Below are 55826 nucleotides of genomic sequence, written 5' to 3' on the forward strand. Positions count from 1 at the left end.
CGGCCGGGGCGGCGTCGGACTGCGTCGGCGCGGGCCGGGCCACCGGCGCCGGCTGGGCCGCCGGCGCGGGCTGCACGGCCGGCGCCGGCGTCTGCAGCGCGGCGGCCGGGCCTGCCTGGCCGTTCAGGGCCAGCATGCGCAGGCACGCCATGATGAAGCCGGCGTACTCGTCGGGCGCCAGCGACAGCTCGCCGCGGCTGTGCACGGCCACGGAATAGAACAATTGCACCGCATCGGGATGCAGCACGCCGCCCAGCCGCGCGATGTCGCCGGCCAGCGGATCGTCGGCCGGCGTGGCGCCCGGCACTCGCTGCTCGATGGCCACGCGCGACAACAGCACCGCCAGGTCGGCCAGCGCGCCGGCATACGACAGCCCGCGGGTGGCCAGTTCGTCGGCGACCGCCAGCACGCCGGTGGCATCGCCGGCGGCAAGAGCGTCGAGCAGGCGCACCAGGTGGCGCTGGTCGATGGTGCCCAGCATGCCGCGCACGGCTTCTTCGGTCAGGTTGCCGGCGCTGTACGCGATGGCCTGGTCGGTCAGGGACAGCGCATCGCGCATGGAACCGCTGGCCGCCTGGGCAACCAGGCGCAGGGCCGGCAGTTCGAAGGCCACGGATTCCTCGCCCAGCACCGCCTGCAGGTGGCCGACGATGGCGTCGGGCGGCATTTGCTTCAGATTGAATTGCAGGCAGCGCGACAGCACCGTGACCGGGATTTTCTGGGGGTCGGTGGTCGCCAGGATGAACTTCACATGCGGCGGCGGCTCTTCGAGCGTCTTGAGCATGGCGTTGAACGCATGCCCGGTCAGCATGTGGACTTCGTCGATCATGCAGACCTTGAAGCGGCCCGCCCCCGGCGCGTATACGGCCTGTTCGAGCAGCTGGGTCATTTCCTCGACCCCGCGGTTCGAGGCGGCATCGAGCTCGAGGTAGTCGACGAAACGGCCGGCGTCGATCTCGGTGCAGGCGCGGCATTGGCCGCACGGGCGCGAGGTGATGCCGTTCTCGCAGTTCAGCGACTTGGCGAGAATGCGTGAAAGCGTCGTCTTGCCCACGCCGCGCGTGCCGGTGAACAGCCAGGCGTGGTGCAGGCGCTGGGAGTCGAGCGCGTGCGTCAGCGCGCGCACTACGTGGTCCTGCCCAACCAGGGTATCGAACGAGCGCGGCCGCCACTTGCGGGCCAGTACCAGATAAGTCATGGGCGGATTGTAGAGCCAGTTGCGCGCGGCCGGCGCGCCGGAAATGCAAAGGGGCGCCGCAACCAGGGCGCGGACTGCATGACCGGCATGACAATCCGTTCCGATTACGGCGCCCCTTTGGGGAAACCGGTGGGGCGAGCCTTACTCCGGCACTGATCCTAAACGACTATGGCTGCTTCGTTCCCGACCTGACCAGGTTCACCGCCGAACCATGCGAAGGGGCCCGCCACCTCGAATTCTAACAGAGCGGCCGGGAGGCCGCCTGTTGGAATTCGAGGTGGCGGGCCCCGGGGGCTGTATGGGGGCTCCCTCCCCCCGCCCTCCCCCCCGAGGGGGAGGGGGCTGGCGGCGGCGAGTGATGCGGGACGGGTTGTTTGCTTGCGTGGCGTCAGGCTGCTGGGCTGCAGCGGCGGTATTGCTGTCGCCGGTGAAGTAATGCGCCGGGCGGACTACGTGGGTGTCATGGTTATCGTGGGCATGTTGATGCGTACGGGCTTTGAGAGGGTCTGGGCGACGGGGGAGTTTTGCGCGGCCTGGCGGACGAGGTCCTGGTGTTCGGGCGAGAGCGGCGCCTGGAAGCGGATGGCGACATGGAAGGCGGTCTGGTGATCCAGGCGCTCGATGTCGACCTCGACGGTGTGTTCGGCAAGCGCGATGCCGTGGCGTTCGGCGGCCATCTCGATGGATATGCACAGGCATGCGGCGAGCGCGCTTTCCAGCAATTCGTGAGGACGCATGCCGGCGTCGCCGCCCCTGCCCGCCTTGCGGGTATCGGCAAGCAACTGATGGCGCCCGTTGGTGATCGAGACAGCATAGGGTTCGCGCTTGCGGGTGGCCGTGACCATATCGTCCTCCTTCTCGACAGAGGTCGACAGCCTACGCGTGAATGTCGCGGCCGGGCAGGCAAGCGCCCATACTGGTACAGGCGCTGACAGCCTGGGCCCGCGCCGCGTGCGGCTGCTATAGGTCGATCCAGAGCTGGGCGCGCGGGAAATACAGCGCCGCGCGGGCCGGCCGGGTGTCCAGGGCGGTGACCTGGGCGCAATAGCGGGCCAGTTGCTCGGCGTGACGCTGGCGCATGCGGGCGGCGAAGTGGGCGGCGGACTCGCCCGGATGCGGGCGGGCCGTCTTGTAATCGACCACCAGCCAGCCGTCTTCGGTGCTGAGGGCCAGGTCGATCACCGACACCCGGCCGGCCGCATCGATGAGCGGCCACTCGCGGCGCGCGCCGGATTGCGACAGCAGCCAGCGGCCGCGTTCGTGCTCCAGCGTGGCCAACAGCGTATCCAGCACCGCCTGGGCCGCCTCGGGCGCCTGCGCGGCGGGCAGGCCGGCGCGGGTCAACTGCCGTTGCATCGCCGGCAGATGGGCGCGCAGGGCCTCGGCCGGCCAGGCCTGCAGGCCATCCTGGCCGATGCGCGCCAGCCAGGCGTGCGCCAGCGTGCCGATGGCCGCGTCGTAGGCGGTTTCCAATTGCCACGCGGGATGTTCGGCGGCATCGCCGGCCGGCGCGAAGCCGGCGCCGGACGCGGGAAGCGCCGCGCCGAGGGTCGCGATGGCGGCGTCGGCCAGGCGGCGCAGCGGCTCGCCGCGCACCTGGACGGCGCCCTCGTCGTCGGCCGCGGCCTCGCCCTGCCAATCGGCCGGGGGGACCTTCTGGTCGGCCGGCAGCCAATCCCACAGGCGGCCCAGCAGGCTGGCCGCCGGCGGCGGCTTGGGCTGTCCGGTGGCGCGGTCGACCGCCACATTGCCCACCAGGTGCAGCCGGTGACGCGCGCGGGTGGCGGCCACGTACAACAGGCGGTCGGTCTCGAACGCGGCGCGGCGCTTCTCGCGCAGCCCGAGGTAGCGCGAGACCGGATCCGGCTCTTTGTCGGCGCGCGGCTTCACCGGCCCGAACAGCACGCGCTCGCCGCTCTGCTCGAAGCTGACCAGCGGCGCGCGGTCGGCGCGCGGCGCGCGATGCAGCCCGTACAGGATGACCGTGTCGAACTGCAGGCCCTTGGACTTGTGCATCGTCATGATCTCGACCACGCTGCCATCGCCCGCGCCGCCCTCGGGCGCGGCGAACAGGCGGGCCAGCGCGGCATCCAGCCGCGCCGGGTCGAGTCCGCCGTGCGGCGCCAGGCGCTCGATCAGCAGGAACAGGCTTTCCGCGTCTTCCGCGGCGCTCGGGCTGGCATACAGGGCCGCGCCGCCCAGGCGTCGCCACAGCGCCTCCAGCCAGGCTGCCAGCGGCATGGCGCCGCTGGCGTTGGCCGCGTCGAGCAGGATGGCGCCGGCGTGGCGCAGGCGCGCGAATTCGCCGGCCGGCAGCAGGCGCTCCGCGGGGCACGGGGCCGCGGCGGGCGAGCCCCATAGCGGCAGGGTCTGCCCGGCGGCCGGCTCCGGCTCGGCGCGCGGCGCGCGCAACGCCTCGGCCAGCAGCACCGGCACCGGCGTGGCCAGGTCGTGGCCGAACAGGGCATGCAGGGTATCGAGCGTGAGCCCGCACCAGGGCGCCCGCAAGACCGACAGCCAGGCCAGCCGGTCGGCGGGATGCGACAGCGCGCGCACCAGCTGCACCAGGTCGGACACCACCGGACGCTGCGCCAGCGGCACCAGGTCGACCGCGCGGCAGCGTATGCCCGCTTCGGTGAGCCGCCGCACCAGTTGGCCCAGGTGGCCGCGCGCGCGCACCAGGATGGCCACGGGATGCCGGCTGTCCGGATCGCGTTGGTCGAGCGCCTGGCGCACCAGTTGCACCGTCAAGGCTTCGGCGGCGGCATCGGCCGCCGCCGCGCCCTCCGCGCTGAATGCGGCATGGAAGCACACCGGCTCGCCCGGCAGGGCCGGATTGAAGGCGGCCGAATCGGTGTAGGCGATGGCGCCCGCCGCCGCGTCGTTGCGCGCGGGCAGCAGGCCCCGGAAGGTGGCGTTGACCCATTCGACCACGCCGGCCTGCGAACGGAAATTGTCGGTCAGCTGCAGGAAGTCGGGCGCGATTTCGCCCACGCCGCGCTCGGCCGCCTGCAGGAACAGCCCCACTTCGGCCTTGCGGAAGCGGTAGATGGACTGCATGGGATCGCCCACCAGGAACAGCGTGCGGCCATCGCCCGGCTGCCAACCGGCGGTGAGCGTGGCCAGCAGGTGGATCTGCGTCAGGCTGGTGTCCTGGAACTCGTCCACCAGCAAGTGGCGTATCGAGGCGTCCAGTTTCAGCAGCAGCTCGCCGGGGTCGTCGGCGCTGCCCAGCGCGTGCGTGGCGCGCTGCGCGATCTCGATGAAATCGACTTCGCCGGTTTCGGCGAAGCGCAACTGCAATTGGGCGACCGCCAGCTTCAGGGTCATGAGCTGCGCGCCCAGCACGCGCCATTGCGCATCGGTGAATTCGGCCGGCGGCACCTTGTCCACCGCGTCCAGCATCCAGATCCAGGCAGCCTTCGGATCGGCCGCGTCGAGCCACTGGGTGAAGACATCCTTGTGGTCGCACTTGGGCGGGAAGCCCAGCTTCTTGTTGACGCCGCGCGCGCTGCGCAGGCCGCCGGTGGCGGTCAACAGCAGGTGGCGCACCGCTTTCCAGTGGTCCAGCCAGGCCGCGTCGGGCTCGAGCGGCGCATCCCAGTCGCGCAGCGGCGCCAGGGCATGCGGCAGGCCTTCCGCGTCGAGCGCGGCTGCCGCCATGCGCGCCGGCCAGCGCAGCGCGTCGTCCCAGCCCGGCGGCATGGCCCGGGCCAGCGCCCGCAGGTCTTCGCCGATCGCCTCGGCCAGGGCATCCTGCAGGGCCAGGCGATCGCTGCCGCGCGACAGCAGCGGCAGCCACTGGTCGCGCTGGCCCAGCATCGCGGCAATGGCTTCGGCAGCCGCCTGCGTATCCACGTCGAGGTGCGCCAGCAGTATGCGCACGGCTTCGAAATCATCCGCCAGCGCCAGGGTGGCGCGCGCGGCGGCATCGTAGTGCGCCTGCGCGTCGTCGGCGATGCCGGGCATGCCGCCCAGTTCGGACAGCCATGGCATGCCGCGCACCAGCCCGGCGCAGAATGAATCGATGGTACGGATGGACAGGCGCGCCGGGTGCTGCAGGAGCTTCCACCCCAGCGCGTCGTTGCGCGCCAGGGCGGCGCGCGCCAGCTCCCAGCTGCGCCGGCCATGGTCAGTGTCGGGCATGAGGCCGTTGCCGTCGCGCAGCTTGCTCAGCACGCGCGCGTGCATTTCAGATGCCGCCTTGCGAGTGAATGTGATGGCCACGATTTCCTCGGGCCGGTTCACCGTGGCAAGCAGCGCCAGGATGCGGTCGGTGAGCAGTTCCGTCTTGCCCGAGCCGGCCGGCGCCTGCACCAGGAACGAGGCGGCCGGGTCCAGCGCGCGGGCGCGCGCCACGTGGTCGGAGGGTTGGCGGGCGGATCCGCTCATGCCGCGTCGTCCTCGTCTTCCAGGTGCAGCCGCAGGAACGGCATGGCATCGCAGTATTTCAGGTCATCGCGCCGGTAGGCCAGGTTGGCGGCATGGCCGCTGGCGTACTCGTCGGCCAGCGCTTCGACCGCCGCGCGCCAGCGCCGCAAGATGTCGCCCCAGGCCTGGCCTTCGAACGCCTTGCTGGCGCCCGCTTCGATCACGCCGTCGAGGCCCAGGTCGGCATCGGCCAGCCCGCTGGCGCCCACCTGGCGCGCGTGCACCTGGGCCAGCACCAGCGCGGCTACGCCGGCATCCGACGCCTCGCCGGCCAGCACGGCGGCATAGAACGGCAACTGCAGATTCACGGGCCGGGCGCGCGCCCAGTCGGACTCGGGATTGCCCGGCGCCATGCCGGTCTTGTAGTCGACGATGGCGGCGCGGCCGTCGGCCAGCCGATCCAGGCGGTCCAGCCGCACGGTCAGGGCCAGCGGGCCGCGCGACCAGCGGTGCGTTTCCTCGACCTGCGCCACCTCGAACGGCAGCCGGCGCGCCTCCAGATCCAGCCAGTCGGCCAGCACGCCGCGGGCCCGCGCGCATTCCAGTTCGCGCAGGGCCGGCGGATAGGCGTGCAATTCTTCGTCCGCCGCCTGTTCGACCGCCGTGCCGACCAGGTCCCCGAGACGCGCTTCGGCGATCGCCTCATGCAATTGTTCCTGGCCGGACAGCATGCGCCAGACGAGCTCCAGCGCGCGGTGCAGGAACTGCCCGCGCACATTCTGCGCCGCGACGTCCGCGTAGTCGGCCAGCGCCCGCCCCCCCAGCCGGTGGCGCACGAAGGCCCACAAGGGATTGCGCGCCTGCGTGTCCAGCACGTCGAGCCCGCCCGAGGCGCCCGCGGCCGCGCCGTCGCCGGAAGGCGGCGCCAGCGCCGGGCCGCGCTCGTCGTCCAGCACTTGCTGCGGCAGGAGCCCGGCCGGCGCAGCCGCCGGCATCTGCCACGCGGCCGGCGGCAGATCGGCGATCAACGGCGAGGGCCGCAGCTCGCGCTCGCCGTCGAGATGAGGATGGCTGACGACAATATCGGGCGCGCAGCGGCACAGCGCGGCGAACAGCGCCTCGGCCCATTGCCGCTCGCGTTCGGGCGTGGCGCGCGGCGCGCCGGCCTGGCGCAGCACGGTCAGGGGCAGCAGCGGATTGGGCTGCGGCGTGGCCGGCAGCACATCGTCGGTGAGCCCGAGCATCCACACGCCATCCCAATGGCCGCCCTCCGCTTCCAACAGGCCCAGCACATCCAGCCGGGCCGACGGATCGCGCTGCGGCTGGAACGAGGCCGCGGCGGCGGCGCTGGCCAGCAGCCGGACGGCGGCGCGGCCGTCGAGCGGGCCGGCCGCCGGCGCCAACGCGGCATACCGGCCCAGCAATTCCCCGAAGGCGCCCATGACCTGGTAGCCGACGCTGTCCAGCGGTCGCTCGCCAGGGAATCCCAGCGCCACCAGCGCCGCGCGGATCGCCGGCATCCACAGGTCGCAGGTGGCGTGCCGGCCGACAGCCAGCCAGGCGTCCAGCGCCGCCGGCCAGGCCGCCGACAACGCCGCGCAATCGGCCAGGTCCTTGCGCCAGCGCGCGGCATCGATGCGCACCCGGGCCTGGCGGCGCCAGCGCGCGTCGATGGCGGCATGGCGCCCGAGGTCGCGGCGATCGCCGGCACAGTGTCCGGCCAGCAGCGCGGCGCCCAGCACGGGCGCCTCGGCCTCGCCGGCCTGGGCCATTTCGGCCAGCGCGCGCAGCCAGGCCAGCGCCGCGCGCACGGCGGGCCACTCGTCCAGCGGCCGGCCGACCGCCACGTTGAAGGGATGCCCGCCCGGGGCCAGCGCCTGGCCGACCACGCGGCGCGCGAACGGCGACTCGGCCTGCAGTTGCGCCGAAACGATGGCAAAACGCCCGGTCGGCTGCTCGGCCAGCCGCTGCGCGGCCCAGGCTGCCGCGGCGCGCCATTCGGCGCCGGCGTCGGCGGCGCAATAACGCACCGGCAGCGCCGCGTCGGTGAGCACATCGCGCAGCCACGCGAGCTGCGCCCCCGCTGCCTCGAACGCATCCAGCAAGGCGGCGAAGCGCGGCGACACATCCGTGAACCCGGCCAGCACCAAGTGCCGGGGCGCGGACACGACGCCTTGCTGCAGGGCGCGCAGCACCCGTTCGTAGCCCTGGTTGGCATCTTCGGCATCGATCTCGCGCAGCCGCTCGCGGTAGCGCCGGCGCCAACGCGAGAAGCCCCGGTACTCGTCGGTATCGGCGCCCGCCGGCACCGCCAGGCGCCATTCGTCCATCAGCGTGTCGGCGTCGCTGGCCAGCGCCGCCGCCTGCCGGGTATCGAGCAATACGCGGCCGGCCTCTTCCGCGCCGATCGCATCGGCCCAGACCATCTGGGCGGCAAAGCTGTCGAGCCTGTAGGCCGGCAGGTCGGCCTGCGGCGCGAAGGCCAGTTCGCCGGCCGCTTCGGCCAGCCAGGCCGCCAGCGGCAGCACGCGCGGCAACTCGCTGACCTGGCGCTCGCGCCGCAGCTGGCCGGCCAGGTCCAGCGTCAGGCGGCGCGCCAGCCGGTTGTTGACGGTGAGCACCAGCGTCCCCGCGGCCGGCAACTGCCCGGCTTGTTCAAGAGTAACGAGGGTGCGCGAATCCGGTTCGTGGGGCATGCCGTGGTCAGCGCCGCCAGGGCCGGCGCATCGGTCGTTCATTCAGTTGGGGCCAACACAGGCCGTAGGATAACGCCGCCCGCCCGCGGCGCGCCTCAGAAGCCGCACATCGCGGCCAGCGTTTCCCAGTTCAGGCGCAGCTCGGGCATGGTATAGCCCGCGAAACCGAGCGCCAGCACGCCGGCCAGCACGACGCCGCCCAGCACGCGCCAGATGCGGCGGCGCGCCACGTCAGGCCCCCTGCCCCTGCAGCGCGGGCTGCTGCAGCGGCTGCTCGCGCACCGGCAGGCACAGCGCCGCCGCGACCACCGCCAGGATCACGCCGATCCACCACATCAGGTCGTAGTTGCCCGTGCTGGCATACACGTAGCCGCCCAGCCACACGCCGATGAAGCTGCCCACTTGGTGCCCCAGGAAGGCGATGCCCGACAGCGTGGCGGCATAGCGCAGGCCGTAGATCTGGCCGATCAGGCCCTGGGTGAGCGGCACCGTGCCGAGCCAGAACAGGCCCATCCAGGCGGCGAAGGCATACAGCACCCACGGCGACAGCGGCAGCGCCAGCAGCAACAGCATGCCGAAGGCGCGCAGGCCGTAGACGCCGGCCAGCAACAGCTTCTTGCTGTGCCGGCCGCCCAGCTTGCCGGCATAGAAAGAGCCCAGCACGTTGAACAGGCCGATCAGGGCGATGGCGGTCGCGCCGTGGCTGGCATTGAGGCCGCCGTCGACGACGTAGGCCGGCAAGTGCAGCGTGATGAAGGCGGTGTGGAAACCGCAGACGAAGTAGCTGCCGTACAGGAAATGGAAAGAAGGATGGCGCATGGCCTGCCGCACCGCCGCCGACAGCGATTGCCCGCCGGCGTGCGCGCCGGGCTTGCCGCGCAGGAAATACGCCAGCGGCGCGCCCGCGGCCACCAGCAGCGACAGCGCCCACAACGCGCCGGACCAGTCCAGGCCGGTGATCAGCAACTGGCCGGCCGGCACCACCAGGAACTGCCCCAGCGACCCGCCCGCGCTGGCGATGCCCATCGCGGTGCTGCGGTAGGCCGGCGGCACCGAGCGCGCCACCACCGGCAGGATCACCGGAAACGTGGTGCCCGCCTGGCCCAGTCCCACCAGCAGCCCGGCGCTGAGATACAGGCTCAGTTCATCGGTGGCGAAGCGCGTGCCGATCATGCCGGCCACATACAGCAGCGCCCCCAGCGCGACGGTGCGGCCCGAACCATAGCGGTCGGCCAGCATGCCCATGAGAATGCTGGCCGCCCCCCACACCAGGTTCTGCAGCGCGAACGCCATGGAAAAGACGTCGCGGCCCCAGCCGTGCGCCAGGCCCATGGGCTGCATGAACAGCCCGAACGTGGCGCGCACGCCCATCGCGAGCAGCACGACCAGCGTACCCAGCAACACGGTACGCAACGAAATGGATTGCGGATTGGACATCTGGCTTGCCTGCCTGGCGGTTGTATCGTTGTTGGCGCCCCGTTCTCCGTGGGGCGGTTCGCGCGCAGCGGAACACGCACATCAGTATACCCAGCGGCGCGCCGCCGGACCGGCGCGGCGGCCGGTTCAGATCTGGTCGAGTCCGTAGCGCCGCAGCCGGTCGGGATCGAGCGCGGTGATCTGGTTGTAGGCCAGGGCCAGTATGCGCTGGTCGGCCAGCATCTGCAGGGCCTGGTTGACGCGCTGGCGCGACAGCCCGGTGAGGAAGCCGAGCTCTTCCTGGGAGATGGCCAGGCTGGCGCCGGCCGGCGCGCGCGGGTGCGGCCGCAGCAGCCGCGCCAGCGCCTGGGCCACGCGCGCGTCCGGATCGAGCAGGCGGTGGTTCTGGATGGAGGCGATGAATTCGCCCATGCGGTCGTTCATCTGGCCGATGACGAAATGCGCGAATGGCAGGCTGACGGCCAGCAGGGCCAGGAACGTGGCCGCCGGCACCTGCATGACGAGTGACGGCCGCAAGGCGACCACGTCGTACTTGCGCAGCTCGCGCTTGATGACGCTGCCTTCGCCGAACCAGCAGCCCGGCGGCACGCCCGAGAACGTGCAGCTGCGTCCGGATTCGTTGTAGACCGACAGCTTGAGCAGGCCGCTGTGCACGCCCAGCCAGTAATCGGAGGGCGCGTTGCGACGCGCCACCCAGGCGCCGCCGGCGACGTGCTCGGCACGCGCGGTGGACAGCACCAGGTCCTGGTGTTCGGCGCTCAGGTCGGCGAACCACGCGCAGCCGTGGAACAGCTCGGCAAGCGCGGCGGAAGAAACACAGTGGGCGGCATCGGACATGGAAACACGCTTCGTTTGAGCGCCGCCAGCGGACGGCGCCTCTGTCGTGCTGGCGACAGACGCCATTTTCACGCCCCTCCTATCCTAGGGCAACGAGCCAGATCAAACCCGGGCCGGCGGTCCGCCCCGCCCCGCGACCGCCTCACGGCCCGCCCAGGAGACAAGCGCATGTCCAGCATGTTCAGCCGCGGCCTCGAACGCCGTTCCGCCAACCACGAGCCCCTCACCCCGGTCGATTTCATCGCCCGCGCCGCCGAAGTCTACGGCCACCGCCTCGCCATGGTGCACGGCGCGGTACGCCGCACCTGGAGCCAGACCTACGAGCGCGCCCAGCGGCTGGCCGGCGCGCTGGCCCAGGCCGGCGTGCGCCGCGGCGATACCGTCGCCGTCATGCTGCCGAACATCCCGGCCATGGTCGAGGCCCATTTCGGCGTGCCCATGCTGGGCGCCGTGCTCAACACGCTCAACACGCGCCTGGACCTGCCCAGCGTGCTGTTCATGCTGGGCCACGGCGAGGCCCGCGCGCTCATCGTCGACACCGAATACGCCGAGATCGCGCGCCGCGCCCGCGCCGAGTTCCCGCACCTGGTCGTCATCTCGGTGCACGACCTCCCCGAGGCCCCCGCCACGCTGCCGGGCGCCACCGACTACGAAGCCTTCCTCGCCGCCGCGCCGGCCCGCTTCGACTGGCAGCCGCCGGCGGACGAATGGGACGCCATCGCCCTGAACTACACGTCCGGCACCACCGGCGACCCGAAGGGCGTCGTCTACCACCACCGCGGCGCCTACCTGAACGCCATCAGCAACATCCTCGAGTGGGACCTGCCCAAGCACCCGGTCTACCTGTGGACCCTGCCGCTGTTCCACTGCAACGGCTGGTGTTTCGCCTGGACCCTGGCGGCGCGCGCGGGCGTGAATGTCTGCCTGCGCAAGTTCGACCCGCAAACCGTCTTCGACCTGATCCGCGCCGAGCGCGTCACCCATTACTGCGGCGCGCCCGTGGTGCAGAGCGCGCTGGCCAACGCGCCGGCCGAGATGCGGGCCGGCATCTCCCACACGGTGCGCACCATGGTGGCCGGCGCCGCGCCGGCGCCCTCGGTCATCGCCCGCATGCGCGAGATCGGCTTCGACCTCACCCACGTCTACGGCCTGACGGAAGTCTACGGGCCGGCCGCGGTCTGCGCGCCGCAAGACAGCTGGGGCGCGCTCGACGAAGACCGCCGGGCGCTGCTCATGGCCCGCCAGGGCGTGCGCTACCACCTGCAGGCCGGCATATCGGTGCGCGACCCGGACACCATGCAGCCCGTGCCGGCCGACGAACAGACGGTCGGCGAGATCATGTTCCGCGGCAACATCTGCATGAAGGGCTACCTGAAGAACGAACGCGCCACCGAGGCGGCGTTCCGCGGCGGCTGGTTCCATACCGGCGACCTCGGCGTGCTGACCGCCGACGGCTACGTACGCATCAAGGATCGCAGCAAGGACATCATCATCTCCGGCGGCGAGAACATCTCCAGCATCGAGGTCGAGGACGCGCTCTACCACCATCCCGCGGTCGCGGCGGCGGCGGTGGTGGCCATGCCCGACCCGAAATGGGGCGAGACGCCGTGCGCCTTCATCGAGCTCAAGCCCGGCGCCGGCGTCACTGCCGAGGAAATCATCGCGCACTGCCGCCTGCTGCTGCCCGGCTTCAAGGTGCCCAGGACGGTGCGCTTCGGCGAATTGCCCAAGACATCCACCGGCAAGATCCAGAAATTCGAACTGCGCGCGGCGGTCGGCGGCACGCGCGCCATCGATCTGGCCAACCCCGACAACCCCGCCTGAATCCCCCTCTTCCAGAGTACCCGCCATGCCTTACGTCGCCCCCGTGAAAGACATGCTGTTCGTGATGCACCGGCTGGCGGGCCTGGCCCAGGTGGCCGCCCTGCCCGGCTTCGAGGACGCCAGCCCCGACACGGCCCAGGCGGTGCTCGAACAGGCGGCCCAGTTCGCCGGCGCGGTGGTGGCGCCGCTGAACCAGCCCGCCGACCGCGACCCGGGCGCCTGGCACGACGGGCACGTCCGCACCGCCGCCGGCTTCCGCGAGGCGTTGCGCCAGTATGCCGATGCCGGCTGGCAGGGCATGAGCCATCCGGTGGCCTACGGCGGCCAGGGCCTGCCCGGCCTGGTCGCGGCACCCTGCGCCGAAATGCTCAATGCGGCCAACCTGTCGTTCGCGCTGTGTCCGCTGCTGACCAACGGCGCCATCGAGGCCCTGCTGGCGGCCGGTTCGCCCGAACTGCGCAGCCGCTACCTCGAGCCCCTGATCGCCGGCCGCTGGACCGGCACCATGAACCTCACCGAGCCGCAGGCCGGCTCCGACCTGGCCCTGCTGCGCGCGCGCGCCGAGCCGGCCGGCGACGGCAGCTATCGCATCCGCGCCACCAAGATCTTCATCACCTACGGCGAGCACGACCTGGCCGAGAACATCGTGCACCTGGTGCTGGCGCGGCTGCCCGGCGCGCCGGGCGGCATCCGCGGGCTGTCGCTGTTCCTGGTGCCCAAGTTCCTGCCTGACGCCGCGGGCGCGCCAGGCCCGCGCAACGACGTGCACTGCGTGTCCATCGAGCACAAGCTCGGCATCAAGGCCAGCCCGACCGCGACCATGCAGTTCGGCGACGCCGGCGGCGCCGTCGGCTACCTGGTGGGCCAGGAAAACCACGGCCTGGACGCCATGTTCGTCATGATGAACGCGGCCCGCTTCGCCGTCGGGCTGCAGGGCGTGGCCATCGCCGAACGCGCTTACCAACGCGCGCGGGCGTACGCCGCCGAGCGCGTGCAGAGCCGGCCGGTGGACGGCTCGTCGCGCCAGGCCGTGCCCATCGTCGAACATCCCGACGTCCGCCGCATGCTGGGCGTCATGCGCGCGCTCGGCGAGGCCGGCCGCGCGCTGGCGTATTGCACCGCCGCCCACGCGGACCACGCCCACGCCGCCCCCGACCCGGCCGAGCGCGCGCGCCACCAGGCGATACACGCCTTCCTGGTGCCGATCGTCAAGGGCTGGTGCACCGAAATGTCCATCGAGGTCGCCAGCCTGGGCATCCAGGTGCATGGCGGCATGGGCTACATCGAGGAAACCGGCGCGGCCCAGTACTACCGCGACGCGCGCATCCTGACCATCTACGAGGGCACCACCGCCATCCAGGCCAACGACCTGGTGGGCCGCAAGACCCTGCGCGACGGCGGCGCGGTGGCGCGCGGGCTCATGGCCGAAATCCGCCAGACCGAGGCCCTGCTCGAGACGCGCGCCGAACCGGCCGCCCAGCGCATGCTGGACCCGCTGCGCCAGGGCCGCGAAGCCCTGGGCGAGGCGGTCGATTTCGTGCTGGCCCATGCGGCCGGGCATCCCAATGCCATCCACGGCGCGGCGGTGCCGTACCTGATGCTGGCGGGCACGGTGCTGGCCGGCTGGCAAATGGCCCGGGCGCTGCTGGCCAGCCTGGACACGCCCGAGGATCCGGCCTTCCACCAGGCCAAGATCGCCACCGCCCAATGCTATGCCCTGCACCGGCTGACCCAGGCGCCGGGGCTGGCCGCCGTGGTGCTGGGCTCGATCGACTACGCCGTGCAGCCCTGAGCCGGATGCTAGAATTGCCCCCTTGCAGGGTTCTGGCGCCGCCCATAATGGGCTTTGTTTTCAGCAACTTGCGAATCCCGGGCTGCTCGCCGTAGTTAAATGGATATAACCGGCCCCTCCTAAGGGTCAATTGGTGGTTCGATTCCACCCGGCGAGGCCATCTTCCCGCCCCTGGGGCGCCCCTTCCGCACACGCGCTTGCCCAGCTGTTGAAAAAGCTGTTTAAATTCTGCGCGTAAGCCTATAATTCATCTCGCTTTTTCCGGCTCCGCTCCAGCCACCTCGGTCGTTCGGTCACGCATCTTTTTTTACCCCGCTTTAATTATGGTCTTTTCCTGGAAACGTGCCCTCGCGACCACCCTGGCGCCCCTGGCGCTGGTATTGGGCATGCTGCCGTTCGCCGCGCATGCGGCCAAGACGACCGACCCCTGCAAGACCAACGCCAAATCGGCGGCCTGCAAGGCCGCCAAGGCCAAGGCGGCCAAGACGAGCAAGAAATCGACCGCCGCCACCGCCAGCAAGAAAGCCGACGCCAAGAAATCGGCCGCCAGGACCACCAGCGCCAAGACCGCCTCCAGGCAAAGCGCCTCGAAGAAGGCGGCGGCGACCAAGACCGGCGGCAAGACCGCCACGGCATCGAAAAAGACTGCCCGGAAAACAGCGTCCGCCAAGGGCGCCGCCAAGAAGACGGTCGTGGCCTCCAAGAACAAGGCCCGCAAGAGCACTATCGTCTATCGCCAGAATGCGCGCGCCAAGGCCAGGACGGCCCAGGCCCGCGCCGAGGCGGCCCTGCCGCCACCGGCCGCCTCCGTGCGCGCGGAAATCAACGCCCTGCGCTCCAATACGGCCTACGCGCAAGATCTCGAAACCTCGACCGTGCTGTTCGCCAAGAACGACAACGTGGTGCGGCCGATCGCCTCGATCTCCAAGCTGATGACGGCGCTGGTGGTGGTGGACGCCAACCAGCCCATGGATGAAATGCTGGAGATCACCGAGGACGACGTCGACACGCTGAAGCACACCACGTCGCGCCTGCGCGTGGGCACCCGGCTCAGCCGCGGCGACATGCTGCACCTGGCGCTGATGTCGTCGGAAAACCGCGCCGCGCATGCCCTCGGGCGCAACTACCCGGGTGGGCTGCCGGCGTTCGTCGCGGCCATGAACCAGAAAGCGCGGGCGCTGGGCATGAGCAGCACCCGCTTCGTCGAACCCACGGGCTTGTCCAGCCAGAATGTTTCCTCGCCGCGCGACCTGGCGCGCCTGCTGCGCGCCGCCGCGCAGCGCCCGCTGATCCACCGCTATTCCACCGACGACGAATACGAAGTGGACGTGGCCGACCGCACACAGGTGTTCCGCAACACCAACCTGCTGGTGCGCAAGGCCGATTGGGACATCAAGGTGTCCAAGACCGGCTTCATCAACGAGGCGGGCGAATGCCTGGTGATGCTGGCGCGCATCAACGGCCGCGACGTGGCCATCGTGCTGCTCGACTCCCAGGGCAAGCTGTCGCGCATCGGCGACGCGGTGCGCCTGCGGCGCATCCTGCAAAGCGACGTGGCCATGCTGTAGCGCGGCGCCGCCTCAGGCGGCGACCCGGCGCGGCGTCGCGCCGTCGTGCCAGGCGTCCGGCAGCCCCGCCAGCACCGCCTGCGCGTCCAGCGAACGGATCGGCACGGCGACATCGGCCGGAATGCGCCCGTCGACCTGCAGCAGCTCGTAGCGCAGGCAGCACACGCGCAGGAACGACGCGAAATTGGCGGCCTCGCCGCGATAATCCACCAGTTCGTCGTACAGGCGCTCGATCAGCTGATTGACGCGCATGCCGTCGCGCGCGGCGATTTCCTCCAGCACGGACCAGAACAGGCGTTCGAGCCGCACGCTGGTGGCGACGCCATGCAGGCGCAGCGAGCGGCTTTCGGGCGTGTATGAGTCCGGGTTGGCGCGGATGAAGATTTCGCACATGGCAGTGGCTCCTGGTGGGATGTCCCACTGTACGATCGGCGCCCGGCGCGCGGCAAGCGCCGCCCGCGGCCGACGCGGCGGCCAGGCGCGGCGTCGCGCGCGCAGGCGGGCGCCTGCGCGCCGCGTTTGCCGGCTCAGTGCGTGATGCGCGTGCCCAGCACCGCCAGGAACTGCGCCAGCCAGGCGGGATGCGCCGGCCAGGCCGGGGCGGTGACCAGGTTGCCGTCGGTATGCGCCTGGTCGATGGCGATCTCGGCATACGTGCCGCCGGCCAGCCGGACTTCCGGCGCGCAGGCGGGATAGGCCGAGCAGGTGCGCCCTTCCAGGATGCCGGCGGCCGCCAGCAGCTGGGCGCCGTGGCACACCGCCGCGATCGGCTTGCCGGCGCGGTCGAACTGCCGCACCAGTTCCAGCACCTGTTCATTCAGGCGCAGGTACTCGGGCGCGCGTCCGCCCGGAATCACCAGGCCGTCGTAGGCATCGGCGTCGGCCTGCTCGAAGTCCTGGTTCAGGGTGAAATCGTGGCCGCGCTTTTCGCTGTAGGTCTGCGCGCCCTCGAAGTCGTGGATGGCGGTGGCCACGCGGTCGCCCGACTTCTTGCCCGGGCAGACGGCGTGCACGGTGTGTCCCACCGCCTGCAGCGCCTGGAACGGCACCATGGTTTCGTAATCTTCGGCGTAGTCGCCCAACAGCATCAGCAGTTTCTTGCCCACAGCGGTCTCCTTGGGGTTCGGGAGGTCGGCACGATCGGATGCGTGCGGGCCGGCAAGCGCCATGCCCGGGCGCGGCGGACGCCCGACATCTCCGGGTAGTGACCCACCGATTGTGCGGCAGGCCCGGGCGCGGCGGGTGGTAAAGGAATACCGCCGGTGCCTATTCCAGCGCCACCGAGACCGGGCGGGCATCGAGCAGGCTGACCAGCACCTGGGGGTCGATGCCGATCAGGTAGCCGCGCCGCCCGCCATTGATGTAGACCACGGGGTAGTCGAGCACCTGCGCCTCGACCCACACGGGCATCCGCTTGCGCGTGCCGAACGGCGACGTGCCGCCCACCTGGTACCCGGAGTGCCGCTGGGCCACCTCGGGATGGCAGGGCGCCACTTTCTTCAAGCCGGCCTGCCGCGCCAGGTTCTTGGTGGACACTTCGCGGTCGCCATGCATGACCACCACCAGCGGACGCGCGGCCTCGTCTTCCATGATGAGCGTCTTGACCACGGCGTGCGGGTCCAGGCCCAGCTGGCGGGCGGCCTCGCCGGCGCCACCGTGGTCGACATAGTCGTACGTATGTTCGGTATAGGAAATGTGGTGCCGCTTCAGCATCTGCGTGGCGGGCGTTTCGGAAACGTGGCGGGCTTTGCTCATGGCTGCGTGCGGGACCGGGCGGGACGTGCGGCAAAGGCGCTAGTTTAGGGCCTGTCCGCCGCGCAGGCAGCCCCGCCCCGGCGGGCGGGCCGGGCCGCAGGCGTCACGCGCGCGGGTGGTGTGCGGCGTGCAGCGCCTTCAGGCGCTCGCGCGCCACGTGGGTGTAGATCTGCGTGGTGGAAATATCGGCGTGGCCCAGCAGCATCTGCACCACCCGCAGGTCGGCGCCGTGGTTGAGCAGGTGCGTGGCGAAGGCATGGCGCAGCACATGAGGCGACAACGGCGCGCGGATGCCCGCGATGACGGCGTACTTCTTGATGAGCTGCCAGAACGCCTGGCGCGTCATGGGCTGGGCCCGCGCGGTCAGGAACAGCGCGTCGCTGACGCGCGCGCCGGCCAGCTCGGGCCGCGCGCCCTGCAGGTAGCGGTCGATCCAGTGGGCGGCCTCGGCGCCCAGCGGCACCAGGCGGTCCTTGCCGCCCTTGCCCATGACCACGCGCACCACGCCTTCGTTGAGGCTGACCTCCAACACCTTGATATTGACCAGCTCCGACACGCGCAGGCCGGTGGCGTAGAGGGTCTCCAGCATGGCGCGGTCGCGCAGCCCGCGCGCCGTGTTCAGGTCGGGCGTGGCCAGCAGGGCCTCGACCTGCGCTTCCGACAGGGTCTTGGGCATGCGCGGCGGCTGCTTGGCCGCGCTGAGCGTCAGGCAGGGGTCGCGCTGGGCGCGGTGCTCGCGCAGCGCCCAGGCGTAGAAGCGGCGCAGCGCCGCCAGGCGCCGGTTGGCGGTGGTGGCGCGGCTGTCGGCGTGGCGCGCGGCGAACCAGGCCTCGATATCGGCCGTGCCGGCCTCGCGCAGCTGCCCCGCCGAGGCCGCGCCGCCGTGCTCGCCGGGGTTTTCGAGCCAGTGCGCGAAAGCGGTCAGGTCGCGCCGGTAGGCGGCCAGGGTGTTGGCCGCCAGCCCGTCCTCGAGCCAGACGGCGTCGATGAAGGCATCGATATCGGCCTGCGAGGCCAGCGGATCGGCAGCGGAAGACATGCGGGAGGAACCCATGGGCGGATGCGCGCTCATTCTACGGGACGGGACGCCTGCGCAAGCAGCGCCCGGGCGGGCCCGGCGTCAGGCGGCCGACTTCAGCCAGCCCTCGAACGCCTTGAGCGCGTCGGAGCGCTCGTCACGTTGCGGATAGCCGAAGTAGTAGCCCTGCCCCACTGCCAGCGCCTCGGGCACCGGCTGCACCAGCGTGCCCGCCTGCAGCGCCGGCTGCGCCAGGAAATGCGGCACCAGGCCCACTCCCAGGCCGGCCTGCGCCGCCGCCAGCATCATGGTGAACAGCTCGTAGCGCGGGCCGCCGGCGGCCTGCGGACCGTAGGGCTGGCGGTTGGCCGCATACCACTGGCGCCACGCGTCGGGGCGCGAGCTCAGGTGCAGGTGGGTCAGGCCGGCCAGGCCCTCGCCGGCGCGGCGCGGCAGGTGCGGCGCGCACACCGGCACCAGCTCTTTTTCGGGAAACAGCAACACCCCCTGCGTGCCGGGCCAGATGCCGCTGGCGTGGTACAGCGCGCCGTCGAATGGCTGGTCCTTGAACTGGAACGGCAGGGTCCGCACCGACAGGCTGACGGTGATGTCCGGGTGGCGCTGCTGGAAGCCGGCCAGGCGCGGGATCAGCCAGGTCGTCGCCAGGGTGGGCACCACGGCGATGTGGATGCTGCGGCCCATGCCGGTGCGGCTGACCAGGCCGAAGGTGTCTTTCTCGATCTGGTCCAGATGATGGCGGATGCGGCCGGCGTATTCCGCCCCGTGGTCGGTCAGCACGATGCGGCGCCGCACGCGCGTGAACAACTGCACGCCCAGGCGCGCCTCCAGGCTGGCCACCTGCCGGTAGACGGCGCTGTGCGTCAGCGCCAGTTCCTCGGCCGCGCGCGAAAAGCTGCCCAGCCGGGCCGACGCCTCGAAGGCCTGCAGGGCGCTCAGATTGGGTATGCCGTTTCTCATGGGAAAACCTGTCATTCAGGGGCCGGGCTCCCGCCTGGTTGCCGGACACCGCTAGTATTGAGCCGACATGGCGCGCCTTCAAAGGTGCCTGACACCCGGACGGGTGTCAGGCATCTGGCCCGAGCCGACCCTCCCGTCAAGGTGCCAGGCACCCAGCCGGGCCCGCGGCCCTTTGGGGGGACGACGTGCCGGCAGGTCAATATATTGTGCAATTTTATCAATTGCCTTGTGCAACCCAGGAACATTATGCTCGACGGCTTGAACCCCGGTTGATTATGACGACACCTACCTCCTCTTCTCCCGCCTCCCGCCTGGGCGGCCATATCCTGGTCGACCAACTGGCCGCCCATGGCGTCAAGCATGTGTTCTGCGTGCCCGGCGAAAGCTACCTGGCCGTGCTGGACGGCCTGCACGACGCCCGCATCGACGTCACCGTCTGCCGCCAGGAAGGCGGCGCCGCCATGATGGCCGACGCGCACGGCAAGCTCACCGGCGAGCCGGGCATCTGCATGGTCACGCGCGGCCCGGGCGCCGCCAATGCCTTGGCGGGCGTGCACATCGCCAAGCAGGACTCCACCCCCCTGATCCTGTTCGTCGGCCAGATCGAGCGCGGCATGCGCGAACGCGAGGCCTTCCAGGAAATGGACTACCGCGCGGTGTTCGGCACGCAGGCCAAGTGGGTCACCGAGATCGACCAGGTCGAACGCATTCCCGAACTGGTGTCGCGCGCCTTCCACGTGGCCACCTCGGGCCGGCCCGGCCCGGTGGTGATCGCCCTGCCGGAGGACATGCTGACCGAGACTGCCAGCGTGGCCGACGCGCCGCGCTATGAAGTCATCGACGCCGCGCCCGCCGCCGCGCAGCTCGACCAGTTGCAGGCGCTGCTGGCCCAGGCGCGCGCGCCCATGGCGATCCTGGGCGGGTCGCGCTGGAGCGCCGAGGCCGTCGCACAGTTCGCCGATTTCGCGCAGCGCCTGGCGCTGCCCACCGCCGTGTCGTTCCGGCGCCAGATGCTGTTCCCGGCCGACCATCCCTGCTTCATCGGCGACGTGGGCCTGGGCCTGAACCCGGCGCTGGCCAAGCGCGTGACCGATGCCGACCTGATCCTGCTGGTGGGCGGCCGCATGTCGGAAAGCCCGAGCCAGGCCTATACGCTGCTGGACATTCCGGTGCCGCGCCAGAAACTGGTGCACGTACACCCCGACAGCGCCGAACTGGGCCGGGTCTACCGCCCCAGCCTGGCCATCAACACCTCGCCGGCCGCGTTCGCGCAGGCGCTGGCGGGCGTGCAAGGGCCGGCGCAGCCGGCCTGGGCCGAAGGCACCGCGGCCATGCGCCAGTCGTACCTGGCCTGGAGCGACCCGGCGCCGGTGCGCACTCCCGGCGCGCTGCAGATGGGCGAGATCATGGCGTACCTGGAAAAAACCCTGCCGCCCGACGCCATCATGACCAACGGCGCGGGCAACTACGCCACCTGGCTGCACCGCTTCCACCGCTTCACCCGCTACGGCACGCAATTGGCGCCCACCTCGGGCTCGATGGGCTACGGCCTGCCCGCCGCCGTGGGGGCCAAGCGCGTGCAGCCCGACAAGACCGTGGTGTGCTTCGCCGGCGATGGCTGCTTCATGATGCACGGCCAGGAATTCGCCACCGCCGTGCAGTATGGCCTGCCCATCATCGTGGTGCTGGTCGACAACGGCATGTACGGCACCATCCGCATGCACCAGGAAAAACACTACCCCGGCCGCGTCTCGGCCACGTCGCTGCAGAACCCGGATTTCGCCGCCTATGCGCAGGCCTTCGGCGGCCATGGCGAGCGCGTCGAGCGCACCGAACAGTTCGCGCCGGCGTTCGAGCGCGCCCTGGCCAGCGGCAAGCCCGCCATCCTGCACTGCCTGATCGACCCGCAGACCATCACCCCGTCGACCACACTCGAGAAAATCCGCGCCGCGGCGCTCCAGGCCGGGCAATAAGCCCGGCGCCGGCGCCGCATCGCACCCCGCATCCCAGACATACGCACGGAGATCCACATGTCCTCGAACCCCTCCTTCCACTGGCAAGACCCGCTGCTGCTCGACCAGCAGCTCACCGACGAAGAGCGCATGGTGCGCGACGCCGCCGCGGCCTACGCGCAGGACAAGCTGGCGCCGCGCGTGCTCAATGCTTTCCGCAACGAGCAGACCGACCCGAAGATCTTCGCCGAGATGGGCGAGCTGGGCCTGCTGGGCGCCACCATTCCCACCGAATACGGCGGCGCCGGGCTGAACTACGTCAGCTATGGCCTGATCGCCCGCGAGGTCGAGCGCATCGACTCCGGCTATCGCTCGATGATGAGCGTGCAGTCCTCGCTGGTGATGGTTCCCATCAATGAATTCGGCAGCGAAGCCCAGAAACAGAAATACCTGCCCAAGCTGGCCAGCGGCGAATGGATCGGCTGCTTCGGCCTGACCGAGCCCAACCACGGCTCCGACCCCAACGGCATGGAAACCCGCGCCGTGCAGACCGGCAGCGGCTACAAGCTGTCGGGCAACAAGATGTGGATCACCAACTCGCCGATCGCCGACGTGTTCGTGGTGTGGGCCAAGTGCGTGGGCGGCGACTACGACGGCAAGATCCGCGGCTTCATCCTGGAAAAGGGCATGAAGGGCCTGTCGGCCCCGGCCATCCACGGCAAGGTGGGCCTGCGCGCCTCGATCACCGGCGAGATCGTCATGGACGAGGTCGAAGTGTCGGCCGAGCAGATGCTGCCGGAAGTGTCCGGCCTGCGCGGCCCCTTCACCTGCCTGAACTCGGCGCGCTATGGCATCGCCTGGGGCGCCCTGGGCGCGGCCGAGGCCTGCTGGCACACGGCCCGCCAGTACACGCTGGACCGCAAGCAATTCGGCCGTCCGCTGGCCGCCAACCAGCTCATCCAGAAGAAGCTGGCCGACATGCAGACCGAGATCACCCTGGGCCTGCAGGGCTGCCTGCGCCTGGGCCGCATGAAGGACGAAGGCACGGCCGCGGTGGAAATCACGTCCATCATGAAGCGCAATTCGTGCGGCAAGGCGCTGGACATCGCCCGCCTGGCCCGCGACATGCTGGGCGGCAACGGCATTTCCGACGAGTTCGGCGTGGCGCGCCACCTGGTGAACCTGGAAGTGGTCAACACCTACGAGGGCACGCACGACGTGCACGCGTTGATCCTGGGCCGCGCGCAGACGGGCATCCAGGCGTTCTGCTAAGCCGCGGCGCGCTGCCCAGGTCGAGCCAGGTGTCAGGCTCCCGCCAGGGCGCCTGACGCCGTACGGCTGAGACAGTCTGGGCACACAAGGGTGTCAGGCACCTGCGGAGCCTGACACCTGTAAGCGACCGGGCAGCCCGTCAGTTGCCGCCGCCCAGGTCGAACAGGCTGGTGGCGTCCAGCTCGAGCACGGCTTCGTCGTGCTGGTTCAGGACGATCCAGTTCCAGGAGATGATGCCGAGGTCCGCCCGCGAGGTGGAGCGGCGTACCGCCTGCACCCGCGCCTCCAGGCGCAATGCGTCGCCCGGCCTGACCGGCACGCGCCAGCGCACTTCCCCCAGCCCCGGCGAGCCGAACGATTCGGAATCGTGCAGCGCGGCCTCGACCGCCATGCGCATGGCCAGCGCGCAGGTATGCCAGCCGCTGGCGATCAGGCCGCCCCAGCGCCCTTGCGCGGCGCGCTCGACATCGGTGTGGAACCATTGCGGGTCGTACTGGCGGGCGAAATGCAGGATCTCGGCCTCGGTCACGGTGACCGGCCCGGCCTTGATCAGCATGCCTTCTTTGAATTCGGCGAACTTCATTTCGGCTTCTCGAATGACAACCGGCGTGCCTGGCACGCCGGTGATCGTGGTGTCGGCTGGCGCCGGCGCGCGTGGCGGCGACGCCGGCTAGTAGGTTTCGAAGTGCAGCCGCCCCTCGCGGCGCAGCGCATCATGCAGGATAGACCAATCCTGCCCGGCTTGCACGACGACATCGCGCAGCGCTTCCAGCACCCCGGTTTCCATCCCCTTCAGGCCGCACACATAAATGCAGGTGTTGGCGTCGGCCAGCAGCGCCAGCACATCGGCGGCGCGCTCGCGGATCATGTCCTGCACATAGCGCCTGGGCTGCGACGCTTCGCGCGACAGCGCCAGGTTGATGTCGATGAAGTCGCGCGGCAGTTTCATCAGCGGCCCGAAATAAGGCAGCTCGCGCTGGGTGCGCGCGCCGAAGAACAGCATCAGCCGGCCGTTGGTGCCGCGCGCGATGCGGCGCCGGTAGCGCTCGGTCATGGCCCGCATCGGCGCCGAGCCGGTGCCGGTGCAGATCATCATCAGATTGGCGCCGGCGTGGTTGGGCATCAGGAAGGTATTGCCGAACGGGCCGATCACCTGGACGGTATCGTTCTTGGCCAGGTCGCACAGATAGTTGGAGCACACGCCGCGCGCCGGCCGGCCCTGGTGGTCCTCGGTGACGCGCTTCACCGTCAGCGACAGGTTGTTGTAGCCGGCCCGCTCGCCGTCGCGCGGACTGGCCAGCGAGTATTGGCGCGCATGGTGCGGCCGGCCCTGGGCATCGGTGCCGGGCGGCAGGATGCCGATGGACTGGCCCTCCAGCACGGGAAACGGCACGTTGCCGAAATCCAGCACGATGTGGTGGATATCGCTGCCGGTATCCTCGTCGGTGACCCGGTAGTTGCCCACCACGGTCGCGCTGGCCGGCGCCTTGTGGGTATACAGGTTCACATACGGATGCGCGGCCGACCACGGCGGCACGCTGGCGCCTGGCAGCGACGGCGCGGGCGCGGCCGGCGCCGCTGCCACGGCGGCCGGCGGGGATGCGCCGGCCGGGGCGTCGGCCGGCGCGCCCTCGGCCAGGTTCCCCGGCAACGGTTTCTCGCCCGGCAGCTCGTCCCAGCCGAATTGCTCCTGCACGCTGTAGGCCTCCGACCGCAGCACCAGCCGCCAGTTGTCGATCGACCCGGTGGGACACGGCGGCACGCAGGCCATGCAGCCGTTGCAGATGTCCGGATCGACCACGTAATTGGTGCCGTCGTGCGTGATGGCGTCGATCGGGCAGGTTTCCTCGCAGGTATTGCAGCGAATGCAGATTTCCGGGTCGATCAGGTGCTGCTTGAGCACTTCGGGCGGCAAGGGCGCGTTCATTGCCGGGCTCCTGTTCCTAGTTGAAGCGCACGTACTCGAAGTTCACCGGCTGGCGGTTCACGCCCATGACCGGCGGCGCGATCCAGTTGGCGAACTTGCCCGGCTCGACCACGCGGCCCATCAGCGAGGCGACGAAAGCGCGGTCTTCTTCGGTGGGCAGCCACTTGTCCCGGTTGGCCAGCCATTGGGACTCGCTCAGCACCTCGCCTTCGGGCGCCACGCGAATGCCGGCCAGGGTGCCGATCTGGCGGTTGAAGGCCTTGTGCGGCACCGACAGGCGGAACGGCAGGCCGCTTTTCTCGATGACCTTGTTCCAGCGCCCGACGCCCGCCATGGAATCGCGGATGAAATCATCGCGCAGCACTTCGTTCAGGGCGTTGAGCATCGGCACCTCGATCTCGCGCAGCTTGCCGCCCTCGACGGTCAGCACGCGATAGGTGTCGTTCTTGAGCTGGTGGTCGTCGTTGCGCTTGCCTTCCTCGTAGCGCCCCTTCAGGCCGGAGCTGTAGAAAATGGCGGCATTGGACGACTGGTCGGCGCCGAACAGGTCGATGGTCACGCTGTAGTGGAAGTTCAGGTAGCGCTGGATGGTCGGCAGGTCGATCACGCCGGCGGCGCGCACCGTGGCCGGATCGTCGGTCTTGAGCTGCTTCATGACCTCGCAGGTGCGCTGGATGATGCGCGACACGCCCGATTCGCCCACGAACATGTGGTGCGCTTCCTCGGTGAGCATGAACTTGGTGGTGCGCGCCAGCGGATCGAACCCGGACTCGGCCAGCGCGCACAGCTGGAACTTGCCGTCGCGGTCGGTGAAATAGGTGAACATGTAGAAGGCCAGCCAGTCCGGCGTCTTCTCGTTGAAGGCGCCCAGGATGCGCGGGTTGTCCGCATCGCCCGAGCTGCGCTCGAGCAGCGCGTCGGCCTCTTCGCGGCCGTCGCGGCCGAAATAGCGGTGCAGCAGGTACACCATGGCCCACAGGTGGCGGCCTTCCTCGACATTGATCTGGAACAGGTTGCGCAGGTCGTACTGCGACGGCGCGGTCATCCCCAGGTGGCGCTGCTGCTCGATCGAGGCCGGCTCGGTATCGCCCTGGGTGACGATGATGCGCCGCAGGTTGGCGCGATGCTCGCCCGGCACGTCCTGCCAGACGTCGCGGCCCAGGTTCTCGCCGAAATGGATCTTGCGCTGGCCGTCCTGCGGCGCCAGGAAGATGCCCCAGCGGTAGTCGGGCATCTTCACGTGGTCGAAATGGGCCCAGCCGTCGGGCTCCACGCTGACCGCCGTGCGCAGGTAGACGTCGAAGCCGTGCGAGCCGTCGGGGCCCATGTCCTGCCACCATTGCAGGTAATTGGGCTGCCAGTGCTCCAGCGCGCGCTGCAGCGCGCGGTCGCCGGACAGGTTGACGTTGTTGGGGATCTTCTCGGTGTAGTTGATGCCGGACATGTCTGCTCTCTCCTTGGTGGACGGCATGCGGGCCGTCGCCGGGTGAATTGGGGGGATACCGTTTTTCCTGGGGAGGTGTCAGGCACCTTCGGAGCCTGACACCTGCTCAATGCCGATTCGTCTGGGGGGGTGCCAGGCATCTTTGGAGCCTGGCGCCTGCTCAATGCCGGACTTTCTGCCAGGTGTCAGGCGCCTCGGGCGCCTGACACCTACACACGGTTCCAGTCGAAGGCGGCCTGCTCGCCCTTGCCGTAGAGTTTCAGCGCGCCCTTTTCGCCGGCGGCGTTGGGACGGTTGAAGATCCAGTTCTGCCAGGCGGTCAGGCGGCCGAAAATGCGCGTCTCCATGGTTTCGCGCCCGCCGAAGCGCAAGTTCGCTTCCAGGCCGGTCAGCGCGTCCGGCGACAGGGCGCGCCGCTCTTCGAGCGCCAGGCGCACTTCATCGTCCCAGTCGATGCTGTCGGGCGCGAAAGTGACCAGGCCCAGCTCGAGCGCGCGCGCGGCCGGCAGCAGTTGCCCGGCGGCCGCGCGGACCGCCTCCAGCGGCAGCGTCTCTTCGTAAAAGCGCCGCTGCAGGCGGCTCTGCCCGCTGACCAGCGGATAGGCGCCGAAATTGCGTTCGCCCACCACGATCTGCGCCGGGCTGTCGGCATCCTCGTCGTCGAGCATGTAGATGCGGTCGGCCGCCAGGGCCAGCTCGAACAGGGTGCCGGCGAAGCAGGAGCCCGGCTCGATCAGCGCGAAGATCGAGCGCGAGGTCACGTCCAGCCGCGCCAGAGTGCGGCGCAACATGCCGGCCGTCTCGCGCACGAACCAGTGGTCGCCGTGCTGCTGCAGGGCCGCGTCGGCCGCCAGCACGGCCTGGATGTCGCCCTCGGTCTTGAAGACCCAGGTGCCCAGGTCGGGCTCGTTGGTGCGCAGGCTCAGGATCGCGTCATCCAGCTCGCGCGCCATCTGCAGCGGCCACCAGGCCGCGCCGGCCGCGACGATGGCGTCCAGCTCCTGCTCCACCGGCGCTTGCGGCGCCCGCACCGTCCAGGTGGCCAGCCGCTTGTCGCGGTCGAACACCACCTCCACGTAGCGATAGGACAGGCGGTCTTCCTCGATGCGGCGCTCCAGCGGCGTCAACGTCACGCCGCGCGCCTGCGCCGGCCGGTCGCTGCCGGCGGCCAGTTCTTCGGCACGCGCGCGCACCGCCGCCTCGAACTGGGCCGGCTTGACCACCTGGCCCACCAGCCGCCAGTCCTTGGCGCGCTGTCCGCGCACCCCTTCCACCAGGGTGCAGAAGATGTCGGCATGGTCGTGCCGCACCTTGCGCTTGTCGGTGACCCGCGTGAGCCCGCCGGTGCCCGGCAGCACGCCCAGCAGCGGGACTTCCGGCAGGGCCACGGCCGACGAGCGGTCGTCGACCAGCACGATCTCGTCGCAGGCCAGCGCCAGTTCATAGCCGCCGCCGGCGCACGCGCCATTGAGCGCGGCGATGAACTTGAGCCCGCCGTATCGGCTGGAATCCTCGATGCCATTGCGCGTCTCGTTGGTGAACTTGCAGAAGTTCACCTTCCAGGCGTGCGACGACAAGCCCAGCATGAAAATGTTCGCGCCCGAGCAGAAGATGCGGTCCTTCATGCTGGTAACGACGACCGTACGCACCTCGGGATGCTCGAAGCGGATGCGCTGCAGGGCATCGTGCAGCTCGATATCCACCCCCAGGTCGTACGAATTGAGCTTCAGCTTGTACCCCGGCCGCAGCCCCCCGTCCTCGGCCACATCCATCGCCAGCGTGGCGATGGCGCCATCGAATTTCAATTTCCAGTGCCGATACCGGGCCGGCTCCGTCTGGAAGTCCACGCGGGTGGCGGGGCTGCTCATGATGCGTCTCCTGGCGTATGAACAATACTGCATTAGATGAATTAAAGTGCAGATTAGTGCAGAAAAAAAAGCCCGTCAAGCACCAGATGCACAAAAATGCAGTTTCAATCAATCCATACGGCACCACAACCCAATGCGCGCCCAGGCCGCGCAGGGCGGCCTGGGCGCGCGGCCCCGCAAGACGCTCCTCTTTTCCTCCCCCGTAGCAACGAAGCGCAAGAACCCCTGCCTGCCCCGCGGCGCTTGCCATGTGTCCACTGCCAGTCGCCGGCGGGCGGCGGGGCGGGCGGGGCGCCTCGGGGCCGAGCGAGCGGATGCCGTAGGGAGGCCCGAAGGGGCCGGACGAGGCGAGCGTAGCGATTCCGGGCGCGCGGGGCGCCCGGACGGCGCCGTGAAGCCCCGCCCGCCCCGCCGCCCGCCGGCGACGCCAATAGAACACCAACACCCGACCAGCCAACCAGCCCGACAGACAAGCTCCGCTTGCTACAACGGCAACCCGCAAGCCTTGCGAACCTGCGCCCGCAGCCCCCCGAAGCTTTCCTGCAGGCTCAGGTTGCTGGTCACCCAGGTCAGGTCGGCCTTGGCGTAGAACGCCTCGCGTCCGGCCAGGATGCGCTTGAGGTCGGCCATGGCTTCGTTGTTGCCCGACATGGGGCGGAAATCCCCCTGCGCCATGACCCGCGCCATATGCTCGTCGGGCATGGCGCGCAGCCATACCGTGTAGCAATGGGCCAACAGCAGGTTCAGCGTGGCCGGTTCGGACACCAGCCCGCCCGGCGTGGCCAGCACCATCTCGGGGTAGATCTGCACCGCCTCTTCGAGGGCGCGGCGCTCGTAGCGCCGGTAGGCATTGGGCCCGTACAGGTTGTGGATCTCGAGGATGCTGCAGCCGGCCACCCGTTCGATCTCGCGGTTGAGCTCGACAAACGGATAGCCCAGGTCGTCGGCCAGCATCTGCCCCAGCGTGGACTTGCCGGCGCCGCGCAGCCCGATGAGCGCCACGCGCTGGAACCGGTTGGGGCGCTGCGCCCCGCCGCCGACCCCGAACAGCTGCGTCAGCGCCTCGCGGGCGCGCTGCAGGTCGGACTCGGTGCGGCCGCTGAGCAATTCGCGGATCAACAGCCAGTCGGGCGATTCGGTGGTGACGTCGCCGACCAGTTCCGCCAGGGCGCAGTTGAAGGCCTTGGCGATCTGCAGCAGCACCAGGATGGAGGCGTTGCCCACGCCGTGCTCCAGGTTCGCCAGATGGCGCTCGGACACGCCGGTGGCCTGGGACAGGCTCTTGCGCGTCATGCCGCGTATCGCGCGCAGGCGCCGCACGCGCTCGCCCAGCGCCACCAGGAATGGTTCGCGGCGCGGCTCCGATGATTCCTTGTCTAGCGCTTGGATCATGCGATCGACTCCGAGGAAACCCTCATTTTCAGCGTTTTATGCACTATAGTGCTTGACTGCGGTGGTGTGAAGCACTATTTTTCTTCAAACCAACCACTGGTGCGCGCAAAACCTCATAAAAAAGCAATTGATTGCATGCGCCGCGACCAGTGCGCCGACAGTGTAAAGGACGAGACAAGCATGAAACCTCCGGCGTCATTCCATCAATTGATGCGCAGCATCACCGCCCCCATCGCCGGCCTGCCGCTGGACCAGGCGCTGCAGGAACGGCTCAATCGCGACATGGGCGCCGCCAGCCAGCAGTACCGCGAGGTGTTCGCCGCCTGTCGGCAGGGCGTGGCCGAGGGCTGGCTGTGCGGCCGGGAAGGCGGCGGCATCCGCTACGGCCGCGCCTTGGCGGCCGACGACGAACTGGCGGGCTTTTCGGTCGACGTGGTGGAGATGCCGAGCCTCGCCGGCCCGCACCATGCCCATCCGCACGGCGAGATCGACCTGATCATGCCGCTGGACGAGGCGGCGCGCTTCGACGGCCATCCCGCCGGCTGGCTGGTCTACGGCCCGGGCAGCGCGCACCGCCCCACCGTCAGCGGCGGCCGCGCCCTGGTGCTGTACCTGCTGCCGGGCGGCGCCATCGAATTCACGCGGGCATAGCGATATGGAGCGACTGCACAACTACGTGGCGGGCCAGTGGCAGGCCGGCCAGGGCGACGGCGCGGTATTGCGCGACCCGCTGTCGGGCGCCGCGCTGGCCGCGGTCGACAACACCGGACTGGACTTGCCCGCCGCCTGCGACTGGGCCCGCCGCACCGGCGGCGCGGCGCTGCGCGCCCTGTCTTACGCCGAGCGGGCGGCGCTGCTGGGACGAGTGGCGGAGGTGCTGCAGGCCAACCGCGACAAGTACTACGACATCGCGCTGCGCAATTCGGGCACCGTGAAACAGGATTCCGCGGTCGACATCGAGGGCGGCATCTATACCCTGTCGTATTACGCCAAACTGGGCGCCGGCCTGGCCGAGCGGGGCTTCCGCGCCGACGGCCCGGCCGACACGCTGGCGCGCGACGGCGCCTACCAGGTGCAGCACATCGCGGTGCCGGTGCGCGGCCTGGCGCTGCTGATCAACGCCTTCAATTTTCCGTCCTGGGGCCTGTGGGAGAAAGCCGGCCCGGCGCTGCTGTCGGGCGTGCCCATCGTGGTCAAGCCGGCCACCGCGACCGCCTGGCTGGCCCATGCGATGGTGGCCGACGTACTGGCCGCCGGCGTCCTGCCGGCCGGCGCGCTGACGCTGGTATGCGGCAGCTCGGCCGGCCTGCTCGACGCGCTGGCCCCGGGCGACGTGCTGTCCTTCACCGGCTCGTCGGACACGGCCGCCCTGCTGCGCGCCCATCCGCGCGTAGCGCGCGACGGCGTGCGCATGAACGCCGAGACCGACAGCCTGAACTGCGCGCTGCTGGGCCCGGACGCGGCCGAGGGCGGCGCGGCGTTCGACGCGCTGGTGCGCGAAGCGGTGCGCGAGATCACCGTGAAATCGGGCCAGAAATGCACGGCCATCCGCCGCATCCTGGTGCCGCGCGCGGCCTACGCGCGTGCGGCCGAGGCCATCGCGGCGGCGCTGGCGGACATCGCGGTCGGCGACCCGCGCAACCCCGCGGTGCGCATGGGCTCGCTGGTCAGCCGCGCGCAGCACGACGACGTGCAGGCCGGCATCCAGGCCCTGCGCGCGGGCAGCGAGGTGCTGTTCGACGGCGGCCGCGTGCAGTTGCTGGATGCCGACCCGGCGATCTCCGCCTGCGTGGCGCCCTGGCTGCTGGGCGCGCCGGATCCCGATGCGCATCCGCTGGCGCACGACCGCGAGGTGTTCGGCCCGCTCGCCACCCTGATGCCCTATCGCGACGCCGGCCACGCCTACGAGCTGGCGCGGCGCGGGCAGGGTTCGCTGGTGGCGTCGGTCTACAGCGACGACACGGCATTCCTGGCGCGCAGCGCGCTGGAACTGGCCGACAGCCACGGCCGCGTGCACCTGGTCAGCCCCGAGGCTGCCCGCACGCATACCGGCCACGGCAATGTGATGCCGCAGGCGCTGCATGGGGGTCCGGGCCGCGCCGGCGGCGGCGAAGAGCTGGGCGGCCTGCGCGCGCTGGCCTTGTACCACCGCCGCGCCGCCATCCAGGGCGCGCCCCAGCGCCTGCAGGCGCTGGCGTGACCGCGCGACGACGACAGCCGACCATCGGAGAGAGACCATGAACCCCTGCCCCACCGAGCTGAACTTCGCCAGCCACCTGGCCGCGCTGAATGCGCCGCGCGCCGCCAAGACGGCCTATGTCGACGACACCCGCCGCATCACCTACGGCGAACTGGCTGAGCGGGTCGCGCGTTGCGCCGGGGCGTTGCGCGCGCTAGGCCTGCGCCGCGAAGAACGCGTGCTGCTGCTGATGCACGACAGCGTCGACTGGCCCGTGGCGTTCCTGGGCGCGCTGCATGCCGGCGTGGTGCCGGTCGCCGTCAATACTCTGCTGACCCCGGACGACTACGCCTATATCGCCGGCCATTGCCGCGCCCGCGCCGCGTTCGTGTCCGGCGCGCTGCTGGGCACGCTGCAGACCGCGCTGGCCAAGGCTCCGCACGAGATCGAACATCTGCTGGTCGCTCAGCCGGCCGGCCCGCTGCCGCCCCAGGCGCGCGAATTCGAAGCCCTGCTGGCGGCGGCGCCGCTGATGCCGGCGGTGCGCACGCTGGCCGACGAGATCGCCTTCTGGCTGTATTCGTCCGGCTCCACTGGCAAGCCCAAGGGCGTGGTGCACACCCACGGCAACCTGTGGCACACGGTGGAGCTGTACGCCAAGCCGGTGCTGGGCATCCGCGAGGACGACGTGGTGTTCTCGGCGGCCAAGCTGTTCTTCGCCTATGGCCTGGGCAACGGGCTGAGCTTCCCGTTGTCGGTGGGCGCGACGGTGGTGGTGATGAGCGAGCGCCCCACCCCCCAGGCGGTATTCAAGCGGCTGGTCGAGCACCAGCCGACCGTGTTCTATGGCGTGCCCACGCTGTATGCCAGCATGCTGGCCAGTCCCGACCTGCCGGCGCGCGAGCAGGTCGCGCTGCGCGTCTGCACGTCGGCCGGCGAGGCCCTGCCGCGCGACATCGGCGAACGCTTCACGCGCCAGTTCGGCTGCGAGATCCTGGACGGCATCGGCTCGACCGAGATGCTGCACATCTTCATCTCGAACCAGCCGGGCCAGCTGCGCTACGGGACCACCGGCAAGCCGGTGCCCGGCTACGAGGTCCAGTTGCGCGACGAGGACGGCCGCCCGGTGCCGCCCAACGTGATCGGCGATCTCTACATCAAGGGCCCCAGCACCGCGCTGATGTACTGGAACAACCGCGACAAGACCCGCCAGTGTTTCCAGGGCGAATGGCTCAAGAGCGGCGACAAGTACCTGTGCGACGCGGACGGCTACTACACCTACGCGGGCCGCAGCGACGACATGATCAAAGTGAGCGGCCAGTACGTGTCGCCGGTGGAGGTCGAGAACGTGCTGATCCAGCACGAAGCCGTGCTGGAGGCCGCCGTCATCGGCGTGCCCGACCACGAAGGACTGGTCAAGACCAAGGCCTACGTGGTGCTGCGCCCCGGCTTCCAGCCCGATGCCGACACCGGGGCGGCGCTGCAGCAGTACGTCAAGCAGCACCTGGCCCCGTTCAAGTACCCGCGCCAGATCGACTTCACCGAAGAGCTGCCCAAGACCGCCACCGGCAAGATCCAGCGGTTCCGCCTGCGGCAGCTGGAAGAGGCGGCGCTGTGAGCGGGACGGTGGCCGCCGACGCCACGGCCTGGGCCGGACTGCGCGCCCTGGGCCGCGACCTGCGCCTGGAGTATCGCTGGATCGCGCCGGCGCGGCGCGACGCCCCATTGCTGGTCTTCCTGCATGAAGGCCTGGGCTCGGCCAGCATGTGGAAGGACTGGCCGGAGCGCGCCTGCGACGCGGCGGGCTGCCGCGGCCTGGTGTATTCCCGCTATGGCTACGGACGGTCGACGCCGCGGCCGCCGGACGAGCAATGGCCGGTGCACTTCATGCACGACCAGGCGCGCGATGTGCTGCCCGCGCTGCTGCGCACGCTGGGCGTCGACGCCGCGCGCGACCGCCCGGTGCTGTATGGCCACAGCGACGGCGCCTCGATCGCGCTGCTGTACGCCGCCATGCACCCCGAGGCGATAGCCGGCGTGGTGGCGGCGGCGCCGCACATCATGGTGGAGGACGTCGCCATCGCCAGCATCCGGCAGGCGCGCCGCGCCTACCTGGAAACCGATCTGCCGGCCCGGCTGGCGCGCTATCACGCCGACCCCGGCTCGGCATTCTGGGGCTGGAACGACATCTGGCTGGATCCGGCGTTCCGCGCCTGGGATATCCGCGACTACCTGCCGCGCATCCGCTGCCCGCTGCTGGCGCTGCAAGGCGTGGACGACGAATACGGGACGCTCGAGCAGATCCGCGGCATCCGCCGGCTGGCGCCGCAGACGCGCCTGCTCGAGATCCCCGCTTGCGGCCATGCGCCGCACAAGGATCAACCCGACACGGTCATCGCGGCCGTCGCCGATTTCGTCGGCGGCCTGAGCAAGACCGGCTGAGCCCGCGCGGCCGGCCGACAATAACCAGGAGACAAACCATGCACCACGCCCTGACCCGCGCGCTCGCCGCCGGTATGCTCGCACTGGCCGCCGGCGGCGCCTCGGCCGCCGACAAGATCAAGGTCGGCTTCATGCTGCCCTACAGCGGCACCTATGCCGCGCTGGGCGCAGCCATCGAGAACGGCTTCAAGCTGTACGTCGCCGAACAGGGCGGCAAACTGGGCGGCCGCGAGATCGAATACTTCAAGGTGGACGACGAATCCAATCCGGCCAAGGCCTCCGAGAACGCCAACAGGCTGATCAAGCGCGACCAGGTCGACGTGCTGATCGGCACGGTGCATTCGGGCGTGGCGATGGCGCTGGCCAAGGCCGCCAAGGGCAGCGACACGACGCTGATCGTCACCAATGCCGGCGCCGACGCGATCACCGGGCCGATGTGCGGGCCGGGCATCTTCCGCACCTCGTTCTCCAACTGGCAGCCCGGCTACGCCATGGGCCCGGTGGCGGCGGCCAAGGGGCACAAGACCGCGGTAACCATCACCTGGAAGTACGCGGCGGGCGAGGAGCAGATCGGCGGCTTCCGGGAAGGTTTCGAGAAGGCCGGCGGCAAGGTCGTCAAGGAGCTGACCCTGCCCTTTCCCAACGTGGAATTCCAATCGCTGCTGACGGAAATCGCGGCGCTCAAGCCCGACATGGTGTTTGCGTTCTTCGCCGGCGGCGGCGCGGTCAAGTTCGTGCAGGACTACCATGCCTCGGGCCTGCAGAAGAGCATTCCCCTGTACGGCACCGGCTTTCTCACCGACGGCACCCTGCCGGCCCAGGGCGAGGCGGCGCAGGGCCTGCTGACCACGCTGCATTATGCCGACGGCCTGGACACGCCGCGCGACAACGCGTTTCGCGCCGACTATCGCAAGGCCTACAACATGCAGCCCGACGTATACGCCGTGCAAGGCTACGACGCGGCGCAATTGATGCAGGTGGGCCTGCAGGCGGTGCAGGGCGATATCGCCAACAAGACGGCCTTCCGCGACGCCATGCGCGGCGCCACCATCGACAGTCCGCGCGGCAAGTTCACGCTGTCCCCGTCCGGCAACCCGGTGCAGGACCTCTACCTGCGCCAGGTGGCGGGCCAGGAGAACAAGGTGGTCGACGTCGCGGTCCGGCAGCTGGCCGACCCGGCGCGCGGCTGCAAGCTCTGACGCGCCCCGGGCGGACCGCGACATGGACGCGAGCATCTTCCTCATCCAGTGCCTGAACGCCTTGCAGCACGGGCTGCTGCTGTTCCTGGTGGCCAGCGGCCTGACGCTGATCTTCGGCATCATGGGCATCATCAACCTGGCCCACGGCAGCTTCTACATGATCGGCGCCTACATGGCCTTCGCCCTGGGGCCGCTGGTGGACCGCTGGCTGGGCGGCGGTTTCGCGCTCACCCTGGTCCTGTGCGTGCTGCTGGCCGCCCTGCTCGGCTACCTGCTGGAAGCGGTGTTCTTCAGTTTCCTGTACCGGCGCGACCATCTGCAGCAGGTGCTGATGACGTACGGGCTGATCCTGGTCTTCGAGGAAGTGCGCAGCCTGCTCGTCGGCAACGACGTGCACGGCGTGCCCGTGCCGGCGTGGCTGGCGGGCACGGTGTCGCTGGGCGGGGTGATGACATACCCGGTGTACCGGCTGTTCATCTCGGCAGTGGGCATCGCGGTCGCGCTGCTGCTGTACTGGGTCATCACGCGCACCCGGCTGGGCATGATGGTGCGCGCGGGCGCCAGCAACCGCGAGATGATCGGTTCGCTGGGCATCGACATCAACCGCCTGTACCGCATCGTGTTCGCCGCCGGCGTGGCGCTGGCCGCGCTGGCCGGCACCATCGCGGCGCCGGTATCGTCGGTCTATCCCGGCATGGGCCACGGCGTGCTGATCGTGTGCTTCGTGGTCGTGGTCATCGGCGGCATCGGGTCGATCCGCGGCGCGTTCCTCGCCGCCATGCTGGTAGGCGCGGTCGAGACCTTCGGCCAGGTGCTGTTCCCGGCCGCGGCCGGCGTGCTGGTGTACCTGCTGATGGCATTCATTCTGCTGTGCAAGCCCGAAGGGCTGTTCAAACAGGGCTAGCGCGATGCACCACGCAAGCAAACTGATCCCCATAGCCGTCCTGCTGGCGCTGGCCGCCTTCTATTGGACAGGCGCCGACTACTACACCGGGCTGGCCGTGAAGATCATGATCTACGCGATCTTCGCCCTCAGCCTGCAACTACTGGTGGGCGGCGCCGGCCTGATCAGCCTGGGGCACGCGGCCTTCTTCGGCATCGGCGCCTATGCGGCGGCGCTGCTGTCGCCCGATTCGGGGGCCGCCGCGCTGCCCGCCCTGCTGGCGGCCGCGGTCGGCGGCGCGGCGCTCTATGCGCTGCTGACCGGCGCGCTGGCGCTGCGCACGCGCGGCGTGTATTTCATCATGGTGACGCTGGCGTTCTCGCAGATGGCGTACTACATCTTCCACGACACCGAAGTCGGCGGGGGCAGCGACGGCATCTACCTGTACTTCCGGCCGCAGTTGACGCTGGCGGGCTGGATGCCGTTCGACCTGGACGCGCCCGGCACCTACTATTTCTTCGTGCTGGGCTGCCTGGCGCTGGTATGGGGCTTCCTGGCCATGCTGGGCCGCTCGCCCTTCGGCGCCGCGCTGGCCGGCATCCGCATCAACGAGCAGCGCATGCGCGCGGCCGGCTACTCGACCTTCCCGTACAAGCTCGCGGCCTATGTCATCGGCGGCGCGCTGGCAGGGCTGACCGGGTTCCTGTATGCGCTGAAAGACGGTTTCGTGACGCCCGAGCTGCTGGCCTGGGAACAGTCCGGCCTGGTGCTGCTGATGGTGATCCTGGGCGGCATGGGGCGGCTGGGCGGCGCGGTGCTGGGCGCGGCCGCGCTGATCCTCTTGCAGGAATTGTTCCAGTCGCAGGCCCTGCTGGGCGACTACGCCAAGCACTGGCACCTGCCCCTGGGGCTGGCCATCATCGCGCTGGTGGCGCTGCTGCCGGACGGCTTGGCCGGCCTGCCGGCGCAATGGCGCGCCCGCCGCGCGGCGGCGCGCCGGCAGGCGGCGCCGCCAGCCGAGCCCGGCGTCCCCGCCGCGCCGCCGCTCCCCTTGTCCGGAGGCCCCCATGCCTGAAGCCATGCTTGCCGCGCGCGGCATCACGCGCCGCTTCGGCGGCCTGGTCGCGGTCGACAATGTCTCGCTGGAACTGCACCGCGGCACCGTGCACGCCGTGATCGGCACCAATGGCGCCGGCAAATCGACCCTGATCAACATCTTGTCGGGAGAGCTGGCCGCCAGCGCGGGCGAGGTGCTGTTCGAAGGGCGCGACATCACCGCCTGGCCGCAGCCGCAGCGCGCGCGCGGCGGCCTGGGCCGCAGCTACCAGCGCTCGACCATCTTCCCGGCCCTGAGCGTCTACGAGAACTGCCGCCTGGCGGCGCAGGCCGGCCGCCAGCAGTTCTGGCGCTGGTGGCGGCGCGCCGCGGACTGTCCGCACAGCGCCGAGCGCGCGCGCCACGCGCTGGAGCGCACCGGCCTGGCCGGCAGCGCGGCGCTCCCGGCCGGGCTGCTGCCGCATGGCCACAAGCGCCAGCTCGAGATCGCCATGTGCCTGGCCGGCCATCCACGCGTGCTGCTGCTGGACGAACCGCTGGCCGGCATGGGGCCGGAAGAGACCGAGCGCATCCTCGGGCTGCTGCAGGACTTGAAGACGGAGCACGCCATCCTGCTGGTGGAGCACGACATGGACGCGGTATTCGGCAATGCCGACATCATCACCGTGATGGTCAACGGCGCGGCCATCGCCTGCGGCACCCCGGCGCAGATCCGCGCCAATGCCGAAGTGCAGAACGCCTACCTGGGAGACGACGCATGCACGCATTGATCGACGCCAGCGGCCTGCACAGCTACTACGGCGCCAGCCACGTGCTGCGCGGCGTGGACGTGCGCATCGCGGCAGGCGAATCGGTGGGCCTGGTGGGCCGCAACGGCATGGGCAAGACCACCTTGATCCGCACCTTGATGGGCCACGTGCGCAGCCGCCACGGCCGCCTGTCGGTGGCCGGCCGCGATTGCACGCGCGCCGCGCCGCACACGATTGCGCGCCTGGGCGTGGCCTACGTGCCGGAAGGCCGCGGCATCTTTCCCAACCTGAGCGTGCGCGAGAACCTGCTGGTGGCGGCCCGCCCGGGTTCGCGCGGCCAATGCGACTGGACCTGCCCGCGCGTGCTGGCGACCTTCCCGCGCCTGGCGGAGCGCCTGGGCCATGGCGGCCAGCAGTTGTCGGGCGGCGAACAACAGATGCTGGCGATCGGCCGCGCGCTCATGACCAATCCCGACCTGCTGATCCTGGACGAGGCCACCGAAGGACTGGCGCCGCTGATCGTGGCGGAAATCTGGAAGATCGTCGCCGCCATCCGCGCCACCGGCATGTCGACCTTGATCGTGGACCGCAACTACCGCGCGGTGCTGGCCCACACCGACCGCTGCCTGGTCATGGAAAAAGGCCGCATCGTGCACCAGGGCGCCAGCCCCGGGCTGGCGGCGCAGCCGCAGCAGCTGGCGCGCTACCTGGGCGTGTGACTCGCGGGCCGCGCCAGGCCGGTTCAGGACAGGATCTGCCCCAGGAAGGCGCGCGCCCGCTCGCTGCTGGGGGCGCTGAAGAACTGCTCCGGCGCGCCGGTCTCGACGATGCGGCCGCCGTCCATGAACACCACGCGATCGCCCACCTCGCGCGCGAACCCCATTTCGTGCGTGACGCACACCATGGTCATGCCCTCGCGCGCGAGCGCCACCATCGTGTCCAGCACCTCTTTCACCATCTCGGGGTCGAGCGCCGAGGTCGGTTCGTCGAACAGCATGATCTTGGGCTGCATGCACAGGGCGCGCGCAATGGCCACGCGCTGCTTCTGGCCGCCCGACAACTGCCCCGGATACTTCGAGGCATGCTCGGGAATGCGGACCCGTTCCAGGTAGTGCATGGCGCGCTCGGCGGCGCAGGCCGCGTCGATTCCTTTCACCAGGCGGGGCGCCAGCGTGCAGTTCTCCAGCACGGTCAGGTGCGGGAACAGATTGAAGTGCTGGAACACCATGCCCACTTCGGCGCGGATGCGCTCGATGTTCTTCAGGTCGTCGGTCAGCTCCACGCCGTCGACCACGATGCGTCCTTTCTGGTGCTCTTCCAGCCGGTTCAGCAGCCGGATGGTGGTCGACTTGCCCGATCCCGACGGGCCGCACAGGATCACCTTCTCGCCCGCATGCACGTCCAGCTCGAGGCCGTCGAGCACCTGGAAATCGCCATACCATTTACCTACGTCGCGCATCATGATGATGGGCGCCGCGCCGTTCGCTCGATCCATGATTCAGGCCTTGGAAATATCGTGGCTCTCGCCGCCGCCGCTCCAGTAGCCCGGCACCGTGAGGCGCTTCTCCGAGCGGCGGAACAGGTACGACAGCACGGCGCACATGCAGAAGTAGATGATGCCGACCAACGTGTACACCGTGAGCGCCTGGAAGGTGGCGCCCGCCAGCATCTCGCCGGCGCGCATCAGTTCGTACACGCTGATCACCGCCACCAGCGAGGTTTCTTTCACCAGCACCAGCGCATAGTTGCCCAGGGCCGGGAAGATGGTGCGCAGCGCCTGCGGCAGCACGATGTTGCGCAGGCGCTGGACCTTGCCCAGCCCCAGCGCGCGCGCCGCCTCGTACTGGCCCGCGTCGACCGACTGGATGCCGCTGCGGAACAGCTCGGCCAGGTAGGCGCCAAAGTTCAGCGTCAGCCCCAGCACGCCGGCCACGAAGGCGTTGATCACTACCCCCAGTTCCGGCAGGCCGTAATAGATGTAGAACAGTTGCAGCAATAGCGGGGTGCCGCGGATCACCTCGATATAGCAGCGCGCGGCGCGGCTCAGCACCGGCGAACGCGACAGCCGGCACAGGCACACCAGCAGGCCGAGCGCGACGGCCAGGAACGCCGAACAGAAGAACAGGGCCAGCGTCCACAGCGACCCTTCGGCCAACGGCGCCAGATAGATGCGCAGCGTGTCGAGATCCATGGCGAACTCCCAGGTGGTTGCGTGGCTATTTGCTGATCAGGTCGGCCACGCCCCATTTCTGGCCGATCGCGGCGAGCTCGCCGTTGCGCTTCATTTCGGCCAGCGCGGCATTGACCGCGTCGAGCAGCTCGCGATTGCCCTTCTGCACCGCCATGCCGACCTGCCAGGTCTTTTGCGGCCGATACGCGGTGTCGAGCTTGACCCCCGGGATGTTCTTGGTCTTGATCTGGTAGATGATGCTGGGCGGGTCGATCACGCCCAGGTCGATGCGGCCGGCCCGCACATCGGCCAGCAGGGTGGAGTAGTCCTGGTAGGTCGATACCTTGGTGTCGGGCATGTCCTTGATCATGTTGAACTGCACCGAATCGATCAGCACCCCGACCCGCTGGCCCTGCAAGTCCTCGAAGCGCGTGTACGACTTCTTGGCCTTGGCGCCGACCACGATGCCTTCGCCCCATTCATATACCGGCGCCGAGAAATCGATGGCCCTGGCGCGCTCCTCGGTGATGAAGAGCGGCGCCGACATGACGTCGGCGCGCCCCGATGTCAGCGTCGGGATGAGACCCGAGAACGGCACGTCGGTCAGCTTGTGGCGGACCTTCAAGTGCTTGGCCACGGCATCGGCCACATCCACCATGATGCCTTCCAGCCGGTTGCTGGCGGGGTTCTTGAAGCCGTGCGGCGGCGCCGACGCCGTCGTGACGATGGCCAGGCTGCCGTCCGCCTGGATCTCGGCCAGCGTGCGCGCGGCCGCGCCCGCCGCCGACATGGCCAGTCCCACGGCGGCGAGGCCGACCAGCAGTGTCTTGATATTCATGTGGTTCCCCTTGTCGTATGTGGCGAGGAGCGGCGCTCAGGCCGGCCGGCCCTCGGGATACGCCTGTACCGCGACGGCGGCCAGCGCGCAGAATTCCTGCATCACCGTCGCCGCCAGGAACGCGGTGGCGCCCTGCACATCGTGCGGCGGCGACACCGTGTTCACATCGAAAGCGACGAAATTCATGCCCTGGAGCTGGCGCAGCAGCGCCAGCCCTTCCTTGGCCGACAAGCCGCCCCATTCCGGCGTGCAGACGCCGGGCGCGCAGGACGGGTCGAAGATGTCCATGTCGAAGCACAAGTAGACGGGGCGGCTGCCGGTGCGGCGGCGGATCTCCGCCAGCGTGGCCTGCGGATCGCGGTCGAACTCGTCGAACGGCACGACCGTGTAGCCGACCTCGCGTCCATATTCGATGATGCCGCCCATGAACGAATTACCGCGCGTGCCCACATGGAAGCTGGCCGCCACATCGAGCACGCCTTCTTCGGCGGCGCGGGTGAATGTGGTGGCCGTGTTGTAGCCCGGGATCGGGTAAGTGTCGGTGTGCGAATCGAAGTGCACCACCACCAGGTCCGGATGGCGGCGCGCCACGGCGCGCAGTTGCGGCAGCGTCACGGCGCCGTCGCCGCCCATGGTCACGGGAATGGCGCCGGCCTGCAGCACCGTGTCGATGGCGGCCTCGATCAGCGGAAACGCCGCGTCCGGGTCGCCGGGATGGCAGGCGACGTTGCCCAGGTCGACGGCCCGCAGGAAATCCACCGGATTGGCGACGCCCCCGCGCTGGAACGGATCGAACGGGCGCAGCAGCCGCGATTGCTCGCGGATGGCGTCCGGCCCCTGGCGCGCGCCCACGCGGAACGGATGCGTGCCGCAATCGAAGGGGATGCCCACGACGCACGCGCGCGGCGCCGCGCCCGCGCGGCTGCCGGGCAGGCCCATGAATCCGGGCACGGGATGAAAGGGATTGCCGTTCGCCTGCAAGGCCTGCTCCTTCAGAAGTTCCTGGACTAGTTTCATTTCAATCGTATCGTTGGGCGATACGATCATGTTGAAATATAGATTATCAAGTCGAGCAAATACCCGCCTATTAGGGAAATCCCGTCAGGCAACCAACAAATAGCCGATTAATTTAGTCTGGAATATCGTCCTGGCCGGGCGCCGGGACAGCCCCGCCCCGGCGCCCGCCGAGCAGGCTGCCGCCAGGCGGCTCGAGCTCGAAGAATGGGCGGCTGCGGCCCACCGTGCGCGATGCGCCGATCGCGTGCGCGGTTTCCAGGACCTGCGGCCCGAACACGGCCTGGGCCTGTTCGAACGACCAGCGGCTGGAAGGCACCGAGACATTGACCGCCCCCACGGGCGTGCCGCCGGCGTCGAGCACCGGCGCGCTGATCGTGATGTCGCCGGGATAGTACTCGCCATTGGAACGCGCGTAGCCATGGCGCCGCGCGAAATCCAGCTCGGCCAGCAGGGCGTCCATGTCGGTAAGCGTGCCCGGCGTATAGGCGATGCGCTCGCGGCGCTCCAGCAACTCGCGCGCACGCGGCTCGTCCAGGCGTGACAACACGGCCCGCCCCGCCGCCGTGCAATACAGGGGCAGCCGCATGCCCACCGGCATGTTGACGTACATTTCCTTGTGGGTGGCAAAGCGCGCCACGTAGACCATGTCGCCGCCTTCCGGCTCCGCCAGGCTGCAGGTCTCCTGGCTGGTGCGGTTCAGCGCATGCAGGAACGGGCTGCCGCCCAGCACCAGCGCGCTGGTGCGGGCGTATTTCATGCCCAGCTCGAGCGACCACGGCGCCAGCGAGAATTTCTTGGACAGCGGATCCTTGCGCAAGTAGCCCAGCGTCCAGAGCGTGTGCGCGAAACGCTGCACCGCGCTCTTGGTCAGGCCGGTGGCCTCGGCCAGCTCGGGCAGCGTCATGGCCGGCCGCCCCTCGGTGAAAGCGGTCAGCAGCGAAATACCGCGCGCCAGCGCGGCGACGAACAACGGCGAATCTTCGGGTGCGGTGGCGGTCATGGCGAGCACGCTAGTCGGCAAAGCCGATAGCGTACTGCATCATGAACCAACCGTATCGCAGCCCGATTGCCAGGCGCCGCCGCGCCGCGCAGGCGTCAGATCAGCGCCTCGATCAGGAATGGCCCCTTGCGCGCCAGCCCGGCCTGGACGGCCTTGGTGAAGGCCTCGACGGTGTCGACGCGCACGGCTTCCACGCCCATGCCGGCGGCCAGGCTGACCCAGTCCAGGCTGGGCTCCTGCAGATCCAGCATGCGCTTGGCGTTGCGGCCCGGTTCCTGGACGCCGACGTTCTTCATTTCGCCGTGCAGCGTGGCATAGGAACGGTTGGCCAGCACGATGGTGAGGCAGTCCAGGTTCTCGCGCGCCTGGGTCCACAGCGCCTGTACCGTGTACATGCCGCTGCCGTCGGCCTGCAAGGTGATGACCTTGCGGTCCGGGCACGCCACCGCGGCGCCGGTGGCCAGCGGCAGGCCGATGCCGATCGCGCCGCCGGTGAGCTGCAGCCAGTCGTGCGGCGCCGAAGTCGCGCTGATGGCGGGGAACTCGCGGCCCTGGGTGACCGACTCGTCGCACACGATGGCGTTCTCGGGCAACAGGCGCGCGGTGATGATGTTGACGGCGGTGCCGGTCAGCGCGCCGGCGCGCGGCATGTCGGCCGGCGCGGCCGACGGCAGCAGGACCGGCGCGGTCGCGGCGATGCCCAGCTCGTCGGCAAGCCACTCCAGCGCCTGCAGCAGGTCTTGCTCCGGCGTGGCCAGCACGATGGGCGCCTGGTCTTGCGGCGCCAGCAGGCTGGGCTTGCCGGGATAGGCGAAGAACGCCACCGGGGCGCTGGCGCCCACCAGGATCAGCTGCCGCACATCCTTCAGCAGGGCAACGGCCTGGTCCACCGGATACGGCACGCGGGTGACCGGCGTGCGGTTGACGCCGCGCTCGGTGCGGCGGTTGGAGGTGGGCGACAGCAGCCGCACGCCAGTGGCGCGGGCGATGCGGCCGGCCACCGTCAGCGCCGGTTCGCGCAGGGCCATGCCGCCCAGCATCAGCGCCGCCCCCTGGCCCGCGCGAATGGCCTGCGCGGCGGCGCGCACGGCGTCCCGGCTGGTGCTCGGCGCGGCGGCCGGCGACGCGACCGGCGCCGCCGGCGTATCGGCGGGCAGTTCGCCCCAGGCGGCGTCGGCCGGCAGGATCAGGGTGGCGATGTTGCCCGGCGCCTGGCGCGCCACGCGCACCGCCTCGGCGGCGTCGGCGGCCAGCTCCCCGGCGGTCAGCGTGCGCCGCACCCAGTGCGACATGGGGCGCGCCACCCCTTCGACGTCGCTGGTCAGCGGCGCGTCGTATTGCACGTGGTAGGTGGCGTGATCGCCCACCACGTTGACCATGGGAGTGCGGGCGCGCTTGGCGTTGTGCAGGTTGGCCAGGCCGTTGCCCAGGCCGGGCCCCAGGTGCAGCAGCGTGGCCGCCGGCTTGTCGGCCATGCGCGCGTAGCCGTCGGCCGCGCCGGTGACCACGCCCTCGAACAATCCCAGCACGCAGCGCATGCGCGGCTTGCGATCGAGCGCGGCGACGAAATGCATTTCCGACGTGCCCGGATTGGCAAAGCAGACGTCCACATCGTTGGCAAGCAGGGTATCGCAAAGGCTGTCGGCGCCGTTCATAGGTAGTTCCGTAAAGCAATTGGTGGGAGGGATGCGGCCGGCGGCCGCGGACGGTAAGGCATCATAGGAAGGGAATACCCGCCGGGGTAGGTCCATTCCGGGCCCCAAGGATAGAACCATTGGCGCGCCCGCGCCAAACCGCCGGTCGGTTCAATGCGCTCCAGATGGTGGCCGCCCCTCTCCTTGAGTGTCCTTAGGTGTCAGACACCCCTTGAGAGAGCCTGGCAACCTGCCGGCCATCTCCCGGGGTGTCTGACACCTGATCGCATCGCCGGCCCCATTGAACAGGAGCGCCCATCCTTAGGTGTCAGACACCCCTTGAGAGAGCATGGCAACTTGCCGCCCCCTCCCCGGGGTGTCTGACACCTGGGGATGCATCCCGGCCCCGTTGAACCCATGCGCCAGGCGGGCATGGACGCGCCAAGTTCGGTCATCGAACATAAAAAACCGGGCCGCTATGCGAGCCGGGAGCAAGTCGCGCATACTTTTCCCGCGACACCGTTCGCTCAACAACATAAACCGGCAGACGCCGGGCCGCCGGCCGCTGGCCATCGTCCCGGCTCATGCCCTACAGGCGGAGACACATCCATGCCCAATACCTTCCCCCGCGCGGCCCGGTCGCGCCGCGCCGCGCTGGCCGCGCTGCTGTCGGCCTCGGCCGCGCTTGCCGGCGCCACCCTGGCCGGCCCGGCGCTGGCGGCCGATGCCTGGCCGAACAAGCCGATCAAGGTCATCGTGCCGTACACCCCGGGCGGCGCCACCGACACCACCACGCGCATCGTCATGGACAAGCTGGCGCAGCGGCTCGGCCAGACCATCATCGTGGAAAACCGGCCGGGCGCCAACAGCACCGTGGGCTCGGCCATCGCGGCCAAGGCGGACCCCGACGGCTATACCTTCCTGGCCATGCTGCCGGCCTATGTGATCAACACCCACCTGTACAAGCTGAGCTATTCGCCATCGCAGCTCGAGCCGGTGGTGCACATGGCCGACCTGCCACTGTTCCTGTTCGTCAGCAAGGACTTGCCGGTCGACAGCGTGAAAGAACTGGTCGACTACGGCCACAAGCACCCCGACACCCTCACCTACGCCTCCAGCGGCACCGGCTCCAGCGCCCACCTGACCGGCGCCGATTTCGCCCTGCAGGCCAAGCTGAAGATGACGCACGTGGCCTACAAGGGCAGCGCGCCGATCCTTGCCGACCTGCTGGCCGGGCGCGTGTCCATGGTGTTCGACCCGGTGCTGGTGCCGATGCAATACGTCAAGGAAGGCCGCCTGAAAGTGCTGGCGTTCACCGGCAAGCAGCGCTGGCCCACCGAGCCCGAGGTCCCCACCATGGAAGAAGCCGGCTTCCCCGGCTTCGTGACGGGCTCCTGGGCGGGCCTGCTGGCGCCCGCCGGCACGCCCAGGCCGATCATCGAGCGCATGGCCAGGGAAATCAGCGACATCGTGCACGAGCCGGACGTCACCGAGAAATTCCTGGCCGCGGGCTTCCTGCCCACCGGCAGCACGCCGGCCGAGTTCGGCGAACTGATGCGCAAGGACTCCCAGCGCTACGCCCAGATCATCAAGGAAGCCAACATCACCGCCAACTGACCCGGAGGGGCGCGCATCATGATCGACAAATTCATGGCATCGACCGCCGAGGCGGTGGCGGACATCCCCGATGGCGCCACCCTGCTGATCGGCGGTTTCGGCGGGGCCGGCATGCCCACCGACCTGATCGACGCCCTGATCGACCAGGGTGCGCGCGACCTGACGGTGGTCAACAACAATGCCGGCAACCATGAAACCGGGCTGGCCGCGCTGATCAAGGCGGGGCGCGTGCGCAAGATGATCTGCTCGTTCCCCAAGGCCTCGCATTCGTGGGTCTTCAACGACCTGTACCGGCGCGGCCAGATCGAGCTGGAATGCGTGCCGCAAGGCACCATCGCCGAGCGCCTGCGCGCCGCCGGCGCCGGCCTGGGCGGCTTCTACACGCCCACGGCCTATGGCACCGAACTGGCCGCCGGCAAGGAAACGCGCGAGATCGACGGCCGCCACTATGTCTTCGAGAAACCCCTGCACGGCGACTTCGCGCTCGTGCAGGCCGACCGCGCCGACCGCTGGGGCAACCTCACCTACCGCATGAGCGCCCGCAACTTCGGGCCGGTGATGTGCATGGCGGCGGCCACCACCATCGTGCAGGTGCGCGAACGCGCCGAACTGGGCGACCTGCCGCCCGAGGCCATCGTCACCCCGGGCATCTTCGTGCACCGGGTGGCAGTGGTGCCCAACCCGAGCTTCTCGAGCTGAACAGCGCCATGACCGCAACCCCGACATTCCGGCCCCTGACGCGCGCCGAGCTGGCGCAGCGCGTGGCCCGCGACATTCCCGAAGGCAGCTACGTCAACCTGGGCATCGGCATGCCGGTGCTGATCGCCGCCTGCCTGCCGCCCGGCCGCGAGATCATCCTGCACAGCGAGAACGGCATCCTGGGCATGGGGCCGCCGCCGGCGCCGCAGGCGGCCGACCGCGACCTCATCAACGCCGGCAAGCAGCCCGTCACCCTGCTGCCGGGCGGCGCGTTCTTCCATCATGCCGATTCGTTCGCGATGATGCGCGGCGGCCACCTGGACATCTGCGTGATGGGCGGCATGCAGGTCTCGGCGCGCGGCGACCTGGCCAATTGGTCGCTGGGCCGCGCCGGCGAACCGCCCGCGGTGGGCGGCGCCATGGACCTGGCGGTGGGCGCGCGGCGCGTCTACATCATGATGGAGCACAACTCGAAAGACGGCTCGCCCAAGATCGTCGAGCGCTGCACCCTGCCGCTGACCGGCGCCGGCGTGGTCAGCCGCGTGTACACCGACCTGGCCGTCATCGACGTCACGCCCGGAGGCCTGGTGGTTCGCGATATGATCGACGGCCTGACCCTGGAAACGCTGCAGTCGCGCACCGGCGCGCCGCTGCGCGCCGCCTGATGCGCAACCCGCCGCCCCCGCCCGACTACGCCGCGCCGCTGCCCGCCGACGAACACCCCGACCGCTTCCGCGGCGACCCGGATTTCATGCTGACGCTGTCGCGCGGCCTGCGCGTCATCCGTGCCTTCGGCGAACGCCGCTATCCGCAGACCGCCGCCGACCTGAGCCGGCGCGCCGGGTTGCCGCGCGCGGTCACGCAACGCTGCCTGCACACCCTGATCCGCCTCGGGTTCGCCGAACGGCACGGCCGCCACTACGTGCTGACGCCGCTGATCCTCAGCCTCGGGCACGCCTATTTTTCGTCCACGCCGTTCGTGTCGCTGGCCCAGCCGGTCCTGGAGGAGCTCAGCGCCACCGTCAACGAGACCTGCGCGCTGGCCATCCTGGAAGGCAACGAAGTTCTCTACCTGGCGCGCTCCGAAGTGCATCGCATCCTGGCCACCACGCTGGGGCTGGGCAGCCGCCTGCCGGCCTATTGCACCACCATCGGACGCGTCATGCTGGCGCAATTGCCGCCGGCCGCGCTGGACCGCTATTTCGACACGGTGGAGCTGGCGCCCTACACGGAATTCACCGAGACCTCGCCGGCGCGCCTGCGCGAGATCATCGCGCGGGTGCGCGAACAGGGCTACGCGGTGGTGGACCAGGAAATCGACTTGAATGTGCGCGCCATCGCCGTGCCGGTGCGCGCGGCCAGCGGCAAGGCGTGCGGCGGCCTCAACGTGAGCGTGAAGTCGTCGCGCGTGCCGCTGGCGCGGCTGACCGGCGAGTTCCTGGCGCCCATGCAGGCCGCCGCGGACCGGCTCGGCCAGTTCCTGGTGCTGTAGCGCGGGCCGGCCGGCCCGCGCCGGCCAATCAGCGGATCGGCCAGGGGTACATGGCGCCGCCCTGGTTCCACAGCGCGTTGGTGCCGCGCTCCAGGCCCAGCTTGCTGCCCTTGCCGACGTTGCGCTCGAAGATCTCGCCGTAGTTGCCCACCGCCTTGATGGCGTTATAGGCCCACTTCTCGTCCAGGCCCATGTTCTTGCCGGCGCCCGGCGTCACGCCCAGGATGCGCAGCACGTTCGGGTTGGCGCTCTTGGTCATCTCGTCGACGTTCTGCTGGGTGATGCCGTATTCCTCGGCTTCCATCAGCGCGAACAGCGTCCAGCGCACGATGCCCAGCCAGTTCTCGTCGCCCTGGCGCACCATGGGGCCCAGCGGCTCTTTCGAGAAGCGTTCGGGCAGGATCTGGTAGTCGGCCGGGTTGGCCACCTGGGTGGCGCGCACCGCGGCCAGTTGCGAAGCGTCGTCGGTGAACGCGTCGCAGCGGCCCGATTCGAACGCGCGCACCACTTCGGTGACCTTGTCGATGACCACCGGCGTGAACTTGATGCCATGGGCGCGGAACCAGTCGGCCAGGTTCAGCTCGGTGGTGGTGCCGGGCTGCACGCAGATGGTGGCGCCGTCCAGTTCCTTGGCGCTCTTGACGCCCAGCGCCGTGCGCACCAGCACGCCCTGGCCGTCGTAGAAGCTCGGCGCCACCGCGGCGAGGCCCAGCGAGGTGTCGCGCGTCTGCGTCAGGGTGACCGTGCGCAGCAATACATCGACTTCGCCCGATTGCAGCGCGGTGAAGCGCTGCTGGGTGGACAAGGCGGTGCCCTTGAACTTGCCGGCGTCGCCGAACACGGCCGCGGCGACCGCGCGGCAGATGTCGACGTCCATCCCTTCCCATTCGCCCTTGCTGTTGGTGGCGCTGAACCCCGACACCCCGTCGGTCAGGCCGCACTGCACGAAACCCTTGTTCTTGACCGCATCCAGGGTGGGGCCGGCCAGGGCCGCCTGGGATACGCATGCCAGCGCGATGGCGCCGGCGATCGAGGCAATTTGCCGCTTCATGGTCGCTACTCCTCTCTTAAAGTTCGAGCGCGGCCCGGACCGCCTTGTGGGCGGCGCAGGACGCATGGTTGTCCGGCCCGGGCGTGCCGGGCGGTCAGCAAATGTACGCCAAGTCGGTCGGCAAGAACAGAGCCGCGGCGTCAGGTGCCCGGCAGGCCGGTGGTGTCGAGGGAGAAGGCGGCCGCGGCGCGGCCGATGCGGTCGTTGACGGCGCTCCAGGCGGCGTCGGCGGGCGGCGCCTGGACCAGAATGCGGGCATGGCCGGCGCCGTCGAGTTCGCGCAGCAGCGCGTACAGGTCGTGGGCATAGCGGCGCGGGTCGGCCGCCACCTGGCGCCAGGCGATGCGCCGGTCCAGGCCGGCCGGCGGCGGCTCGAAGGCGACCACCGCCACGCTGCCGGCCGGCAGTCGGCTGCCGCGCGCCGCCTCGGCCAGCCGCGCGGCGGCGACCAGCTCCAGCGGCGTATGCGGGGCGTAGTGCGCCTTCAAGGTGCCCGAGGCGCGCGGCGCGGCGGCATCGGGCAGGCCTACCGGCTCGCCCAGCACAGCCTCGATCTGGGCCGCCGTGACGTGGCCCGGACGCAGCAGCACCGGACCCACGCCGCGCGCCAGCCGCGACAGGTCGAGGATGGTGGACTCGATGCCGACCTCGGCCGGCCCGCCGTCCAGCACCGGCATGCCCTGCGCCACTTCGAGGGGAAATTCGCCGCGCACATGCTCCGCGCGGGTGGGCGAGACCTGGCCGAACTTGTTGGCCGAGGGCGCGGCCACGCCGCCATGGCCCCCCGGCCTGCCGGCCGCAAAGGCTCGCAGCAGCGCCTGCGCCACCGGGTGCGAGGGACAGCGCAGGCCGATGCTGTCCTGTCCGCCGCTGACGGCCGCGCCGATGCCCGGCGCGCGCGGCAGGATCAGGGTCAGCGGGCCGGGCCAGAAGGCGTCGATCAGGCGCCGCGCCTTGGCGGGCACGTCGGCGGCCCAATAGCCCAGGTCAGCCCCGGGGGCCAGGTGCACGATTACCGGGTGATTGGCGGGCCGGCCCTTGGCCGCGTAGATGCGCGCCACGGCCTGCGGGTTCTCGGCATCGGCGCCCAGGCCGTATACCGTTTCGGTGGGAAAGGCCACCAGTTGGCCGGCCAGCAGCCGCGCCGCGGCATGCGCGATGGCCGGATCGCCGGCGGAGGTCGGATGGCTGGACATGGCGGACGCTTACGCCGGCGCGGCCATGCCCAGCGCCGCCGCCACGCGCGCCGCGTCGGCGCGCGCCTGCTCGAGCGTGGCGGCCACCACGGTCACGTGGCCCATCTTGCGGCCGCGGCGCGCCTCGTGCTTGCCATACAAGTGCAGCTTGGCCGAGGACACGGCCAGGGCCGCCGCCCAGTCGGGCTCGCGCGGCGCATCCGCGCCCGGCGCAAACCAGATGTCGCCCAGGATGTTCAGCATGACGGCCGGCGCCAGCAAGGCCGTGCTGCCCAGCGGCAGGCCGGCCATGACGCGCGCTTGCTGCTCGAACTGGCTGGTCAGGCAGGCATCGATCGTGTAGTGGCCGCTATTGTGCGGGCGCGGCGCGATCTCGTTGACCACCAGGCTGCCGTCGGTCAGCACGAAGAACTCGACGCACAGCACGCCGTGGTAGCCCAACCCCTGCGCAATCGCGCGCGCGGCGTCGGTGGCCTGGGCCTGGCGGCGCGCATGGGCCGCGTCGGCGTCGGTCGTGGCCACGGTGGACACCGCCAGGATGCCGTCGCGGTGCAGGTTGCGCGCCACCGGAAACACGACGTCGCCGCCGTCGAAACCGCGCGCCAGCACCACCGAGATCTCGTAGTCCAGCGGCATCAGGGCCTCCAGCACGCACGGCACGCCGCCGAAGTCGGCGTACGCGGCCAGCGCCTCGTCGCGCGAGGCCACGCGCGCCTGGCCCTTGCCGTCATAGCCCAGCCGGGCCACCTTGAGAATGCCGGGGAACAGCGCATCGGGCGCGTCGCGCAGGTCCTGCGGCGCGCGGATGGCGGCATGCGGCGCCACCGGGATGCCCTGCGCGGCGATGAACGTCTTTTCGGCGATGCGGTCCTGGACGATGGCCACCGCGTCGGCCGCCGGGCTGACCCGGCACTGCCGCGCCGCCAGGGCGCGCAGGCTGTCGGCCGGCACGTTCTCGAACTCGGTGGTCACCGCGCGACAGGAGCGCGCCAGCTCCGCCAGGCCGGCGGGATCGTCGTAGGCGGCCTGGATGTGGCGGTCGGCCACCATGGCGGCCGGGCCATCGGCGGCCGGATCGAGCACGGCGACCCGGTAGCCCAGGCTTTGCGCCGCGTGGCAGAACATGCGGCCGAGCTGGCCGCCGCCGAGCAGGCCCAGCCAGTCGCCCGGCGCAATCGTGAAGGAAGCGGAGGATGAAGTCATTCGTCGATGGCGCGCCCGCGACGGGTGCGCGGCAGGTTCAGGGCTGGGGAGGCACGGCCATGTTGCGGGCCGCTTCGGTCTGGCGGGCGCGGAACGCCACCAGCCTGGCGTGCAGGGCGTCGTCGGTGGCGGCCAGGGTGGCGATGACGTGCAAGGCCGCATTGGCCGCCCCCGCCTCGCCGATGGCGAACGTGGCCACCGGCACGCCCTTGGGCATCTGAACGATGGACAAGAGCGAATCCTCGCCGCGCAGGTAGCGGGACGGGACCGGCACGCCGAAGACCGGCACTTCGGTCAGGGCGGCCATCATGCCGGGCAGGTGGGCGGCGCCGCCGGCGCCCGCGATGATGCCGCGCAAGCCGCGCGCGCGCGCCGCGGCGCCGTAGTCGGCCATGTCCTGCGGCATGCGGTGGGCGGAGATCACGCGGGCTTCGTGCGGCACGCCGAATTCCTCCAGCATGGCCACGGCATGCTTCATGATGTCCCAGTCGCTGGATGAACCCATGATCACGCCCACCACGGGAGTGGCCGGCGCGGTTGCGGAAGAAGAAGTCGTCATGGCGGAGGTCGGCAAGGCGGAAGAAGGCGCCGGCGCGCACGGCGCGGGCGACGGAAAACCCGGTATTTTACCCGGCCCGGCACGCGGCCGGCCGGCCGGCTAGGCCCCGCCCTGCCTCTGCGCCGCCGGGACGGCGCGGCATTCGCCCAGTCCGCACTCCAGCGAGGCGGCGCCGACGTTGAGCAGAATGGCCAGCAAGAACAGCCCCATGACGATCAGCGCGGGCAGCGACACGGGCTTCTTCAGGGCGTTGTCGCCCCATTTGCGGTCGGCGGCCAGCATCAGCACGCAGAACACCAGCAGCCCGCAGAACAACAGGAATGCCCAGGAATACACGTGCATGCCGAACAGCGGCGGCGCGGCGGGCGCGGACGGCGCCAGCAACTGGTTGCCGGCCGCGACCAGGCCGCCCAGGGCCGCCGCGATCACCATGGCGTAATGCAGCGGCGACGGTCCCAGCCGGATATTCAGCAGCAAGCCCACGCCGGCCATGATGAAGGCCGCGCGCTGCAGCAGGCAGAGCGGGCACGGCCCCGCGCCGGACAGCAGTTGCCAGGCGAAGGCGGCATACAGGGCGACGCTGACTCCCAGCAGCGCCAGCGTATTGACGATGCGCGAACCGCGCGCCGGGTTGAGCGAAAAAATGACGCTCATCTACAAAGCCGGCATCAGCGGCTGGACCAGATGCAGCCGCGCCCCGGCGACGAACACCAGCAGGGTCGCCAGCCACAGCGTGAAGCACGGCCGGCGCTTGCCGAGCATGCCGTACAGCACCGCCAGCGCGCTGGTCAGAAAGGGCAACATCATGATCATCGCGATCGATCCTCCGGAGGTCGATCGTTACGATACGAAATATTTTTTTGCCCTGGCCGGCAAACAAGCGGGGCAAAGCGCCCTATTTCCGCCGATTGGCCGGCGCCGCGCGCCGGCCGGCGGCGGCCTCAGGCCATCAGGCGGTCGAGCGCCTCGCGGTACTTGGCCGCGGTTTTTTCCAGTACGTCCCGCGGCAGGCGCGGGGCAGGCGGGGTTTTGTCCCAGTCCTGGGTTTCCAGCCAGTCGCGCACGAACTGCTTGTCGAACGACGGCGGGCTGATGCCGACGCGATAGCCGTCGGCCGGCCAGAAGCGCGAGGAATCCGGCGTCAGCACTTCGTCCATCAGGTAGAGCCGGCCATCGTCGTCCAGGCCGAATTCGAACTTGGTGTCGGCGATGATGATGCCCTTGGTGGCGGCGAACTGCGCGGCCTCGGTATACAGGCGCAGCGTCACGTCGCGGATGCGTTCGGCCATTTCCTGGCCGACCTCGTTGACGACATGGGCGAAGTCGACGTTTTCGTCGTGCATGCCGAATTCGGCCTTGGCCGCCGGCGTGAAGAGCGGTTCGGGCAGCTTGCTGGCCTGCTGCAGGCCGGCCGGCAACTGGATGCCGCACAGCGAGCCGGTGGCCTGGTAGTCCTTCCAGCCGGAACCGATCAGGTAGCCGCGCGCCACGGCCTCGACGAGGATCGGCTTGAGGCGCTTGACCACCACCGCCCGGCCGCGCACCTGGTCGAGCTCGTCGGCCGCCACCACGTCTTCGGGCCGCACGCCGGTGGAATGGTTGGGCAGGATGTGCGCCAGCTTGCGCAGCCAGAATTCGGTCAGTTCGGTGAGCACCTGCCCCTTGCCGGGAATGGGGTCGTCGAGGATCACGTCGAAGGCGGAAATGCGGTCGGTGGCGACGATGAGCAGTTTGTCGTCGCCCACGGCGTACATGTCGCGCACCTTGCCGCGACCCAGGAGCGGCAGGGACTTGATGCTGGATTGGTGCAGGGCGGAAGTCACGAATCGGCCTATGGCAAAAATGAGCATAGATTACTGCAAATGCCGCCGCCCCGCAGATCCGTTAGCCTAGGGCCTGTTCCCTCTAAAAGGAACAGGCCCTGCCGCGCAACCGAGGAGTCCAGCCATGACCGCAAGCCCGTCCTTTTCGCCGCTGACCGGCGGCTGCCAGTGTGGCGCCGTGCGCTACGAGATCACCGCCGAACCGCTGACCACCGCCACCTGCCACTGCCGCGATTGCCAGTACGCCAGCGGCGGCGGCCCGGCGCATGCCCTGCTGCTGGCGCCGCAGGCGCTGGCCGTGCGGCGCGGCCAGGCGCGCGAACACCGCTACCTGGGCGACTCCGGCAATACGGTGGTGCGCAGCTTCTGTCCGGACTGCGGCACGCCGCTGTTCGGGCATACGGAAGGCCAGGACTACGTCATCGTGAAAGCGGGGTCGCTGGACGACCCCGCGGCGTTCCGCTCGCGCATGACGCTATGGGCCGATTCGGCCCCGCCATGGCATCACGTGGATACGTCGGTGCCCTGCCACGGCGGCAAGGCGGCGGGCTGAGGCGCCCGCCTGGCGTCCGGGGGCCGGGCGGCCCCCGGGCGACGGCTTACTGCACCACCTGGGCGAGCTTGCCGGCGGCGTACTGCTGGGCCATGTCGGTCAGCGGCAGGGGCTTGATCTTGCTGGCGTTGCCCGCCGTGCCGAACTGGGTGTAGCGCTGCACGCAAATGGCCTTGGCGGCCGCGCGGGCCGGCTTCAGGTATTCGCGCGGGTCGAACTTGCTGGGGTTCTCGGCGAAGAAGCGGCGGATGGCGCCGGTCATGGCCAGGCGGATGTCGGTGTCGATGTTGACCTTGCGCACGCCGAACTTGATGGCTTCCTGGATTTCCTCGACGGGCACGCCGTAGGTTTCCTTCATGTCGCCGCCGAATTCGCGGATCTCGGCCAGCAAGTCCTGCGGCACGCTGGAGCTGCCGTGCATCACCAGGTGGGTGTTGGGCAGGCGCGCGTGGATCTCCTTGATGCGCGAGATCGACAGGATGTCGCCGGTGGGCTTGCGGGTGAACTTGTAGGCGCCGTGGCTGGTGCCGATGGCGATGGCCAGCGCGTCGAGCTGGGTCTTGCGCACGAAGTCGGCGGCCTGCTCCGGATCGGTGAGCAGCTGCTCGCGGGTCATGGTGCCCTCGGCGCCGTGACCGTCTTCCTTGTCGCCCTTCATGGTTTCCAGCGAGCCGAGGCAGCCGAGCTCGCCCTCGACCGTGACGCCCACTTTGTGGGCCATGTCGACGACCTTCTTGGTGACCTCGACGTTGTAGTCGTAGTCGGCGATGGTCTTGCCGTCTTCTTCCAGGGAGCCGTCCATCATGACGCTGGAGAAGCCCAGGTCGATGGCGCCCTGGCAGACCTTGGGCGACTGGCCGTGGTCCTGGTGCATGACCACGGGAATGTGCGGATAGGACTCGACCGCCGCCTGGATCAGGTACTTCAGGAAGCCCTCGCCCGCATATTTGCGCGCGCCGGCCGACGCCTGCATGATCACCGGGCTGTCGGTTTCAGCGGCGGCTTCCATGATGGCCTGGACCTGTTCCAGGTTGTTGACGTTGAACGCGGGAATGCCGTAACCGTGCTCGGCAGCGTGGTCGAGCAACTGGCGCATGGAAACTAGGGCCATGGTGGTCCTCCTGATAGGCAATGGAA

The 55826-nt window shown here is 70.0% G+C and carries 51 protein-coding genes, 1 tRNA gene and 1 other RNA gene; 21 read left to right on the top strand and 32 right to left on the bottom strand.

Annotated elements, in window-relative coordinates:
- The 8 genes from dnaX to CAL24_RS16755 all read right to left on the bottom strand — a co-directional run.
- The coding region (gene dnaX, locus CAL24_RS16725; protein ID WP_249278565.1) for a DNA polymerase III subunit gamma/tau at window positions 1-1198 on the bottom strand (1198 nt) is incomplete at its 3' end.
- Window positions 1199-1328: 130 nt separating this feature from the next.
- Window positions 1329-1426: signal recognition particle sRNA small type (ffs, locus tag CAL24_RS16730), an RNA gene on the bottom strand.
- Window positions 1427-1647: 221 nt separating this feature from the next.
- On the bottom strand, window positions 1648-2043 hold the full coding sequence (locus tag CAL24_RS16735; protein ID WP_028353192.1) for an OsmC family protein: 396 nt from the start codon (window positions 2041-2043) through the stop codon (window positions 1648-1650).
- 115 nt (window positions 2044-2158) lie between these two features.
- Window positions 2159-5590 carry a UvrD-helicase domain-containing protein gene (locus CAL24_RS16740; protein WP_094807312.1) on the bottom strand — a complete coding sequence of 1144 codons (3432 nt, stop codon included), beginning with the start codon at window positions 5588-5590 and terminating at the stop codon, window positions 2159-2161.
- On the bottom strand, window positions 5587-8265 hold the full coding sequence (locus CAL24_RS16745; protein ID WP_094807313.1) for a PD-(D/E)XK nuclease family protein: 2679 nt from the start codon (window positions 8263-8265) through the stop codon (window positions 5587-5589). The genes CAL24_RS16740 and CAL24_RS16745 overlap by 4 nt, the downstream gene beginning before the upstream one ends.
- Window positions 8266-8360: 95 nt before the next feature.
- Window positions 8361-8495, bottom strand: a complete 135-nt coding sequence (locus tag CAL24_RS24440) for a hypothetical protein (protein ID WP_269321375.1) — start codon at window positions 8493-8495, stop codon at window positions 8361-8363.
- A 1-nt stretch (window position 8496) separates the two neighbouring features.
- Window positions 8497-9702 (bottom strand): MFS transporter, encoded by a 1206-nt coding sequence (locus CAL24_RS16750; RefSeq protein ID WP_028353189.1) that lies wholly within the window; start codon window positions 9700-9702, stop codon window positions 8497-8499.
- Window positions 9703-9828: 126 nt separating this feature from the next.
- Entirely contained in the window at window positions 9829-10539 is a 711-nt protein-coding gene (locus CAL24_RS16755; protein ID WP_094807314.1) for a Crp/Fnr family transcriptional regulator, read from the bottom strand.
- 168 nt (window positions 10540-10707) lie between these two features.
- On the opposite strand from CAL24_RS16755, the gene CAL24_RS16760 reads away from it, so the two are divergent.
- The 4 genes from CAL24_RS16760 (at window position 10708) to pbpG (ending at window position 15723) form a co-directional block, all read left to right on the top strand.
- On the top strand, window positions 10708-12363 hold the full coding sequence (locus CAL24_RS16760; RefSeq protein ID WP_094807315.1) for an acyl-CoA synthetase: 1656 nt from the start codon (window positions 10708-10710) through the stop codon (window positions 12361-12363).
- A gap of 25 nt (window positions 12364-12388) precedes the next feature.
- Window positions 12389-14155, top strand: coding sequence for an acyl-CoA dehydrogenase (locus CAL24_RS16765; protein WP_094807316.1), 1767 nt, complete (start codon window positions 12389-12391; stop codon window positions 14153-14155).
- An 85-nt stretch (window positions 14156-14240) separates the two neighbouring features.
- Window positions 14241-14315: transfer RNA gene (locus CAL24_RS16770), tRNA-Arg, on the top strand.
- A 163-nt stretch (window positions 14316-14478) separates the two neighbouring features.
- Window positions 14479-15723: a D-alanyl-D-alanine endopeptidase gene (pbpG, locus tag CAL24_RS24345; protein ID WP_038853034.1), complete on the top strand. Its 1245-nt coding sequence runs from the start codon at window positions 14479-14481 to the stop codon at window positions 15721-15723.
- A 12-nt stretch (window positions 15724-15735) separates the two neighbouring features.
- On the opposite strand, the gene CAL24_RS16780 is transcribed toward pbpG, so the two are convergent.
- The 5 genes from CAL24_RS16780 to CAL24_RS16800 form a co-directional block, all read right to left on the bottom strand.
- A complete protein-coding gene (locus CAL24_RS16780) occupies window positions 15736-16116 on the bottom strand; it encodes a ribbon-helix-helix domain-containing protein (RefSeq protein ID WP_094807317.1) in 381 nt (126 codons plus the stop codon).
- Between the two features lie 134 nt (window positions 16117-16250).
- Window positions 16251-16829: a DJ-1/PfpI family protein gene (locus tag CAL24_RS16785; protein ID WP_094807318.1), complete on the bottom strand. Its 579-nt coding sequence runs from the start codon at window positions 16827-16829 to the stop codon at window positions 16251-16253.
- A 160-nt stretch (window positions 16830-16989) separates the two neighbouring features.
- Entirely contained in the window at window positions 16990-17478 is a 489-nt protein-coding gene (gene ybaK, locus CAL24_RS16790) for a Cys-tRNA(Pro) deacylase (protein ID WP_028353182.1), read from the bottom strand.
- A gap of 103 nt (window positions 17479-17581) precedes the next feature.
- Window positions 17582-18517, bottom strand: coding sequence for a site-specific tyrosine recombinase XerD (gene xerD, locus CAL24_RS16795; protein WP_028353181.1), 936 nt, complete (start codon window positions 18515-18517; stop codon window positions 17582-17584).
- Window positions 18518-18598: 81 nt separating this feature from the next.
- Window positions 18599-19474, bottom strand: a complete 876-nt coding sequence (locus CAL24_RS16800; RefSeq protein ID WP_028353180.1) for a LysR substrate-binding domain-containing protein — start codon at window positions 19472-19474, stop codon at window positions 18599-18601.
- 275 nt (window positions 19475-19749) lie between these two features.
- On the opposite strand from CAL24_RS16800, the gene CAL24_RS16805 reads away from it, so the two are divergent.
- A complete protein-coding gene (locus CAL24_RS16805; RefSeq protein ID WP_028353179.1) occupies window positions 19750-21447 on the top strand; it encodes a thiamine pyrophosphate-binding protein in 1698 nt (565 codons plus the stop codon).
- Between the two features lie 57 nt (window positions 21448-21504).
- Window positions 21505-22698: an acyl-CoA dehydrogenase gene (locus tag CAL24_RS16810; RefSeq protein ID WP_028353178.1), complete on the top strand. Its 1194-nt coding sequence runs from the start codon at window positions 21505-21507 to the stop codon at window positions 22696-22698.
- Between the two features lie 139 nt (window positions 22699-22837).
- Here CAL24_RS16810 and CAL24_RS16815 read toward each other — a convergent pair whose 3' ends face one another.
- The 5 genes from CAL24_RS16815 to CAL24_RS16835 all read right to left on the bottom strand — a co-directional run bounded on the left by CAL24_RS16815 (window position 22838) and on the right by CAL24_RS16835 (window position 29329).
- Entirely contained in the window at window positions 22838-23281 is a 444-nt protein-coding gene (locus CAL24_RS16815) for a MaoC family dehydratase (protein WP_028353177.1), read from the bottom strand.
- 87 nt (window positions 23282-23368) lie between these two features.
- The gene (gene boxA / locus CAL24_RS16820) at window positions 23369-24625 is read right to left on the bottom strand and encodes a benzoyl-CoA 2,3-epoxidase subunit BoxA (RefSeq protein WP_094807319.1); all 1257 of its coding nucleotides are present in this window, start codon (window positions 24623-24625) and stop codon (window positions 23369-23371) included.
- Between the two features lie 16 nt (window positions 24626-24641).
- Complete coding sequence (gene boxB / locus CAL24_RS16825) at window positions 24642-26069, bottom strand: benzoyl-CoA 2,3-epoxidase subunit BoxB (protein WP_028353175.1); 1428 nt, start codon at window positions 26067-26069, stop codon at window positions 24642-24644.
- 209 nt (window positions 26070-26278) lie between these two features.
- Window positions 26279-27937, bottom strand: coding sequence for a 2,3-epoxybenzoyl-CoA dihydrolase (gene boxC, locus CAL24_RS16830; RefSeq protein WP_094807320.1), 1659 nt, complete (start codon window positions 27935-27937; stop codon window positions 26279-26281).
- Window positions 27938-28420: 483 nt separating this feature from the next.
- Window positions 28421-29329 carry a helix-turn-helix transcriptional regulator gene (locus CAL24_RS16835; protein ID WP_094807321.1) on the bottom strand — a complete coding sequence of 303 codons (909 nt, stop codon included), beginning with the start codon at window positions 29327-29329 and terminating at the stop codon, window positions 28421-28423.
- Window positions 29330-29509: 180 nt separating this feature from the next.
- Here CAL24_RS16835 and CAL24_RS16840 point away from each other — a divergent pair, with 180 nt between their 5' ends.
- From CAL24_RS16840 to CAL24_RS16880, 9 genes are read left to right on the top strand one after another with little or no spacing between them, the layout of a single operon-like run.
- Entirely contained in the window at window positions 29510-29980 is a 471-nt protein-coding gene (locus tag CAL24_RS16840) for a DUF4863 family protein (RefSeq protein ID WP_028353172.1), read from the top strand.
- 4 nt (window positions 29981-29984) lie between these two features.
- Window positions 29985-31529, top strand: coding sequence for a 3,4-dehydroadipyl-CoA semialdehyde dehydrogenase (locus CAL24_RS16845; protein ID WP_028353171.1), 1545 nt, complete (start codon window positions 29985-29987; stop codon window positions 31527-31529).
- 37 nt (window positions 31530-31566) lie between these two features.
- Window positions 31567-33126: a benzoate-CoA ligase family protein gene (locus tag CAL24_RS16850; RefSeq protein ID WP_094807322.1), complete on the top strand. Its 1560-nt coding sequence runs from the start codon at window positions 31567-31569 to the stop codon at window positions 33124-33126.
- Between the two features lie 8 nt (window positions 33127-33134).
- Entirely contained in the window at window positions 33135-33950 is an 816-nt protein-coding gene (locus CAL24_RS16855) for an alpha/beta fold hydrolase (RefSeq protein ID WP_432759298.1), read from the top strand.
- A gap of 38 nt (window positions 33951-33988) precedes the next feature.
- Window positions 33989-35149, top strand: a complete 1161-nt coding sequence (locus CAL24_RS16860; protein ID WP_028353168.1) for an ABC transporter substrate-binding protein — start codon at window positions 33989-33991, stop codon at window positions 35147-35149.
- Window positions 35150-35171: 22 nt separating this feature from the next.
- Window positions 35172-36053 carry a branched-chain amino acid ABC transporter permease gene (locus CAL24_RS16865; protein ID WP_094807324.1) on the top strand — a complete coding sequence of 294 codons (882 nt, stop codon included), beginning with the start codon at window positions 35172-35174 and terminating at the stop codon, window positions 36051-36053.
- Window positions 36054-36057: 4 nt separating this feature from the next.
- Window positions 36058-37107, top strand: a complete 1050-nt coding sequence (locus CAL24_RS16870; protein ID WP_094807325.1) for a branched-chain amino acid ABC transporter permease — start codon at window positions 36058-36060, stop codon at window positions 37105-37107.
- Complete coding sequence (locus CAL24_RS16875; protein WP_094807326.1) at window positions 37100-37858, top strand: ABC transporter ATP-binding protein; 759 nt, start codon at window positions 37100-37102, stop codon at window positions 37856-37858. The genes CAL24_RS16870 and CAL24_RS16875 overlap by 8 nt, the downstream gene beginning before the upstream one ends.
- Window positions 37846-38556: an ABC transporter ATP-binding protein gene (locus CAL24_RS16880; protein ID WP_028353164.1), complete on the top strand. Its 711-nt coding sequence runs from the start codon at window positions 37846-37848 to the stop codon at window positions 38554-38556. Before CAL24_RS16875 ends, CAL24_RS16880 begins: the two co-directional genes overlap by 13 nt.
- 23 nt (window positions 38557-38579) lie before the next feature.
- On the opposite strand, the gene CAL24_RS16885 is transcribed toward CAL24_RS16880, so the two are convergent.
- The 6 genes from CAL24_RS16885 to CAL24_RS16910 form a co-directional block, all read right to left on the bottom strand.
- A complete protein-coding gene (locus CAL24_RS16885) occupies window positions 38580-39332 on the bottom strand; it encodes an amino acid ABC transporter ATP-binding protein (RefSeq protein ID WP_028353163.1) in 753 nt (250 codons plus the stop codon).
- Between the two features lie 3 nt (window positions 39333-39335).
- Complete coding sequence (locus CAL24_RS16890; protein WP_028353162.1) at window positions 39336-40028, bottom strand: amino acid ABC transporter permease; 693 nt, start codon at window positions 40026-40028, stop codon at window positions 39336-39338.
- Window positions 40029-40053: 25 nt separating this feature from the next.
- Entirely contained in the window at window positions 40054-40845 is a 792-nt protein-coding gene (locus tag CAL24_RS16895; RefSeq protein WP_094807327.1) for an ABC transporter substrate-binding protein, read from the bottom strand.
- A 36-nt stretch (window positions 40846-40881) separates the two neighbouring features.
- Window positions 40882-41784: an arginase family protein gene (locus tag CAL24_RS16900; RefSeq protein ID WP_028353160.1), complete on the bottom strand. Its 903-nt coding sequence runs from the start codon at window positions 41782-41784 to the stop codon at window positions 40882-40884.
- A 190-nt stretch (window positions 41785-41974) separates the two neighbouring features.
- The gene (locus CAL24_RS16905; protein ID WP_094807328.1) at window positions 41975-42862 is read right to left on the bottom strand and encodes an IclR family transcriptional regulator; all 888 of its coding nucleotides are present in this window, start codon (window positions 42860-42862) and stop codon (window positions 41975-41977) included.
- A 95-nt stretch (window positions 42863-42957) separates the two neighbouring features.
- Window positions 42958-44517, bottom strand: a complete 1560-nt coding sequence (locus CAL24_RS16910; protein ID WP_094807329.1) for an acetolactate synthase large subunit — start codon at window positions 44515-44517, stop codon at window positions 42958-42960.
- Between the two features lie 588 nt (window positions 44518-45105).
- Here CAL24_RS16910 and CAL24_RS16920 point away from each other — a divergent pair.
- Genes CAL24_RS16920 through CAL24_RS16935 form a run of 4 tightly spaced genes read left to right on the top strand, consistent with a single transcriptional unit; the run spans window position 45106 to window position 48304 of the window.
- The gene (locus tag CAL24_RS16920) at window positions 45106-46113 is read left to right on the top strand and encodes a Bug family tripartite tricarboxylate transporter substrate binding protein (RefSeq protein ID WP_094807331.1); all 1008 of its coding nucleotides are present in this window, start codon (window positions 45106-45108) and stop codon (window positions 46111-46113) included.
- Between the two features lie 18 nt (window positions 46114-46131).
- Window positions 46132-46812, top strand: coding sequence for a 3-oxoacid CoA-transferase subunit A (locus tag CAL24_RS16925; protein WP_094807332.1), 681 nt, complete (start codon window positions 46132-46134; stop codon window positions 46810-46812).
- 8 nt (window positions 46813-46820) lie between these two features.
- On the top strand, window positions 46821-47477 hold the full coding sequence (locus CAL24_RS16930) for a 3-oxoacid CoA-transferase subunit B (protein WP_094807333.1): 657 nt from the start codon (window positions 46821-46823) through the stop codon (window positions 47475-47477).
- The gene (locus CAL24_RS16935) at window positions 47477-48304 is read left to right on the top strand and encodes an IclR family transcriptional regulator domain-containing protein (RefSeq protein ID WP_028353154.1); all 828 of its coding nucleotides are present in this window, start codon (window positions 47477-47479) and stop codon (window positions 48302-48304) included. The genes CAL24_RS16930 and CAL24_RS16935 overlap by 1 nt, the downstream gene beginning before the upstream one ends.
- 28 nt (window positions 48305-48332) lie before the next feature.
- Here the strand turns inward: CAL24_RS16935 and CAL24_RS16940 are convergent, their stop codons facing one another.
- The 4 genes from CAL24_RS16940 to purE all read right to left on the bottom strand — a co-directional run bounded on the left by CAL24_RS16940 (window position 48333) and on the right by purE (window position 52313).
- Complete coding sequence (locus CAL24_RS16940; RefSeq protein WP_028353153.1) at window positions 48333-49355, bottom strand: amino acid ABC transporter substrate-binding protein; 1023 nt, start codon at window positions 49353-49355, stop codon at window positions 48333-48335.
- Window positions 49356-49495: 140 nt separating this feature from the next.
- Window positions 49496-50551 (bottom strand): L-threonylcarbamoyladenylate synthase, encoded by a 1056-nt coding sequence (locus tag CAL24_RS16945; RefSeq protein ID WP_094807334.1) that lies wholly within the window; start codon window positions 50549-50551, stop codon window positions 49496-49498.
- A gap of 9 nt (window positions 50552-50560) precedes the next feature.
- Window positions 50561-51754 carry a 5-(carboxyamino)imidazole ribonucleotide synthase gene (locus CAL24_RS16950; RefSeq protein WP_094807335.1) on the bottom strand — a complete coding sequence of 398 codons (1194 nt, stop codon included), beginning with the start codon at window positions 51752-51754 and terminating at the stop codon, window positions 50561-50563.
- A gap of 37 nt (window positions 51755-51791) precedes the next feature.
- Window positions 51792-52313 (bottom strand): 5-(carboxyamino)imidazole ribonucleotide mutase, encoded by a 522-nt coding sequence (gene purE, locus CAL24_RS16955; protein WP_028353150.1) that lies wholly within the window; start codon window positions 52311-52313, stop codon window positions 51792-51794.
- Between purE and CAL24_RS24165 the strand changes: the two genes are divergently transcribed.
- The gene (locus CAL24_RS24165) at window positions 52258-52416 is read left to right on the top strand and encodes a hypothetical protein (RefSeq protein ID WP_170947113.1); all 159 of its coding nucleotides are present in this window, start codon (window positions 52258-52260) and stop codon (window positions 52414-52416) included. The genes purE and CAL24_RS24165 overlap by 56 nt on opposite strands.
- Here CAL24_RS24165 and CAL24_RS16960 read toward each other — a convergent pair.
- From CAL24_RS16960 to CAL24_RS16965, 3 genes are all read right to left on the bottom strand, one after another.
- The gene (locus CAL24_RS16960) at window positions 52413-52967 is read right to left on the bottom strand and encodes a disulfide bond formation protein B (protein ID WP_094807337.1); all 555 of its coding nucleotides are present in this window, start codon (window positions 52965-52967) and stop codon (window positions 52413-52415) included. The genes CAL24_RS24165 and CAL24_RS16960 overlap by 4 nt on opposite strands.
- Window positions 52968-53120, bottom strand: a complete 153-nt coding sequence (locus CAL24_RS24170; protein ID WP_170947114.1) for a DUF5993 family protein — start codon at window positions 53118-53120, stop codon at window positions 52968-52970.
- Between the two features lie 134 nt (window positions 53121-53254).
- Window positions 53255-54136, bottom strand: coding sequence for a phosphoribosylaminoimidazolesuccinocarboxamide synthase (locus CAL24_RS16965; protein ID WP_094807569.1), 882 nt, complete (start codon window positions 54134-54136; stop codon window positions 53255-53257).
- Window positions 54137-54260: 124 nt separating this feature from the next.
- Between CAL24_RS16965 and CAL24_RS16970 the strand changes: the two genes are divergently transcribed.
- On the top strand, window positions 54261-54689 hold the full coding sequence (locus CAL24_RS16970) for a GFA family protein (protein ID WP_028353147.1): 429 nt from the start codon (window positions 54261-54263) through the stop codon (window positions 54687-54689).
- Window positions 54690-54735: 46 nt separating this feature from the next.
- On the opposite strand, the gene fba is transcribed toward CAL24_RS16970, so the two are convergent.
- A complete protein-coding gene (gene fba / locus CAL24_RS16975; RefSeq protein WP_028353146.1) occupies window positions 54736-55800 on the bottom strand; it encodes a class II fructose-bisphosphate aldolase in 1065 nt (354 codons plus the stop codon).
- Window positions 55801-55826 lie beyond the last annotated feature (26 nt).

The organism is Bordetella genomosp. 2, assembly GCF_002261345.1.
Classification (GTDB): Bacteria; Pseudomonadota; Gammaproteobacteria; order Burkholderiales; family Burkholderiaceae_B; genus Bordetella_A.

What these genes read in the sequence shown, in the direction of transcription:
- CAL24_RS16735 (WP_028353192.1), bottom strand. Translation starts at nt 2,043, where the DNA reads ATGGTCACGGCCACCCGCAAGCGCGAACCCTATGCTGTCTCGATCACC.
- CAL24_RS16740 (WP_094807312.1), bottom strand. Translation starts at nt 5,590, where the DNA reads ATGAGCGGATCCGCCCGCCAACCCTCCGACCACGTGGCGCGCGCCCGC.
- CAL24_RS16745 (WP_094807313.1), bottom strand. Translation starts at nt 8,265, where the DNA reads ATGCCCCACGAACCGGATTCGCGCACCCTCGTTACTCTTGAACAAGCC.
- CAL24_RS16750 (WP_028353189.1), bottom strand. Translation starts at nt 9,702, where the DNA reads ATGTCCAATCCGCAATCCATTTCGTTGCGTACCGTGTTGCTGGGTACG.
- CAL24_RS16755 (WP_094807314.1), bottom strand. Translation starts at nt 10,539, where the DNA reads ATGTCCGATGCCGCCCACTGTGTTTCTTCCGCCGCGCTTGCCGAGCTG.
- CAL24_RS16760 (WP_094807315.1), top strand. Translation starts at nt 10,708, where the DNA reads ATGTCCAGCATGTTCAGCCGCGGCCTCGAACGCCGTTCCGCCAACCAC.
- CAL24_RS16765 (WP_094807316.1), top strand. Translation starts at nt 12,389, where the DNA reads ATGCCTTACGTCGCCCCCGTGAAAGACATGCTGTTCGTGATGCACCGG.
- pbpG (WP_038853034.1), top strand. Translation starts at nt 14,479, where the DNA reads ATGGTCTTTTCCTGGAAACGTGCCCTCGCGACCACCCTGGCGCCCCTG.
- CAL24_RS16780 (WP_094807317.1), bottom strand. Translation starts at nt 16,116, where the DNA reads ATGTGCGAAATCTTCATCCGCGCCAACCCGGACTCATACACGCCCGAA.
- ybaK (WP_028353182.1), bottom strand. Translation starts at nt 17,478, where the DNA reads ATGAGCAAAGCCCGCCACGTTTCCGAAACGCCCGCCACGCAGATGCTG.
- xerD (WP_028353181.1), bottom strand. Translation starts at nt 18,517, where the DNA reads ATGTCTTCCGCTGCCGATCCGCTGGCCTCGCAGGCCGATATCGATGCC.
- CAL24_RS16800 (WP_028353180.1), bottom strand. Translation starts at nt 19,474, where the DNA reads ATGAGAAACGGCATACCCAATCTGAGCGCCCTGCAGGCCTTCGAGGCG.
- CAL24_RS16805 (WP_028353179.1), top strand. Translation starts at nt 19,750, where the DNA reads ATGACGACACCTACCTCCTCTTCTCCCGCCTCCCGCCTGGGCGGCCAT.
- CAL24_RS16810 (WP_028353178.1), top strand. Translation starts at nt 21,505, where the DNA reads ATGTCCTCGAACCCCTCCTTCCACTGGCAAGACCCGCTGCTGCTCGAC.
- CAL24_RS16815 (WP_028353177.1), bottom strand. Translation starts at nt 23,281, where the DNA reads ATGAAGTTCGCCGAATTCAAAGAAGGCATGCTGATCAAGGCCGGGCCG.
- boxA (WP_094807319.1), bottom strand. Translation starts at nt 24,625, where the DNA reads ATGAACGCGCCCTTGCCGCCCGAAGTGCTCAAGCAGCACCTGATCGAC.
- boxB (WP_028353175.1), bottom strand. Translation starts at nt 26,069, where the DNA reads ATGTCCGGCATCAACTACACCGAGAAGATCCCCAACAACGTCAACCTG.
- boxC (WP_094807320.1), bottom strand. Translation starts at nt 27,937, where the DNA reads ATGAGCAGCCCCGCCACCCGCGTGGACTTCCAGACGGAGCCGGCCCGG.
- CAL24_RS16835 (WP_094807321.1), bottom strand. Translation starts at nt 29,329, where the DNA reads ATGATCCAAGCGCTAGACAAGGAATCATCGGAGCCGCGCCGCGAACCA.
- CAL24_RS16840 (WP_028353172.1), top strand. Translation starts at nt 29,510, where the DNA reads ATGAAACCTCCGGCGTCATTCCATCAATTGATGCGCAGCATCACCGCC.
- CAL24_RS16845 (WP_028353171.1), top strand. Translation starts at nt 29,985, where the DNA reads ATGGAGCGACTGCACAACTACGTGGCGGGCCAGTGGCAGGCCGGCCAG.
- CAL24_RS16850 (WP_094807322.1), top strand. Translation starts at nt 31,567, where the DNA reads ATGAACCCCTGCCCCACCGAGCTGAACTTCGCCAGCCACCTGGCCGCG.
- CAL24_RS16860 (WP_028353168.1), top strand. Translation starts at nt 33,989, where the DNA reads ATGCACCACGCCCTGACCCGCGCGCTCGCCGCCGGTATGCTCGCACTG.
- CAL24_RS16865 (WP_094807324.1), top strand. Translation starts at nt 35,172, where the DNA reads ATGGACGCGAGCATCTTCCTCATCCAGTGCCTGAACGCCTTGCAGCAC.
- CAL24_RS16870 (WP_094807325.1), top strand. Translation starts at nt 36,058, where the DNA reads ATGCACCACGCAAGCAAACTGATCCCCATAGCCGTCCTGCTGGCGCTG.
- CAL24_RS16875 (WP_094807326.1), top strand. Translation starts at nt 37,100, where the DNA reads ATGCCTGAAGCCATGCTTGCCGCGCGCGGCATCACGCGCCGCTTCGGC.
- CAL24_RS16880 (WP_028353164.1), top strand. Translation starts at nt 37,846, where the DNA reads ATGCACGCATTGATCGACGCCAGCGGCCTGCACAGCTACTACGGCGCC.
- CAL24_RS16885 (WP_028353163.1), bottom strand. Translation starts at nt 39,332, where the DNA reads ATGGATCGAGCGAACGGCGCGGCGCCCATCATCATGATGCGCGACGTA.
- CAL24_RS16890 (WP_028353162.1), bottom strand. Translation starts at nt 40,028, where the DNA reads ATGGATCTCGACACGCTGCGCATCTATCTGGCGCCGTTGGCCGAAGGG.
- CAL24_RS16895 (WP_094807327.1), bottom strand. Translation starts at nt 40,845, where the DNA reads ATGAATATCAAGACACTGCTGGTCGGCCTCGCCGCCGTGGGACTGGCC.
- CAL24_RS16900 (WP_028353160.1), bottom strand. Translation starts at nt 41,784, where the DNA reads ATGGGCCTGCCCGGCAGCCGCGCGGGCGCGGCGCCGCGCGCGTGCGTC.
- CAL24_RS16905 (WP_094807328.1), bottom strand. Translation starts at nt 42,862, where the DNA reads ATGACCGCCACCGCACCCGAAGATTCGCCGTTGTTCGTCGCCGCGCTG.
- CAL24_RS16910 (WP_094807329.1), bottom strand. Translation starts at nt 44,517, where the DNA reads ATGAACGGCGCCGACAGCCTTTGCGATACCCTGCTTGCCAACGATGTG.
- CAL24_RS16920 (WP_094807331.1), top strand. Translation starts at nt 45,106, where the DNA reads ATGCCCAATACCTTCCCCCGCGCGGCCCGGTCGCGCCGCGCCGCGCTG.
- CAL24_RS16925 (WP_094807332.1), top strand. Translation starts at nt 46,132, where the DNA reads ATGATCGACAAATTCATGGCATCGACCGCCGAGGCGGTGGCGGACATC.
- CAL24_RS16930 (WP_094807333.1), top strand. Translation starts at nt 46,821, where the DNA reads ATGACCGCAACCCCGACATTCCGGCCCCTGACGCGCGCCGAGCTGGCG.
- CAL24_RS16935 (WP_028353154.1), top strand. Translation starts at nt 47,477, where the DNA reads ATGCGCAACCCGCCGCCCCCGCCCGACTACGCCGCGCCGCTGCCCGCC.
- CAL24_RS16940 (WP_028353153.1), bottom strand. Translation starts at nt 49,355, where the DNA reads ATGAAGCGGCAAATTGCCTCGATCGCCGGCGCCATCGCGCTGGCATGC.
- CAL24_RS16945 (WP_094807334.1), bottom strand. Translation starts at nt 50,551, where the DNA reads ATGTCCAGCCATCCGACCTCCGCCGGCGATCCGGCCATCGCGCATGCC.
- CAL24_RS16950 (WP_094807335.1), bottom strand. Translation starts at nt 51,754, where the DNA reads ATGACTTCATCCTCCGCTTCCTTCACGATTGCGCCGGGCGACTGGCTG.
- CAL24_RS24165 (WP_170947113.1), top strand. Translation starts at nt 52,258, where the DNA reads ATGATCACGCCCACCACGGGAGTGGCCGGCGCGGTTGCGGAAGAAGAA.
- purE (WP_028353150.1), bottom strand. Translation starts at nt 52,313, where the DNA reads ATGACGACTTCTTCTTCCGCAACCGCGCCGGCCACTCCCGTGGTGGGC.
- CAL24_RS16960 (WP_094807337.1), bottom strand. Translation starts at nt 52,967, where the DNA reads ATGAGCGTCATTTTTTCGCTCAACCCGGCGCGCGGTTCGCGCATCGTC.
- CAL24_RS24170 (WP_170947114.1), bottom strand. Translation starts at nt 53,120, where the DNA reads ATGATGTTGCCCTTTCTGACCAGCGCGCTGGCGGTGCTGTACGGCATG.
- CAL24_RS16970 (WP_028353147.1), top strand. Translation starts at nt 54,261, where the DNA reads ATGACCGCAAGCCCGTCCTTTTCGCCGCTGACCGGCGGCTGCCAGTGT.
- fba (WP_028353146.1), bottom strand. Translation starts at nt 55,800, where the DNA reads ATGGCCCTAGTTTCCATGCGCCAGTTGCTCGACCACGCTGCCGAGCAC.